The sequence below is a fragment of the Microbacterium sp. SA156 genome (assembly GCF_049065455.1).
Taxonomy (GTDB): Bacteria; Actinomycetota; Actinomycetes; order Actinomycetales; family Microbacteriaceae; genus Microbacterium; species Microbacterium barkeri.
Window position 1 is genome coordinate 225,999 of the sequence record NZ_JBAKGU010000004.1, and the last position, 40,699, is coordinate 266,697.

Consider the following 40,699-nt stretch of genomic DNA (forward strand, 5'->3'; position numbering starts at 1 on the left):
CGGCGAAAGTCTTTAGCCAGGCTAGCAAACTCGGACGGCCGCGGAGCGCGATACTGGGGGTGCGGCGGGTGGCCGCAGAAGCAGGGAGCGACGATGAAGCGAATCGATCCGACCGGCGAGCAGGTCGTTCTCCGGGCACAGGGCGCGTCGGGCGAGGTCACCGCGCAGATCGCGCAGGTCGGGGCGTCGCTGCGCGCGCTGACGGTCGGCGGCGTCGACCTCGTGTCGCGGTACCCGGAAGGCGAGCGGACGCCATCCGCATCGGGCATCGTGCTCGTGCCGTGGCCGAACCGCATCCGCGACGGCCGGTGGTCGCAGCGCGGTGTCACGGAGCAGCTCGCCATCTCGGAGCCGAAGTACGGCAACGCGAGCCACGGACTGCTCCGCTTCGCGCCGTATGAGATCGTCGCGGGCGAGGCGGAGGCCACGCTGTCGGCCGTGGTCTATCCCCAGAACGGCTACCTGTTCACCCTCGCGGCGAGTGTGACGTACACCCTGGTCGACGACGGGCTCGCGGTGACGCACCGCGTCCGCAACGCGGGCGACGCCGAGGCTCCCGTCGCGCTCGGCACTCACCCGTTCTTCGAGATCGGCGGCGTCGACACGGCGGACCTCGTGATCGCCGCGCCGGGCACGACCTGGTTCGAGGTGGATGACCGGATGCTGCCGGTCGCCGAGCACGACGTCGACGACGCGACGGATCTCCGCGGCGGCGTGCGCCTCGGCGACGTCGCTCTCGATCGGGCCTACGGCGGCGTCGTGCGCGGGGAGGATGGGCTCGCCCGAACGACTCTGACGGCGCCGGACGGTCGCCGGCTCACCGTCTGGCAGGACGAGAGCTTCGGCTTCGTGCAGGTCTTCACGACCGAGAACTATCCCGGGCGCGACCTGGCCGTCGCGATCGAGCCGATGACCGCCCCCGCCGACGCCTTCAACTCCGGTCGAGCGCTCACGTGGCTCGCGCCCGGCGAGGAGTGGGTGCTGCGGTGGGGCGTGTCGTACTCGGGGTGAGCGCTCAGAACAGCGTGGGCGCCGCCGCCGGAGCCGAGCGCGTCTCGATGAACCGCGGTGCCGCGCGCGGCGTGACGCGTGTGCGCGGGGGCTCGTCCTCCTCGGCATAGCCGTTCAGTCCGTGCGCGCGGATGAGCGGGCGGATGCGCTGTGCGAGCCACGTGCGGTACCCCTTCGGTGCCTCGACGGACGCCCCGGGATAGAGCCCGCGATACGCGGGGACGAGGTCGGGATGCTCGCGCTGCAGCCACTGGAAGAACCACGGCTTGACGCCGGGTCGCAGATGAAGTGCGCCGTACACGACCCGGTGCGCTCCCGACGCCTTCACGCGCGCGAGCGCATCGTCGAGCGCTTCGACCGAGTCGCTGAGGTGCGGCACGATCGGCATGAGGAAGACCTGCACCCGGAATCCGAAGTCGGCCGCCGCGCGGACCGTGTCGAGCCGGGCCTGCGCCGAGGGCGTCCCCGGCTCGATCGCGTGCTGCAGCGCATCGTCGTAGACGGCGATCGACATCGCGAGCGAGATGTCGACATCCGCTCTGCGCCTCGCGAGCTGCGGGAGATCTCGCCGCAGCAGCGTCCCCTTGGTGAGGATCGAGAACGGCGTCCCCGATTCCGCGAGCGCATCGATGATGTCGGGCATCAGCCGATAGCGCCCCTCCGCCCGCTGGTACGGGTCGGTGTTCGTGCCGAGCGCGACGTGCTCGCGCTGCCACGACGGGCGGGAGAGCTCGCGCCGCAGCACCTCTGCGACATTCACCTTCACGACGATCTGGGAGTCGAAGTCGCGCCCGGCGTCGAGCTCGAGGTACTCGTGGGTTCCGCGAGCGAAGCAGTACACGCAGGCGTGACTGCAGCCCCGATACGGGTTGATCGTCCAGTCGAACGGCATCGAGCTCGGTCCGGGAACGTGGTTCAGCGCCGACTTGGCCATCACCTCGTGGAACGTCATCCCCGCGAACTCGGGTGTGGTGACGGTCCGCACTCCGGCGTCGACGCGGTCGAGACCGGGGAGTGCCGATGCGTCCACCGCACCCAGACGCTGCCCCTGCCACCTCATCCCTTCATAGAACAGATATCCGAAAATGATGTCAAGTCCATACTGGACAGAAGTTCGATCCGGGGAGTCGGAGGATCGTCAGGGTCGGGTCCGCGACAATGGGGGCATGACGAACGGGCGCTATGCACGGCGCCGCGGGCTCGTCGCGCGACATGCGGCGCGGCCGTCGCGGCTGCTCTCGGGGCGCGGCCTCGTCGTGCTCGCGACCGCGGCGGGCGTCGTCGCCGCGTGCGTCCTGGGTGTCGTCTGGTCGGTCGCCCACGACGAGCGCCCCGCGCACGCGTCGTCGGCGCAGACGGCGTCGCCGGCGCCCGTCGAGACGCCTCCCGGCTCGATCGAGTCGCTTCCCGTGCCGCAGTTCGAGGTGGTCGTCGCGGAGGATCCGTGCGCGTCGCCCGCCGCAGCGGCGGCCGGAGACGCCGCCGCGGTCATCGCCGCGTTCGGCGGAGCGGAGGAGTTCCGCGAGGCGGCGGCGGAGGGCGCCTCGTGCATCCGCCTCGACGACCCGACGCAGCCCTGGGTCGTCGTGAACAAGCAGCGGCCCGTGAACCCGATCGACTACGCCCCCGAGGTGATGGTGCCCGCGGGCACGCGGAGCCTCGTCGGCGGCGGGCTGCGGCCGGATGCGGCCGCCGCGCTCGACGCGCTCGTCGCGGATGCCGCCGCATCGGGCGCGGGGGACGTGGCGCTCCAGAGCGGGTACCGCTCGTATCAGACCCAGGTCAGCACGTTCCAGGGGCAGATCGGCGCGCTCGGAGAGGAGGGCGCCGAGGCGATCTCCGCGCGCCCGGGCTTCAGCGAGCACCAGCTCGGTCTCGCCGCCGACGTCGTGGCCTGCACGTCGGGCAGCTGCGGCACGATCTACGACATCGCCGGCACGCCGCAGGGTGACTGGATCGTCGAGAACGCGTGGCGGCACGGCTGGATCGTCCGCTACGAGAGCGGCCACACCGACACGACCGGCTACAACCCGGAGCCGTGGCACCTGCGCTACATCGGGGTCGAGCTCGCGCAGGCCTATCACGAGGGCGGCTACCACACGCTCGAGGAGTTCTTCGGGCTCCCCGCTGCGCCCGACTACGCCGACTGAGCGGCTTCGGTCACCCGCCCGCGCCGGCCCCGACCCGCCAGTATCCGCAGAAGCCGATATCGGCCTTGTCGACGCCGCGCTCGTGGACGAGGAGCCGTCGCGCGCCGGTGGCGAGCTGCTGCTCCCCGACGAGGAAGGCGTGGAAGCGCTCGGTCGGGAGCGCGGCATCGCGCAGCGCCGCGAGGGCGGCGGCGCCCGGGCGGGCGTGCGGATCCTCGCGGATGACCCAGTGCACGGCGACTCCCTCGGGGTGCGCGAAGGGGAGCGCGTCGTCGTGCGACGGCACCTCGATGATCGCGAGGCCGGTCGCGTCGGCGGGGAGCGATGCGCAGATGCCGGCGATCGCCGGCGCCCCCGTCTCATCCGAGACGAGCACCACGCGATCGGTGCCGCGCTCGGGATGGAAGACGAGGCCCTCGTCGATGATCGCGACGTCCTCGCCCGGCTGCGCGGCGACCGCCCAGCTCGGCGCGGGGCCCATCGAGCCGTCCGGAGCCTCGTGCACGACGAAGTCGACGTCGAGCTCGGCGCCCGCCGCGCCATCCGCGGGGCGGAACGCGCGCACGGTGTAGCTGCGCATCGCGGGCCGCATCCCCTCGGGGATCCGCAGGAACTTCAGGTACCCGAAGAGGCGGTTCGCCTTCGCGGGCACCCGCTCGAGCCCCGCCTCCCCGTGCACGGGGAGGAAGATCCGGAACCACTGGTCGTAGCCCATCGGGCGGAAGCGCGCGATGTCGCCGCCGCCGAGGGTGACGCGCATCCAGTGCGGGGAGAGTCGCTGCGTGCGCAGCACGGTCAGGCGCAGCAGCTCCTGCGTCTCGGGCTTCACGAGTCGGCTGGCGACGGCCATGGCGTTCCTTCGGGTCGGGGCGTCAGCCGAACGGGCGGATGAGCGCGATGAGCAGGGCGGTGCACGCCCAGAAGGCGAGGACGAAGACGGTGTCGCGGGTGCGCCAGAGCACGACGTGCCGCTCGGTGCGCGTGGGATGGGCGCCGAACGCGCGCGCATCCATGGCCAGAGCGACGCGCTCGGCATGCCGGATGGCTCCCGCGAGCAGCGGCACGATGGTGCCGAATCCGCGTCGCACTGCCGCGAGCGGGCCCCGGCCGCCGTGGTGCCCGCGCACGCGGTGGGCCGCGCGGATGAGCTCGAGCTCGTGCCGGAACCTGGGCACGAACCGGTACGCCGCGAGCGCCGCGTAGCCGATGCGGTACGGCAGCCGCAGCGTCCGGATCGCGGCGCGCACGAGATCGGGCCCCTCGGTCGTCGCGCCGCCGATGAGCGCGAGGGCGAGGAGCGCCGCGAGGCGCAGCGACGTCGCGAAGCCGACGGCCAGCGCTCCCGCGTGCAGCCGCCATCCGCCGATCTCCGCGACGACGGGCGTTCCCGCGACACTCGCGGCGTCGGTCCAGATCGAGAACCCCGCGCCGACCGCGAGCACCATCGCGGGCAGGGCGACGCCGAGCAGGAGCGCGACGCGTCGCGTGAGGCGGGCGCCCGCGAGGACGAGCGCGCACGCGAGCGCGAGGAAGGCGGCAGGAGTCGCGAGGTCGCGGCTCAGCAGCACGATCGCCATCGCGGGCAGCGGGGCGGCGATCTTCGCGAGCGGATTGAGGGCGAGGAGGGGAGGGCGGCGGCGGACGGATGGCGCGGTGCGCGCGACCGAGGACGAGGCGATCGTCACGCGGGCACCTCCGCCTCGAGCGCGGTCGCTGCCGCGGGGTGCGCTGCGAGCACGCGCCGCAGGGGCGGCGGGCGCAGACCGGCGCGCGCGAGCAGCCCCGCGTCGTCGAGCGCATCCGCCGCCGTGCCGAACCCGACGACCGTGCCGTCGGCGACGACGGCGACGTGCGTCGCGTGCTGCTCGACGACGGAGAGGTCGTGCGTCACGATGACGACGGTCGTCCCCGCCTCGTGCAGGCGCGTGAGGATGCCGAGCAGCTCCTCGGCGCGTGCGCGGTCCTGGCCGAAGGTCGGCTCGTCGAGCACGAGCACGCTGGGCGCCGTGATGAGGGCGGTCCCCACCGACAGGCGCCGCTTCTGCCCGCCGGAGAGGCGGAACGGGTGCGCGTCGGCATACGCGGACAGGCCGAAGCGCTCGAGCATGTCGGCGACGCGCTCTCGGATCTCGGGCTCGGGAACCCGCCGGATGCGCAGCCCGTGCGCGAGCTCGTCGAAGACCGTGTGCGCGATGAACTGGTGCTCGGGGTTCTGGAAGACGAAGCCCACCCGCGCGGAGATCTCGCGTGCCGACGCGCGCCCGACATCGAGGCCCTGCACGCTCACACTCCGCTTCGGCGGGGCGACGACGCCCGCGATCGCCTGCACGAGCGTGGTCTTGCCTGCGCCGTTCGGGCCGACGACGGCCGTGAACGACCCCGCGGGAAGATCGAGGTCGACGTCGCGGATGGCGACGGCGCCGCCCCGGCGGACGGTGAGACCGCGCACGCTCACGGCGGTGCCGCGAGCCTCGACACCTCGGGTGGTCGCGGCGGGGGACGGTGCGATGCCCGACGGCGGCTCCTGCCCGTCGAGCGCCGACGCGAGCTCATCGGGAGTGAGCGGCAGGGCGTCGAACCGCCATCCCTGCCGCTCGAGGCGGCGTGCCGCGATGAGAGCGGACGGGAGCCAGACGCCCATCCGCTCGAGTGCGTCGACCCGCGTGCGCAGGACCTCGACCACCGGTCCGTCGAACGCGAGCCGGCCGGAGGCATCGAGCACGATCGCGCGCGTCGCGAGGGCGACCGCGGCGTCGAGATCGTGCTCGATGAGCACGATCGCCCGGTCTCCGGCGGACACGAGATCGTGCAGCGCCTCGTACACGTCGGCGACGCCCTGCGGATCGAGGTTCGCGGTCGGCTCGTCCAGGACGACGACGTCGGCGCGCGCCGCGAGTGCGCACGCGATCGCGAGGCGCTGGCGACCGCCGCCCGAGAGGGCATCGGGGTCGAGGTCGCGCTGCTCCCACAGCCCGACGCGGCGCAGGGCCGCCTCGGAGCGGGAGAGCACCTCGTCGACGGGGAGCAGGAGGTTCTCGAGGGTGAACGCGACCTCGTCGAGCACGGTCGCGGTGACGATCTGGGCGTCGGGATCCTGGAACACGATGCCCACGCGCGTGCTGAGCCGGGCCGGCGAGCTGTCGCGGGTGTCGATGCCGTCGACCTCGACCGTGCCGGCGAGATCGGCGTCGATCGCGTGCGGGATGAGCCCGTCGAGCGTGAGCGCGAGCGTCGACTTGCCCGAGCCGCTCGGTCCGAGGACGAGCACGACCTCGCCGCGCCGGACCTCGAACGTCACGCCGTCGGGTGCGCGTCGCTCGCTCTCCGGGTAGGCGACCGAGACCTCGCGCACGCGCAGGAGCGGCTCGTCGTCGGCGGGGGTCACCCCACCAATTTAGCCTTACCTAACCTGAGTGAGCGGTCTGTCGGCTCACGGGGTCCGCGCGGGCTGCCTCCGTGGCGTCGCGACGCCGGCGCGTCGGAGGCCGGCGCCGACGGCGAGGCCCACGAGCGTCCAGGCGAGCGGCCCGAGCACCGAGAGCGCGAGGTAGGCGACCTGCGCCCAGGTGGGAAGGGCGGCGATGTCGGCGGCCAGTGCGACGATGACCGCCACGAAGACGCCGATCGCCGCACCGGAGAGGAGGAAGCGCCACCACGACCACGCGCGATAGCGGAACAGTGCGGCGACACCCTCCTGCAGACCGCCGAAGAGCAGCGCCGTCATGAGGAACTGGAGCGTGAACGGCGGCGCGACCGCGGCGCTCACGAGCGCGGCGAGCACGTGCGCGAGAAGGGCGACCCAGGGCATCCGGAGCAGCTCCTGCGCGACGATGCCCGGGAGCACGTGCACGCCGAGGAGGAACCCGTAGATGATGGGCGCCCCGGCCAGCACCGGCGTGACGAGCCATCCCTCGATGCCGCCGAGAGCGCCGGTCGCGACCCCGATCGCGGCGCAGACGAGCAGGACGCGCGTGGACAGGGCGGAGTTGCGGGGCACGAAGCCCAGCCTAAGTCCGCTCAGATGCGACGGCGCCGAGTGGTCAGGCGGACGTTCGGCAGGGGAGGGGCCGGGATGCGCTGCTCGGGCGGATGGCCCTCGACCGCGCCGAAGCGGGCCCCCGCCGCCTCCCACTCCTCGCGCGCGACGGCGATCTCGTCGTGCGATCGCCCCACGAAGTTCCACCACATGACGATGTCGTCGGGGAAGGGCTCGCCGCCGATGAGGAACAGCAGGGCGCCCTCCTCCGTCGCGAGCTCGATCTCGTCGCGGTGCACGCCGAGGTAGAGGAGATCCTGCGCCCGCACGGGCGTCTCATCGAGGTCGGAACCGGTCACGACTCGGAGGTCGCCCTCGATGCCGACGACGGCGTGCTCCCACTCGTGCTGCAGCGGAACGCGCACGCGAGAGCGGGGCGGGAGCGAGATCTCGGCGCCGACGATGGGCGTGTGCATGGTCGCCGGTGAGGCGACGCCGGCGAGCTCGCCGACCACGACGGTCGCCTGTGCCGCGTCGCCGTCGCGGGTCGGGAGCGACAGGGTCGGCAGGCGGTCGTGCCGCTCGAACGCGGGGCCGCCGTGGCGGCGCTCCTCGGGGAGCGCGACCCACAGCTGCAGGGCGTCCAGAGGCACAGCGCCCTCGCCGAGCGAGTACTCCGAGTGCGAGATGCCGGCCCCCGCGGTCATGATGTTGAGCGAGCCGCGGCGGACGACGACGTCGCTGCCGATGCTGTCGCGGTGGTGCACCTCGCCGACGAGCGGCCAGGTCACCGTCTGGAGCCCGATGTGCGGATGCGGGTCGACGCGCATGACGGCCTCCTGCGGACCGAAGCGGTCGAGGAAGCACCAGGCGCCCACCGTCGGGAGCTCGCGCTGCGGCAGCGAGCGGTGCACCTCCATCGCACGCACCCCGCCCAGCGGGACCTCCCGCGCGGCGAGGAGCACGGCCCGCGGGCCGTCGCACCGGGTCGAGCCGCTCTCCTCGACGCCGGCGTCGAGCCGGGTCATCCCGGCTGCTCTCCCGGGGTCGCGGCGTCGTGCGGCGTGCCGTCGGGCCACTGCACGACCGCGCCGGAGACCTCGTTCTCCTTGAGGTACTTCGCGATGAAGGGGCACAGCGGGATGATCGTGTCGCCGCGGCGGGCCACATCGGCGAGGGCGTCGGACGCGAGCATCTCGCCGTACCCGCGGCCCCGGAACTCGCGCTCCACGACCGTGTGCGTGAACCGGATCCGGCCCGTTCCCTGCTCGAACTCCGCGTAGCCCGCGACGACGCCTGCTTCGCCGTCGTGAAGCTCGTACCTGCTCAGCTCGTCGTTCCGGGTGACCGTGAGATCGCTCATGGACGCTCCTTTCCTGGGGCTTCCACGCTAGGGCAGATCCCGGGCGCCGGGGCCGGATGTCGCGGGTCGTCTTTAGACTCGAGGGCATGCCCGCGCATCTGCAGAGCGACCCCCAGGGCGATCCGTGGATCGTCGCGCGCATCCCCGACGACGACAGCTGGGTCCCGCCGGAGGAGCCGTACGACGACGGCCCGCCGGAGGGATGGATCCCGCCGGATGACGCGCCCCGGGCGCCCCGCGAGCCGTCCCGCGCGCCGCAGGCCGCGCCATCCCGCTTCCCCCGCGCGATCGACGCACTGCGCACGGTCTACGGCTACGAGTCGTTCCGCGGCGATCAGGAGGCGATCGTCGAGCAGGTCATCGCGGGCGGCGATGCCGTCGTGCTCATGCCGACCGGTGGCGGCAAGAGCGTCTGCTACCAGGTGCCGGCGCTCGTGCGCGAGGGCACGGGGCTCGTCGTGTCGCCGCTCATCGCACTCATGCACGACCAGGTCGACGCGCTGCGCGCGAACGGCGTGCGGGCCGCGTACCTCAACTCCACGCAGGCGCCCGACGAGCGCGCCGCGGTCGAGCGCGCGTACCTCGCGGGTGAGCTCGACCTGCTCTACGTGGCACCAGAGCGGCTGAACGGCGAGCAGACTCTCGCACTGCTCGCGCGCGGAGCGCTCAGCGTGATCGCGATCGACGAGGCTCACTGCGTGAGCCAGTGGGGCCATGACTTCCGGCCCGACTACCTCGCGCTGGGCGGGCTCGCCGAGCGCTTCCCCGGCGTTCCGCGGATGGCCCTGACGGCCACGGCCACGCGCGAGACGCATCGCGAGATCACGGAGCGGCTGCGCCTCCCCGAGGCCAAGCACTTCGTCGCGAGCTTCGACCGCCCGAACATCCGCTACCGCATCGAGCCGAAGACCGACGTCCGTCGCCAGCTGCTGCAGTTCATCCGCTCGCAGCCCGAGGGATCGGCCGGCATCGTCTACGCGCTGAGCCGCAAGTCCGTCGAGCAGGTCGCGGCGTTCCTCGCCCAGCAGGGGATCGACGCCATCCCGTATCACGCCGGTCTCGACGCGCGGATGCGCGCGGCGCATCAGGCGCGGTTCCTCCGCGAGGACGGTGTGGTGGTCGTCGCGACGATCGCGTTCGGCATGGGCATCGACAAGCCCGATGTCCGCTTCGTGGCGCACGTCGACCTGCCGAAGTCGGTCGAGGGCTACTACCAGGAGACCGGGCGCGCGGGTCGCGACGGCGAGCCGTCGGTCGCGTGGATGGCATACGGCCTGGGTGACGTCGTGCAGCAGCGGCGGATGATCCAGCAGAGCGACGGCGACCGCGCCATCCAGCAGCGCCAGGGGCAGCATCTCGACGCGATGCTCGCGCTGTGCGAGACGGTCTCGTGCCGTCGGCAGAATCTGCTCGGCTACTTCGGGCAGGAGTCGGGCCCCTGCGGCAACTGCGACACGTGCCTCGAACCGCCCGAGACGTGGGATGGCCTCATCGCGGCGCAGAAGCTCCTCTCGACGGTCGTGCGGCTGAAGCGCGAGCGCGGCCAGTCGTACGGCGCGGGCCACATCATCGACATCCTGCGCGGGGCGTCGACGGACCGCATCCGGAAGTTCGGGCACGAGTCGCTCTCGACGTACGGGATCGGGCAGGACCTCTCCGAGCAGGACTGGCGCAGCGTCATCCGACAGCTCCTCGCGCGAGGCCTGCTCGCGGCCGAAGGCGAGTACGGCACCCTGGCGCTGAGCCCGGCGTCCGCGGGCGTGCTCCGAGGCGAGACGGCGGTGCCGCTGCGGAAGGACGTCATCGGGCGCGCGTCGCGCGGGCCGCAGCGCAAGGCGAGTGCGGCCGAAGCGCTCGCGCCCGAGAATCGTGACCTGTTCGAGACGCTGCGGGCCTGGCGGGCGGAGACGGCGCGCGAGCAGGGTGTTCCCGCGTACATCGTCTTCGGCGACGCGACCCTGCGTGCACTGGCGGAGATCCGCCCCACGACGCTGTCGCAGCTCGACGGCGTCACCGGCATCGGCGCCAAGAAGCGCGATGCCTACGGCGAGGCCGTGCTCGCCGTCATTGCGCGGCATTAGGCGACTCGCCGCGTCACAACCGGTATCCCACACTGGACATGCGTACTGATATAACGCCATACTCAAATTCGACGTGTGTGCACAGTGTGCCCGGGGGGTGCCCGTGCATGGCGTTCTCCCTACCCCAGAACCAGGAGACCCATGGATAACTCGACTGCGGGCGCGAGAGCGCCCCGCAAGCGAAGGCTCGCGCCTATCGCGACGCTGGCCGCGGCCAGCCTCGTCGCGGGCGGCGTCGCCTACGCGGCGAATGTGAACACGACAGGCGCGGCGAACGCCGACACCATCACAACCGAGGCTGACTCGGCGGCGCACGGCCACCTGATCTGGGCCGAAGGGCTCGGACTGGACGTCGCCGGTGCTGGAAGCTCCTTCAGCCAGCTCTCTGCGGAGGGGCCCCGCGAGGAGCGCTCGCCGCTCGACCTCGAGGTGCTCGGTCTGGTCAACCTCGGGCTGGGAGTCGACCTCCCGCTCGTGAAGCCGGATGCATCGTCGCCCGGCCTTCTCGAGCTCGGCGCGATCGGCGTCGCGGAGAGCTACTCCTCGTCGCCGACCCTCGACCGCTCGATCGCGGCCTCCGGTCTGCTCGGCGAGAACGGGGCGCTCGATCTCTCGGCGTACGACTCGGTCGGCCAGCCTGCGAGCCTCGACCTCACGGCGCTGCTCTCGCAGGTCATCAGCGAAGAGCTGACGGACACCGTCCTGAGTGAGGCCGGCATCACGATCGGCGCCGTCGGGTCGCAGATCGAGAAGAACGGCACCGACGTCACGTCGCTCTACCGCATCGCCGACCTTCAGCTGAACCTGACGAGCCCTGTGCTCGCCGACACCACCACGCTCGTCGACAACGTGCTGGACCCGGTGCTTGCGCCGGTGAACGCGCTCGTGGGCGAGGGTGGGGCGATCTCGACCCTCGTCACCTCGCTGGTGTCGGCGCTCGACGCGATCAACGTCCTCGGGCTCGGGGGCATCGACGCGTCGGTGGCTGAGCTCGGGCTCGACACCACGGCGCTGACGAACTCCCTTCAGACCGAGCTCCTGGCGGCGCCGCTCGACAACTCGACCGCAACCGAGCCGGCTTCGGTCTCGATCGATCTCAGCAACGGCTCCATCAGCGTGGATCTCGGTGCGCTCCTGCTTCAGGCGGGCGGCTACACCGACCTCAATGAGCTGCCGGCGAACACCTCGGTGCTCACCGACGAGGTCGTCAACGCCGTTGTCGGCGGAGTGACGGACGCTCTCACCGGTACGGGACCGAACTCGCTGACGACGAAGCTGACGAACCTCATCTCCGACGGCATCTACGGTGTCGGCGTCAACCTGGACCTCAACCTCGCGGTCTCGCTCCTCGGCATTCCTGCGACCAACACCACGGTGTCGCTTCAGGGCGATGGGGGCGGTCAGGCGACGCTCGGCGGCGTGCTCGGTGTCGAGGGGTACGCTCCGGCGAGCCTCGAGATCGCGGATGAGGGCATCCTCGGTGGTCTTCTGGGCCTGGTCACGCCTCTCCTGGACCCGGTCGTCGGCCAGCTCGGCGGCATCCTCCAGCCGGTGATCGACACCCTGGTGACGAACCTCAGCACCACGGTGAACGGCGTCGTCAACCCGATCGTGACCAACCTGATGGACAACGCGCTCGAGCCCGTTCTCTCGCAGGTCGCCGAGCTCACGATCAACGAGCAGCCTGCCGAGGGCGACCTCGGCGCCGGCAGCTCGACGGTTCGTGCGCTGAGCGTCAACCTGCTTCCGATCCTCGGTGACGCGTCGGTGACGCTGGAGCTGGGCTCCTCGTCCGTCCGCGCCCTGGACGTGGTCGTCTACGACACGTCGATCACGGCAGAGCCGGGTTCGGTTGAGGCAGGCGAGACCGTGACGATCACGGGCGCCGGCTTCGCTCCTAACGAGACGGTGACGATCACGATCGACGGTGTGGTGGTCGGCACCGCAACCACAGATGCGGACGGCGACGGTTTCGCGGAGTTCACGTTCGACTACACGGTTCCTGCTGACGCGGAGCCCCAGGCTGGCGTTGTGGTCGTCGCCGAGGGTGACGTCTCGCAGACGCCGGCCCAGGACACGTTCGACATCGTCGAGGGCAATGCAGAGGTCGACGCCACGGCTGACACCTCGGCTGCGGCTGACGCTGATGTGAATGCGTCGGCTTCGGCGTCGGCTTCGGCGAACGCGGATGACAACAGCAACGCGTCGGCTCAGGTTGCGGCGCAGGCTGCGGCTCTTGCGGACGCGACGACGGACGCCTCGGCTGCGGCTGACGCGACGGCTGCTGCGGCTGCTCAGGCGGCGGCGACGGCTGACGCTTCGTCGGACGCTTCGACGACGGCTGACTCCGACGTGACCGCTGCGGCTCAGGCTGCTGCGCAGTCGTCGGCTGAGGCTGACTCGCAGGCGGACGCCACGGCTGCTGCCAACGCGGACGCTTCGTCGGCCGCTGCGGTCGCTTCGAACGCCGACTCGTCGTCGGACGCCTCGGTCAACGCCGCCGCGAACGCTGACGCGGATGTGAACGCTTCGGCTTCGGCGTCGGCTTCGGCGAACGCGGATGACAACAGCAACGCGTCGGCTCAGGTTGCGGCGCAGGCTGCCGCTCTCGCGGACGCGACGACGAACGCCTCGGCTGCGGCTGACGCGACGGCTGCTGCGGCTGCTCAGGCAGCGGCGACGGCTGACGCTTCGTCGGACGCTTCGACGACGGCTGACTCCGACGTGACCGCTGCGGCTCAGGCTGCTGCGCAGTCGTCGGCTGAGGCTGACTCGCAGGCGGACTCGACCGCTGCTGCCAACGCGAACGCCTCCGCGGCTGCCGCGGCGGCATCCAACGCCGACTCGTCGACGAACGCCTCGGCTGAGGCCGCTGCCAACGCTGACGCGACGGCTGACGCCACCGCTGCTGCGACGGCTGACGCGACCGCTGAGGCTTCGGCTGACGCGACCGCCGAGGCTTCGGCCGACGCGACTGCTGAGGCTTCGGCTGACGCGACCGCTGAGGCCGCTGCTGACGCCACGGCTGAGGCTTCGGCTGACGCGACCGCTGCTGCCACGGCTGACGCGACCGCTGAGGCTTCGGCCGACGCGACCGCTGAGGCGTCGGCTTCGGCCGATGCCAACGCCGCCGCAGAGGCCTCGGCCGCTGCCGACAGCTCGTCCGCCTCGGACAGCGACTCGGCTTCGGACAGCGACTCGTCGGCGACGGCCTCGGCCAATGCCAACGCGTCGAGCGACTCCGACGGCAGCGCGATCTCGATGGAGCTCGAGCACGACCGCCGCATGGTCGGGCAGGTGCAGATCGCCTACGGTCACGGCTTCGAGCCGGGTGAGACCGTCGAGGCGACGATGTACTCGACGCCGCACGAGCTGGGCACCCAGGTGGCTGACGAGAACGGCGACGTGACCTTCACGTGGACGATCAAGTCGGGCACGCCCACGGGCGACCACCGTGTCGAGCTCGTCGGCGCGACGTCCGGCTCGGTCGACGCAACCTTCGAGGTCTACGCGAAGTCCGGTCAGCTCTCGCCCACGGGCGGCGACCTGGCCCTCCCGCTCGGCGGTCTCGCCGCAGCGATGCTTCTCGGAAGCGCCGCCATCTGGATGATGGTGCGCCGCCGCGGGGCGGACGTCTGATCCAGACGTGAGAGCCGGGTGCTTCGGGCTGGCAAGGCCCGAAGCACCCGGTAACCTTTTGGGATATCGGCAGTGCCCCGGTGAACGCTCACCGGGGCACAGTCGGTTGGCAAGGAACTCTGGCCAGGGGAGGCGGCACCAGTGCCCGAAAAGACCGTCCCACGACGACGTGTGTACACGCGCGTCGTGATGATCCTCGCGGTGGCCTTCACGGCCTGGCACGTCTTCGCGTCGTTCCTCTGGATCGCGCCGTGGTCGCCGTTGCGCGAGGTCGTCTCGCAGAAGGCGCTCTCGGCGTACATGCTCCCGTTCTTCGGCCAGTCCTGGAGCGTCTTCGCCCCCGAGCCCATCAACGGCGACTACCGGTTCGAGGTCCGCGCGATCGTCGACGGGCAGGAGACCGAGTGGGTCAGCGCGAGCGACGTCGAGCTCTCGATGATCCGCTACAACCTCTTCACGCCGCGCGCCGGCATCCAGGCGATGGATGTCTCGAGCCAGCTCAAGGGCGCCTGGGCCGATCTCAACGACGATCAGAAGGCCGTCGCCGAGCTCAACTACTTCAAGGACGACTGGGAGGCGCGGATGTCCGAGGCCATGACGGCGTACGGCGACGCTGAGGTCGTCGACGCGTACGTCGCTCAGGAGCACCGCGCGACGGCCTATGCGACGCAGGTCGCGCTCGCGGTGTGGGGCGACGACGTCGAGCGGGTCCAGTACCAGGCCACGCGGCAGAACGTCATCCCGTTCGCCGATCGCCACGATCCCGAGGCCGAGCGCCCGGCCATCCAGTACTCGCCGACCGGATGGCGCGGGCTCGTGGTGAACGACGGGCAGTCCCAGCAGGCCTTCGAGGACGTCTTCCTCCCCGCCTACGAGCGGATGGCCGAATGAGCGCGCGCGAGAAGGCCGGGATCGCGGATCGCCTCGACGAGGCGCGCGCGATCGCCGCCCGCACGCCGCGCGCGCTCGGTCGTCTCGTCTCCGAGCTGCTGCGCATCGTGTGGGATGTCGCCCGGCGCGCGTGGCTCTTCACGGAGGCGTGGCTCCTCGACTCGAAGAAGTCGCTCTACGGCATCGCCGTCACGCGCATCCTGCTCGGCCTCACCGGCGTCGGCCTGCTCCTCACGAACTTCTCGACCCGCCTCTACACCTTCGGCTCGGGGTCGGCATGGAACGGCGAGGCTGCCGAGCCGGTCAGCGACTTCCCGAAGATCTGGCTGTTCGGACTGTTCGACAGCGTGCGCCTCGACGACGGCCTCTTCACGGTCCTGTACCTCGTGCTGCTTGCGCTGGCCGTGCTGTTCACGCTCGGATGGCGCTTCAAGATCGTGCTGCCGGCCTACTTCGTGCTGTGGGTCAGCTTCATCGAGATGAACGACGCCGTGGGTGACCAGGGCGACAACATGTACCGGATCGTGCTGATCCTGCTCTTCTTCGCCGACCCCGCCGCCCGCTGGTCGCTCGACGCCCGCCGTCGCGCGCGGGGCGGCGACCGGACCATCCTGCCGCGCGAGATCAGCAACCTCCTCCACAACCTCGCCCTCGTCGCGATGACGGCGCAGGTCTGCTTCGTGTACGTCTCGGGCGGCCTGTACAAGGCCGGCGGCGACCCCTGGTCGGGCGGCTACGCGGTCTACAACCCGCTCATGACCGAGCGCTTCGGCACGTGGCCCGTGCTGAGCGAGCTCATCACCGCATGGGGCCCGGCGGTGACGATCGCGAGCTGGGGGTCGATCATCCTGCAGATCGCCTTCCCGTTCATGCTCCTGTCGCGCCCCACCCGCATCCTCGCGCTCTTCGGCATCATGAGCTTCCACATCGGCATCGGCGTGCTGATGGGCCTGCCGTGGTTCTCGCTCGCGATGATCGGCATCGACTTCATCTTCATCCGCGACCGCACATGGCAGCGCGCGCTCGAGATCGTGAAGGGCAGCTTCCGCAGCGACGACGACGCGAAGCGGGAAGCGGCAGCGGAGACCGAGCCCGCATCAGAGGCGGACCCCGTCGTGAGCGACGATCGCGCGGAGCGCGGGCGGCCGGTCGGCGCGGGAGGCGGAGTGCGCGCCCGACGTCGCTAGTGCCGTTATCGATTCGTTACCTGCTGATGATGCGAATCTCTGTACGAATGTCGGGATCCAGAGTAGCATAGAGGCATGGAACGGATGTTCCCCGCGATCGATGAGGATCTGCGGGAGGCCTGCGAGGCACTCGAGCGGGTGTGCGACCGGCTCGAGCCCGGCGGTGCGGCTCCCGGCGAGCTGTCGTCGCTCCTCGCTCGCTTCGGCGAGGTGAAGCGGAGAGCGGATGCGGGGTTCGCGGCGGTCGCTGCGGAGGTCTCGCGGCAGTCCCGGCGCGAGCTCGGCAAGGACGGGTTCGCGCGCAGGCAGGGGTTCTCCTCACCCGCGGCCCTCATCTCGGCGGAGACCGGGGCCGCGACCGCGGAGGCTGCCCGGCTCATCCAGGTCGGCGAGGCGATCGCCCCGCGCGCCAACCTGGTCGGGGAGACCCTTCCCGCGAAGCATCCGCACGTCGCGGCCGCAATGCGGGCGGGCCTGCTCGGGATGGCGTCGGCCGGCGCGATCATCTCGCTGCTCGACCGAGTGGTGGTCCGCGCCGGAACGGCGGCGTGCGAGCGGATGGAGGAGGTGCTCGTCGAGCACGCACAGGGCCTCACGAGCGACGCGCTGCGCAAGCTCCTCCTCGAGGCCGAGGCCCGTCTCGATCCCGACGGCGCGGCGCCCCGCGAGGGCGCGGCGCACGCGGCCCGTCGTCTCACGTTCCGCCGCGACCGCGACGGCGGCGTCTCGTTCTCCGGCTGGCTGGACGCGGAGTCCGCCGCACCGGTGCTGACGGCGATCGACTCGTCGGTCACCGGCATCCTGCGGCGCAGAGAGCAGTGCGCCGATGAGGCCATGCGCGACGACCGCTCGGTCGTGCAGATGCAGGCCGACGTGCTGGTCGACCTGGCCCGCCACGGGCTCGGCTGCGAGCAGGTGCCGACGCGGCCCACATCGACCGTCGTGGTGCGGATGGCGCTGGATGACCTCCTGGCCGCGACGGGCGTCCGCCCCCTCGGCGAGGGCGCCGCGGAGGTGCACGTGCCGGGCGAGCCGGACGGGGTCGCGGGGTGCGCGGTCGGGTTCGCGACGATCGACGGCGTCGAGCAGCCGGTGACCGCCGGGATGGTGCGGAGGATGGCCGCCGATGCCGACATCATCCCCATGGTGCTCGGCACGGGAAGCGAATGCCTCGACGTGGGCTACCGCTACCGGTCCTTCACTCCCGCGCAGCGCGTCGCCCTCGCGGAGCGCGACGGCGGGTGCGCGTTCTGCGGAGCGCCCCCGGGTCACACGGTCGCGCACCACATCCGCTGGTGGTCGCAGGGCGGTCGCACGGATCTCGACAACGGCATCCTCCTGTGCACGCGATGTCACCACCGGATCCACGACGACGGGTGGGAGATCCGGATCGACGGGGTCGGTCGCGACGGCACTCCGTGGTTCATCCCACCCGCGTGGCTCGATCCGCTGCGCGCGCCGCGCATGGGCGGCCGGGCGCGCTACGCGCTCACCGCCTGAGCGCGGGGGCGGCGGCGGATCACCGTCGTCCGCATCTGTCGCCGACGGACAACACCGCGGCCGTGCGCCGCCGGGCCGCGCTGTGCGCCCTGGACAAACTCCCGGACGCGTCGTTGTCGGGCGCCTATCGTGAGAGACATCCTTCCCACCCCGCAGAAGAGGTGTGCCCATGGTCGACACAGTCGTTCGTCCCGCTCAGCCTGGCTCGCGTCCGGTCGCCGCAGAAGCCGACGACGCCCGCATCGACATCCCGGCCGTGACCCGGATGCTCCTCGGCACCTGGGCGGACATCCGGCTCGAGGCGCGCGAGATGATCAAGGACTCGGCGTTCTGGCGCATCGACGGCCTCAGCCACCACGCGCACCGCGAGCGCGTCCTCGAGCAGACGCAGCTGCTGGCGGACGCCGGCGCCGGAGCCCGTGCCTACCCGACCGAGTACGGCGGTCGGAACACGAACGGCGGCAACCTCGCCGGCTTCGAGGAGCTCGTCCTCGCCGACCCGAGCCTGCAGATCAAGTCGGGCGTGCAGTGGGGGCTCTTCGGGAGTGCGGTCCTGCAGCTCGGGACGAAGAAGCACCACGACCGCTGGCTGCGCGACATCATGAGCCTCAAGATCCCCGGCGCGTTCGCGATGACCGAGAGCGGGCACGGCTCCGACGTGCAGTCGATCGGGACCACCGCCACCTACGACCCCGAGACGGAGGAGTTCGTCATCCACACGCCGTTCCGCGGCGCCTGGAAGGACTACCTCGGCAACGCGGCCGTGCACGGCAAGGCGGCGACGGTCTTCGCGCAGCTCATCTCGAAGGGCGTCAACTACGGCGTGCACTGCTTCTTCGTGCCGATCCGCGACGACAACGGGGTCTTCCTCCCGGGCGTCGGCGGCGAGGACGACGGCGTCAAGGGCGGCCTCAACGGCGTCGACAACGGGCGCCTGCACTTCGACCACGTCCGCGTGCCGCGCGAGAACCTCCTGAACCGCTACGGCGACGTCGCCCCCGACGGCACGTACTCGAGCCCGATCGCGAGCCCCGGCCGCCGCTTCTTCACGATGCTCGGCGCGCTCGTGCAGGGCCGCGTCTCGCTCGATGGGTCCGCCACCTGGGCGTCGGGCCTCGCGCTCAAGATCGCCGTCACGTACGGCAATCAGCGCCGGCAGTTCGACAGCGGCACGGGCGCCGGCGAGACCGTCCTCCTGGACTACGCCAAGCACCGCCGCCGCCTGCTCCCGCTCCTCGCGACGACCTACGCCCAGGCGTTCGCGCACGACGAGCTGCTCGTGAAGTTCGACGGCGTGTTCGGCGGCACCGCCGACACCGACGAATCCCGTGAGGACCTCGAGACGCTGGCGGCGGCACTCAAGCCGCTCTCGACCTGGCACGCGCTCGCGACCATCCAGGAGTGCCGCGAGGCCTGCGGCGGAGCGGGCTACATGGCCGAGAACCGCCTCGTGACCCTCCACCAGGACCTCGACGTCTACGTCACGTTCGAGGGCGACAACAACGTGCTCCTCCAGCTCGTCGGCAAGCGCCTGCTCTCGGACTACGGAAAGCAGTTCACGGGCAAGGACGCACGGGCGCTCGCGGCCTACGCGGTGGGCGAGACAGCCGACAAGATCTTCCACGGCGCGGGCCTGCGCCGGCTGGGGCAGGCGTTCGCCGACCTCGGCTCGACCGCGCGCTCGGTCGAGCTGGGGCTGCGCGCCCACGACCAGCAGGAGCTCCTCACCGATCGCGTCCAGCGGATGACGGCGGATGTCGCGGGCCGCCTGCGTCTCGCGTCTCGCCTCTCGCCCGCACAGGCGGCAGAGCTGTTCAACGAGAACCAGGTCGCCCTCCTCGAGGCCGCCCGCGCCCACGGCGAGCTGCTGCAGTGGGAGGCCTTCACCGATGCCGTGGAGCGCGTGGAAGACGAGGGCACCCGTCAGGTGCTCACGTGGCTCCGCGATCTCTTCGGCCTCGGGCTCATCGAGAAGCACCTCGCGTGGTACCTCCTGAACGGGCGGCTGTCGACGCAGCGCGCGGCGGCCGTGTCGAGCTACATCGACCGTCTCTGCGCGCGGCTCCGCCCGCACGCTCAGGACCTCGTCGACGCGTTCGGCTTCGAGCCGGAGCACGTCCGGGCGCCCATCGCGTCCGGGCAGGAGCAGGCGCGTCAGGAGGAGGCGGCGGCGTACTACGCGGCCCTCCGTGCCAGCGGCGAGGCTCCGGTCAAGGAGAAGAAGCCCGCGCGCTGACCGCCGCCGGTCAGCGCCTGCGGAGCGCGATCACGGTGAGGTCGTCGTCCGGCGTCCCGTGCGCCGCGAGCTCGACGACCGCCTCGACGGCCTCGGGCGCCGAACGCGCTGACGACACCCGGCGCCACACGGGCGCGAGGTCGTCGAGCCCGCCGCCGACCGCATCGAGCATGCCGTCGCTCACGACGAGCAGGGTCTCGCCGGGTGCCAGGCGCTCGGCGCCCGCCTCGCGCTGCTCGTCCGGCGCGATGCCGAGGGGCAGGCCGCCCGCGGGGAGGCGCCGGACGTCGCCCTCCGGCGGGACGATCGCCGCGAGCCCGTGGCCCGCGTCGGCGTAGGCGATCTCTCCGGTCGATGCGCGCACGAACGCGCGGAAGGCCGTCACGAAGGCACCCGCATTCGCGAGGTCGGCGTCCATGCGGCGCTCGGTCTCGACGAGCGGCCGCACGACCTCGCCGTCGGCGCTGTGGGCGCGCAGGAGCGAGCGTGTCGTCGCCGCGAGGATCGCCGCGCCCATGCCCTTGCCCATGACGTCCGCGAGCGTGATGACGGCGCCGTCCTCCACCTCGTGCCAGTCGTAGAAGTCGCCGCCCACCGATCCGGCCGGCACGAAGCGCGCGGCGAGGCTGTAGCCGGGCAGCCGCGGCTGGGCGACCGGCAGGAGGGCCGCCTGCACCTGCGCGGCGCGCTCGAGCTCGGCGCGCTCGAGCGTGACGTCGCGGAGGACGGTGACGACGCCGCCTCCCGCGCGAGCGGGCAGCCGGGCCGTTGTGAACGCGACGGTGCGCTCGTCGGCGACCGGCGGCCGCACGAGAAGCGGCAGGTCCTTGACGTCCTCGCCCGCGAGTGAGCGGCGGAAGGGGAGCTCATGGTCGGCGAGCGGGCTGCCGTCCAGATGGCGGAGGCCCGCGAGGTCGTCCGCGTCGCCTGTGCCTTCCGCGGGCTCGGTGTCGTCGCCGGTCAGGAGGCGCCGTGCGGCGGGATTGCGGACGACGATGCCGCCGTCGCGGTCGACGACCCGCACGCCCTCCGTCATCGTGTCGACGATCGTGCGCAGCAGCTCGGCCTGAGCCTGCGCTCCGTCGCGTGCCTCGCGCAGCGCGGTGGCGAGCGCGTGCCGGTCGTCCCTGTCGAGCGCGAGCGCGAGTCCGATCGTGCACACGAGCACGGTGTAGAGCTGGGCGACCGCGATCTGCGTCGTCGCATCGTCGAGCCCGAGGAAGGGGCCGATGCCGCTCGCGGTCAGGGCGATCGCGACGACCGCGACGAGGGCCCCGTGTCCGATGACGAACCGCGCCGGGAGGCGCACGCCCGCCCAGCAGGCCAGTGTGAGCAGCGGGAAGACGACGGTCGGCTCGGCGAATCCCGAGAACCAGGCGGCGTGCACGGCGGGGGAGAGCACGAGCACCGCGAACCACTCGAGCGGGCGCGACGCGAGGCCGGCGCCGAGGTCGGACAGGCGGAGAATCGGGAGCCCCGCGCGCCGACGACGCACGCTGTCGCCCACCATGAAGCCGAGGGGCACGAGCACGACGATGCTGCCGAGGTTGCGCGCGCACCAGAGGAGGATGACGTTCCACTGCCATCCGGTTCCCGACAGAAGCCCGTCGAGCTCGATGAGCGGCGACGAGATGAGCGGGCCGGCCAGTGCCGCGAGCAGGAACCACCACAGCTCGCGGCGGTCGAGAAGGCGACCGGCGCGGCTGAACCAGACGCGCGGGCAGTGCCGAGCCAGCACCGTGCGGCACACGACGGCCTGCACGACGGCGGCGAGCCCGCCGAGCGCGCTCTGCAGCGGGGCGCCGCCGGTCGCCGAGACGACCGCCCACGTGAGGACCCCCATGAGCGCGAGGTCCACGGCGATCCAGGGACGCCGCGCTCGCGCGACCATCCACAGCACCGAGACGCCGGCGGCCGGCCACACCATGCTGATCCCGCTGTCGGGCAGCACCGTCAGGCGCCCCGCGATCGCGGCGAGGGCGTACGCGAGGGCGAACCCCGCGAGCAGCGATGCCTCCGAGGCGACCGTCACAGCCATCCGCGCGGGGCGGTTCGCGGTCATGGCGCTGTCCTCACTCCGGGGCGTCGGGGGCGGGCGCGGTGGCCGCGAGTGCCTCGAGGAAGCGGATGACGACCTCTCGCTCGTCGGGCGCGAGGGCCGCGGCGACGTCGAACCTCCGCGCATGCGTGCGACCGACGCTCGCCCGCGCCGATGCCCGCGTCTCCTCGGTCACCTCGATCGCCAGGCTCCTCCGATCGTGGGGGTGGGGGAGGCGCCGGATGTGGTCGCCCGCCGCGAGACGATCGAGGAGCTTGGTCGTCGACGCGGTCGAGATGCTCAGGTGGGCCGCGATCGAGCTCGGCGTCACGACCGCGCCGTGACGCTGCGACGCGATGATGTAGCGCAGGGCGCGCATATCGGTCTCGCCGAGCTTCATGTAGCGGCGCGAGGCCTCGCTCATGGCGCGCTCGGCGTTCCGCCAGGTCTGCAGCGCCTCCAGCACGCGCACGACCTGAGCGAGCTCGTCATCCGTGAGGTGCGCGCGCTGGACGAGCTCCTCGTCGGGATCGATCACCCGGGGATCGAGCATCGAGAACCGCTCGTCGCGGGGCGCGTGGTCTTCTGGCACAGCGTGAGCTTACCCTCCGTCGGAAAATCAGCTATGTTGATTGCTAGCTTAGCTAATAACACGGTGGGAGAGGCGATGCGGACGATGACGGGTCACGACGAGCGGGTGGTGCTCCTCGACGAGGACGGCCGTCCCACGGGCGTCGCCGACAAGGCGAGCGTCCACGGGGCGCGCACGCCGCTCCATCTCGCGTTCTCCTGCCACGTGAGCGATGACGCGGGGCGCATCCTGCTGACCCGCCGCGCCCTGTCCAAGCGCACGTGGCCGGGGGTCTGGACCAACGCGTTCTGCGGACATCCGGCGCCCTTCGAGCCGATCCCGGCGGCGGTCGAGCGACGCGCTCGCGAGGAGCTGGGTCTCTCGCTGCGCGCGATCCGGCTTGCCCTGCCCGACTTCCGATACCGCGCGGTCGACGCCTCGGGGATGGTCGAGAACGAGATCTGCCCCGTCTACCTCGCGGTCGCCGACAGCGAGCTCTCTGCGCGCCCGGACGAGGTGGTCGAGGCCCGATGGGTCGACCCCGCCGACCTCGACGTCGCGCTCGCCGCGGCGCCGTGGGCATTCAGCCCGTGGCTCGTCCGGCAGCGGCAGGAGCTCGTGCAGGCGGGCGCCGCGGCGAGGACGCCGTGATGTCGGCGGTGCGCAGCGCGCCTGAGCGGGTGGAGGACGTGCTCGGCGCCTTCCTCGCCGAGCGGATCGAGCGCGCGGCGAGCCTGGGGGCGCCCTACGCCCGCCTCTGGCAGCGGCTCGCCGACGCGTCGCGCGGCGGGAAGCGCCTGCGCCCCCGGCTCGTGCTCGCCGCGCACGACCGTCTCGGCGGCAAGGACGACTCCTCGGCGCGGACGGCCGCCGCCGCGATCGAGCTCCTGCACACCGCCCTGCTCCTCCATGACGACGTCCTGGACGGCGATCTCGTCCGCCGCGGCCGTCCGAATCTCGCGGGGGCGTTCGCGACCGAGGCCATCGAGAGCGGCCTCGGATCCGACGCGGCGACGTCCTGGGGCGCCGCGTCCGGCGTGCTCGCGGGCGACCTGCTCCTCAGCGCGGTGCACGCGCTCGTGTCCCGCATCGAGTCGCCGGCGCGCGCCGCCGTGCACGAGATCGTCGACGAGAGTCTGTTCCTCACGGCGGCGGGCGAGCACGCCGACGTCGGCTTCAGTCTCGGCGCCGTGCCCGCGGACACCGCCGGGATCGTGCGCATGATGGAGCAGAAGACCGCGAGCTACTCCTTCGCCGCTCCGCTGCGCGTCGGCGCGGTCCTCGCCGGCGCCGGGCCGCTCGTCGACGCGGCGCTGCAGCGGATCGGCACGCAGCTCGGCTTCGTCTACCAGCTGCGAGACGACGTCCTCGGCGTCTTCGGCACGGAGGAGCGCACCGGCAAGACCGCTCTCGGCGACCTGCGCGAGGGCAAGCGCACCCTGCTCGTGGCCTTCGCCGAGCCGCACGCGGCGTGGCGCGACGTCGCGCATCTCTTCGGCCGGCGCTCTCTCGAGGAGGACGACGCCGCTCTGCTGCGCGATGCGATCCGCGCGAGCGGAGCGGCGGACGAGATCGAGCGGCTCATCGCGGAGCAGAGCGCGGCGACGCGCCGCGAGATCGCGGCCGCGCCGATCCCCGACGGGCTGCGGGCGGAGCTGGATGCGCTCGTCGGGCGCTGTGCGGAGCGGGACGCATGACGGCCCTGGACCTCTACACCCGAACGGCGCGCGCGGCGTCGTCCCGCGTGCTTCCCGCCTATTCGTCCTCGTTCGGGCTCGCGAGCCGCCTGCTGCCCCCGCGCGTCCGCGGCCACATCGCCGACGTCTACGCGCTCGTGCGCGTCGCCGACGAGATCGTCGACGGCCCCGCGAGCGAGGCGGGGCTCGGCGACGCTGCGCGGCGAGCCGCCCTGGACGAGCTCGAGGGCGAGACCCTGCGGGCGCTCTCGTGCGGGTTCAGCGCGAACCTCGTCGTGCATGCCTTCGCCGACACCGCGCGGCGCACGGGCATCCCCGAGACCCTCGTTCGCCCCTTCTTCGCGTCGATGCGGATGGACGCCGACGGCGCCGAGATCCGCGACGAGGCGACGTATCGCGCCTACATCCACGGCTCCGCGGAGGTCGTCGGGTCGATGTGCCTGCGCGCGTTCGCCCAGGAGGACCGCGCGCTCCTCATCGACGACGAGCTCGAGGAGGGCGCGCGGCGCCTCGGCGCGGCCTTCCAGAAGGTGAACTTCCTGCGCGATCTGGCGGATGACCGCGAGCGGCTCGGCCGCTCGTACTTCCCGGGGGTCGACCCGTGCGCCCTGTCGGAGGACGACAAGCTCCGCATCGTCTCCGATGTCGACTCCGACCTCGCCGTCGCGTCGTCGGCTCTGACGCGGCTGCCGCGGAGGTCCCGACGGGCGACCGCCGCGGCGGCTGGCCTCTTCTCCCGTCTCAACGATGTCCTTCGCGCGACGCCTGCGCGCGAGCTCCTCGAGCGGCGGGTCTCGCTGCCGCGCCGCGCGAAGGCCGCCGTGCTCGTGCGGGCAGCGCTGGACCGCCCGACGGCGGTGCGCGCATGAGCGCGCGCACGGTCGTCGTCATCGGCGGCGGCATCTCGGGCCTCGCGACCGCCGCCCTGCTCGCGGCGGAGGGCGACGACGTCACTCTCATCGAGGCCCGCGACGAGCTCGGCGGTCGCGCGGGCCGGCGCCGCGTCGACGGATTCACGTTCGACACGGGCCCCTCGTGGTACCTCATGCCCGAGGTGTTCGACCACTTCTTCCGTCTCCTCGGCACCACGGCGGCGGAGCAGCTCGACCTCGTGCCGCTCGACCCCGCCTACCGCGTGTGGTTCGAGGGCGACGAGGTGCCGTTCGACCTGCCGGCGCACGGCGCGCGGGAGGCGCTGCGGGCGCTCGATCCCGGCGCTGCGTCGCGGATCGACGCCTACCTCGCCTCGGCCGCGGAGACCTACGACCTCGCCACGGAGCGGTTCCTGTACAGCACGTTCGCGTCGCTCCGCCCCCTGCTCGACACCCGCACGCTGCGGCGGCTGCCGCGTCTCGCTCGCCTTCTGGCCGAGCCGCTCGACCGCCTCATCGCGCGGCACACCGACGACCGCAGGGCGCGCCAGGTGCTCGGCTACCCGGCCGTCTTCCTCGGGACCTCGCCGTCGCGCGCACCGGGCATGTACCACCTCATGAGCCATCTCGACGTGGGCCAGGGCGTGCTCTATCCGCGCGGGGGATTCGGGACGGTGATCGACGCGATCGCGGCGCTCGCCCGCGACCGCGGCGCGCGCCTGCACGCCGGATGGCGCGCCACCGGCATCGAGGTCGCGGCCGGCGCGGTGCGCGCGGTCGAGGCGGAGCGCGCGGACGGCTCCCGCACGCGCCTCGTCGCCGACGTGGTCGTCTCGAGCGCCGACCTGCGGGTCACCGAGAGCCTGCTGCCCTCGCAGCACCGCTCGCGCACCGAGGCCTGGTGGGACCGCCGCGACCCGGGCCCCGGGGCGGTGCTGGCCCTCCTCGGCGTGCGCGGCGAGCTGCCGCAGCTCGCGCACCACTCCCTCTTCTTCACGCGCGACTGGGATGCCGGATTCGACGCGATCTACGGCCCCGCGCGTCGCATCCCCGATCCCGCGTCCCTGTACGTGTGCCGCCCGAGCGCGACCGACGACACGGTGGCGCCGGCCGGCCACGAGAACCTCTTCGTGCTCGTGCCGGTGCCGGCCGACCCCGGGATCGGATCGGGCGGGGCGGATGGCGCGGGCGACGCCGACGTCGAGCGCACGGTCGATGCGGCGATCGACCAGATCGCCTCATGGGCGCGGGTGCCCGACCTGCGCGAGCGGATCGTCGTGCGGCAGACGATCGGGCCAGCGGACTTCGAGCGCGACTTCGGCGCCTGGCGCGGGGGAGCGCTCGGCCCCGCGCACACGCTCCGCCAGAGCGCGCTCCTGCGCGGCTCGAACGCATCCGCCCGCGTCGGCGGCCTCCTCTACGCGGGGGCGACGACGATCCCCGGCATCGGGCTGCCGATGTGCCTCATCAGCGCGGAGCTCGTCGTGAAGCGCCTGCGCGGCGATGTCTCCGCGGGCCCGCTGCCGGAGCCGCTGTGAGCCTCGTCTACCTCGGATGCCTCCTGCTCGCGCTCTCGTGCGTGCTGGCGGTCGACCGGCGCTTCCGGCTGTTCGTGTGGCGCGCTCCCGCGCGCGCGGCGCTCGTCCTCGCCACCGGGCTCGTCTTCCTCCTCGCGTGGGATGCCGCCGGCATCGCCCTCGGCATCTTCTTCCGCGCCGAGACCGCGGTCATGACCGGCCTCGTGATCGCGCCCGAGCTGCCCGTCGAGGAGCCCGTGTTCCTCCTCTTCCTCTGCGAGCTCACGATGGTGCTCTTCTGCGGCGCCGACCGACTTCTGGCCGCTCGCGACAGGGGGCGGCCATGACCTACGTCGTCCTGTGCGCGGCGTTCCTCGCCGTCGCCGTGGCCTCCGCCCTGGCACTGTCCGCCCGGCGCCGCCCGCGGCTGAGCGCGGTCGCGCTCGCCGCCGCCGCGCTCGTCGTGCTCACGGCGGTCTTCGACAGCGTCATGATCGCGGTCGGCCTGTTCGCGTACGACGACGAGCGGATCTCCGGCGTGCGGATCGGCCTCGCGCCCCTCGAGGACTTCGCCTACCCGCTGGCGGCGGCCATCCTGCTGCCCGCGCTGTGGGTCGCCCTGAGGAGGCGCCGAGATGATCCGTGACCTGCTGGTCGCATCGCGGCCCCTCAGCTGGATCAACACGGCCTTCCCCTTCGCCGCCGCGTATCTCCTGACCGCGCGCGAGGTCGACCTCGCTCTGATCGTGGGCACCGTGTTCTTCCTCATCCCCTACAACCTCGCCATGTACGGCGTGAACGACGTGTTCGACTACGCGTCCGATCTCGCCAATCCCCGCAAGGGGGGCGTGGAGGGCGCCCTGCTCGCCCCGGCCGCGCACCGCGTCGTGCTCACCGCCGCCGCGGTGTCGTGCCTGCCGTTCGCGATCGCGCTCGTGCTTCTCGGCGGGCCGGCGTCGTGGGCCGTCCTGGCCGTGAGCCTCTTCGCGGTCGTCGCCTACTCCGCGCCGCCCTTCCGGTTCAAGGAGGTGCCGTTCCTCGACTCGCTCACCTCGAGCGTGCACTTCGCGAGCCCCGCCGTCTACGGGATCGTGCTCGCGGGGGCCGCACCCGATCGCGGAGCGCTCCTCGTGCTCGCGGCATTCCTGCTGTGGGGCGTGGCCAGTCACGCGTTCGGCGCCGTGCAGGACGTCGTGCCCGACCGAGAGGGCGGGATCGCGTCGATCGCGACGGCTCTCGGCGCGGCCCGCACGGTGCGCTTCGCGCTCGCCGCGTGGATCGCCGCGGCCCTGCTCGTGCTCGCCGTCGGCGGCACGGCGGCCTGGGCCGCTCCGCTCGCGCTCCCCTATCTCGCGACCGCCGCTCCGTACGCGCGCGTGTCCGACGCCGACTCCGCGCGCGCGAATCGCGGCTGGCGGCGCTTCCTCTGGATCAACTACGCCGTCGGCTTCGCGGTGACGATGCTCCTCATCGTCTTCGCCCTGCAGACGGCCTGAGCCCGACCATCCCTCGAACGACAGGAGCACGCCATGACCACGGCATCCGTCCCCTTCGCCTCGCCCGCCGCGCGCGACGGCGCCCCGTACGCGACCGTCCCGCAGCCCTACGACGCCATCCTCCTCGCGGGGTTCGGCGGCCCCGAGGGGCAGGACGACGTCATCCCCTTCCTGCGCAACGTCACGCGGGGCCGCGGGATCCCTGACGAGCGCCTCGAGGAGGTCGCGCACCACTACCGCCACTTCGGCGGCGTGAGCCCGATCAACGCCCAGAACCGCGCGCTCAAGGCCGCGCTGGAGGCCGAGATCGCCCGGCGGGGCCTCGACCTGCCGGTCTACTGGGGCAACCGCAACTGGGCGCCGCGCGCCCTCGACGAGACCGCGCTGGGGAGCGTCGTCGAGATCGACAAGGTGCGGCAGTTCTTCGACCACCCCGGGTTCGTCGAGGCCTTCGTCGACGGGCTCGTCGACGCGATCCGAGGCTTCCTCGCCGACCGGCTCCGAGTGCGCGTCCTCTTCGCGACTCACAGCATCCCGGTCGACGACGCGCGGCGATCCGGCCCTCGTGACCTCGATCTCGGGCCGGGTGGCGCCTACGAGGCGCAGCATCGCGCGGTCGCCGCGGCGGTCATGGAGCGGGTCGCCGCGATCGTCCCCGAGGCGGCCGATGTCCCGTGGGAGCTCGTCTACCAGTCGCGGTCGGGACCGGCCTCGCAGCCCTGGCTCGAGCCCGACATCTGCGACCGGATCGCCGAGCTGCCCGCGGAGGGGGTCGAGGCCGTCGCGATCGTCCCGGTCGGGTTCCTCAGCGACCACATGGAGGTCATGTGGGATCTCGACGAGGAGGCGCTGCAGGCGGCGGCCGACGCCGGCCTCCGAGCGGTGCGCACGCCGACGCCGGGCGCCGACCCGCGGTTCGTCGCGGGCGTCGTGGACCTCGTGGAGGAGCGGATGGCCGCCACGCCGCGCGAGGAGCGGCCGGCCGCGACGCCGCTCGGCCCGTGGTTCGACGTCTGCCGCCCCGGGTGCTGCGAGAACGTGCGCGCGGGGTTCCACCCGGCCGCCGCGGGCATCGCGCCCTGAGGCGTGGGCACCTGTGCCCATGCGCTCGCATGGGCGGATCAGGGGGCACAGGTACCCTGGAAGTCCGTGACCGCGCGCCGCCACGCTCCCTGCGGCCCGCGGCGAGGCGAGCATCAGGGGGAGGCCGACCGCGGATGAAGGCATGGACCCGTCTGCGCGCACGCCGCAAGACCCTCATCGGCACGGCCGTCGTCACGGCCGCGACGCTCGCGATCGGCACGATGGCGTTCGCCTACGACGGCAACCCGACGACCGAGGTCGACCTGCACGACGGGAGCGTGTGGATCACGCGCTCATCCAGCCTCCTCGTCGGCCACTTCAACCACGAGTCGCGCCTCCTCGACGGGAGCCTGCGGACGACGAGCGAGCGCTACGACATCCGGCAGGACGGCGGCAACGTCCTCGTCGTCGACGAGGCGGATGCGGCGGTCGCCGTCGTGAACCCCTCGACCGTCTCGCTCGGCGATCGCGTCGAGCTCCCCGGCAACGCGCGGGTCGAGCTCGGCGGCGACACGGTCGCGATCCTCGACCCGGAGTCGGGCGACCTCTTCGTCGCGCCGGTCGCGGCCCTCGGCGGGTTCGACCCGGCGGAGGCCGAGCCGGTGGCCGAGCTCGGCGAGGGAGCCGCTGTCACGGTCGGGCTCGATGGCACCGTGCACGCGGTCTCGCCGAAGAAGGGCATCGTGACAGTTCCCGTCACGGCGGAGGGCGAGCCCGGCGAGCCCGAGGCGCGGGAGCTGGACCTCGAGAAGGGCGCCGAGCTCTCGATCACGTCGGTCGGCGACCGGGCGGTCGTGCTCGATCGGTCGACGGGCGTCGTGCACCTCGACGACGGCACCGAGATCGAGGTCCCGGGAGGGAAGGAGGCGGCGCTCGCCCTCGACGCCGCCGCGGCGTCGAGCGTCACGGCCGCGACCGCCTCCGAGCTCGTCACGATCCCTCTCGACGGCTCCGAGATCGTCTCCGCCCCGAGCGGCGCGGGCCCCGGCGACCCGGTCGAGCCCGTCGTCCTCGGCGGATGCGCGTACGCGGCCTGGGCGGGCGCCGGCCAGTTCCTGCGGGACTGCGCGGGCGATGCGCACGACCTCTCCACCGCGGTGCAGGACTACGACTCCGATGGCGAGCTCGTCTTCCGCGTGAACCGCGACGTCGTCATGCTCAACGACTCCGTGAGCGGCGCGGCATGGCTCGCGAGCGACTCGATGCTCCGCGTCGACAACTGGGACGAGCTCACTCCGCCCGACGACGGCGACGAGGAGCAGGAGGAGGAGACGACCGAGGAGACGCTCGAGACGACGCTGCCCGAGCGGAGCGAGGAGAACACCGTCCCGATCGCGGCAGACGACCGGTTCGGCGTCCGCGCGGGGCGCACGACGATCATCCCCGTGCTCGACAACGACTCCGATCCCGACGGCGACGTCCTCACCGTCTCCCTGCCCGACGGGAGCCCCGACTTCGCGGACGTCCAGCTCATCCACAACGGGACGTCGCTGCAGGTCGCGGTGCCCGAGGGACGCACGGGCTCGGGCAGCTTCACATACCAGGTCGACGACGGCCGCGAAGGGCGGGACCGCGCGACCGTGCGCATCGACGTTCACCCGGAATCGCAGAACGCGGGGCCGGAGCAGACGCGCACGCCGACCGTCGCGGTCGAGACCGGCGGCACCGTCACCTACGACGTCATGCCCGACTGGCGCGACGACGACGGCGACGACACCTATCTCGTCGACGTCTTCCCCGCCGAGGGCGACGAGGCGGACTTCACCTCGGATGGGCGCATCACCTACCGTGCGATCTCCGGCGCGCAGGGGCCGCTCGAGGTCGAGGTGGTCGTCTCGGACGGGAGGCTCGCGCAATCGGGCACGCTCAAGCTCGACGTGCGGCCGGCCGGCTCCGCCCCTCCGGTGACGAACGCCGACCACGTCGTCGTGCGGCTGGGACAGCAGGCGACCGTCTCCCCGCTCGCGAACGACATCTCCGCGAGCATCGACCCGCTGCGGCTGACGCGTGTCGACGAGGAGGAGGGGCTCATCATCACCCCCGACTTCTCCGACAAGACCTTCACGGTGGAGGGGACGCGCGTGGGCACGAGATACGTGCAGTACCTCGCGGCGTCGGGAGCCGACGGCGTGCCGGGTCTCGTCCGAGTCGACGTCGTCGCCGACGAGGGCAGCGACCTGCCGCCCGTCGCGGTGCGCGATCTCGCCCTCCTCCCGGCGGGCGGCGAGGTGCTCGCCGGCGTGCTCGACAACGACTCCGACCCCGCCGGCGGCGTCCTCGTCGTGCAGTCCGTGTCGGTGCCCGACGACGCGGGCATCTCCGTCTCGGTCCTCGGCCACGAGACGCTCCGCATCGCGGACCGCGCCCAGCTCGCGGAGCAGACCACGGTGACGTACCGGCTGTCGAACGGGAAGGAGAGCGTCGAGGGCGAGGTCGTGATCATCCCCGTCCCCGCCGACGAGAAGCTCCGGCCTCCCGTCGCGAACGACGACGAGGTGGTCGTCCGCGCGAACGATCTCGTCACCATCCCGGTCCTCGACAACGACTACCACCCGAACGACGACGAGATCCACGTCGCCCCCGAGCTCGTGGAGGCGCCGTCGGCCGAGGCCGGGCAGATGTTCGTGTCGGAGGACACCGTGCGCTTCCGCGCGAGCGATGTCGCTCAGACGGTGTACGCGACCTACGACGTCGTCGACTCGACCGGGCAGAAGGACGCCGGCCTCATCACGATCCAGGTGGTTCCCGTCGACGCCGAGACGAACGCGCCGCCGAACCCGCCCGACGTGACCGTGCGCGCCCTCGCCGGCGAGACCGCGAACATCCCGATCCCGCTGAACGGCATCGATCCCGACGGCGACTCGGTCGAGCTCGTCGAGCCCGCGTCCGCCGCGAAGCGGGGGACGATCGACGAGGTCGCCGTCGACCATCTCGTCTACCGCGCCTACGACGACGCCGCGGGGCTCGACACCTTCACGTACCGCGTGCGCGACGCGCTCGGCGCTGAGGCGATCGGGACCATCCGCGTGGGAGTGGCGCCCGCCGAGTCCGCGAACCAGGCGCCCTACGCCGTGACCGACTCGCTCCACGTGCGTCCGGGGCGCATCGTCGCCGTCCCCGTCCTCGCCAACGACTCCGACCCCGAGGGCAAGCAGCTGCTCGTCGTCCCCGACGGGCTCGTGGTCCCCGACGTCGACGGGCTCGAGGCGGAGACTCTGCCCGGCCACGTCGAGATCACGGCGCCCGGCCGCGAGATGGAGACCTCGGTCCAGTACACGATCGAGGACGAGCACGGCGCACGCGCGCAGGGCGTGATCCAGGTGACCGTCGACGACGAGGTGCCGCTGCAGGCTCCCGTCGCGAAGGACGCCCATGTGCTCCCGGCCGACATCCAGGACGACTTCACCGCCGACGTCGATCTGCGCGAGCGGCTCTCGGATCCCGACGGCACGCCGAGCACCCTCGAGCTGACGGCGGACGGCGGCGAGCTCGTCGACCCCGAGGCCGGCGTCCTCCGGGTGTCGATCGGGGAGGAGCGGCAGCTCATCCCCTTCACCGCGACCGACGAGGACGGCCTGACCGCGACGGCGTACGTGCACGTCCCCGCGAGAGCCGACCTCCGCCCCGTCCGCACGAGCACGGAGCCCGTCGTCGTCCAGAGCGGCGAGACGGTCGAGATCGCCCTCGCGGACCACGTGCGCTCGGCGACCGGCGACCCGGTGGTCATCACCGAGGCGGCGAAGGTGCAGGCGGGCAACAGCGACGGCTCGCCGCTCGTGCGCGACCAGCAGACCCTCGTCTACACCTCGGCGTACCGCTGGTCGGGCGACGACGCCATCACGTTCGAGGTCACCGACGGGACGTCGCCGGACGACCCCAGCGGCACGAAGGCGACGCTGTCCATCCCGATCCACGTGCTCCCACCCGAGAACGAGCCGCCCGAGTTCGTCGACAGCGAGCTGACGGTGGGGGCCGGCGACGGCCCCGCCACGCTCGACCTCGCGCCGCTCGCGAGCGACATCGACGAGGACGACCTGACCTTCGCGGTCGCCGCCACCGCGGACGCCGGCGATGTCGCCGTCTCGATCGACGGCACCGTCCTCACCGTGGAGGCCCAGCCCGACAGCGCGGGCACGGAGCGCACCGTCAGCGTGACCGTCTCGGACGGCGTCAACGACCCCGTCCGCGGCGAGGTGCGCGTGGCCGTGACCGCATCGAGCAAGCCGCTGCCGGTCGCGAACGACGACGTCTTCGACGCATGGAACCAGGGCGAGACGCTCACGGTGCCCGTCCTCGACAACGACGTGAACCCGTTCCCCGAGACCCCGCTCGAGCTGCTCTCGGCGACCCTCGAGACCGGCGAGGCCGAGGTCGCGGCCGAGGGCGACCAGGTCGTCGTGACGCCCGCGGCGGACTTCCACGGGACGGTCGTCGTCCGCTACCGCATCGCCGACGCCACGGGGGATCAGTCGCGGATGGTCGAGGGCCGCGTGCGCGTCACCGTGCGCGGCGTGCCGGATGCGCCCGGCAAGCCCACGGTCTCGAGCGTGCAGGACCGCAAGGTCGCGCTCAGCTGGACGCCGCCGTCGGACAACGGCGCGACGATCGCCGAGTACGTCGTCACGAGTGTCGCGGGCGATTACGAGAAGCGCTGCGCCGCGACGACGTGCACGCTCGACGGGCTCACGAACAACGTCGAGTACCGGTTCACGGTCGTCGCCGTGAACGAGGTCGGCGCATCCGAGCCCTCGCTGCCCAGCCAGCCCGCCCGCCCCGATGCGCGCCCCGATCAGCCGCAGGCTCCCAAGCTGCCGTCGTTCGGCGATCGCGCCCTCGGGGTCACCTGGGAGACGCCGGAGACCCCCGGCTCGCCGGTCTCGAGCTTCACGCTCGAGATATCGCCCGCGCCGCCCAACGGGATCTCGCAGAAGACCGGCGTCACGGGCAACAAGATCACGTGGGAGGGCCTCGAGAACGGCACCGCCTACCGGGTGCGGGTGCGCGCGCACAACCAGGCGCCCGACCCGTCGAGCTGGAGCGCCTGGTCGGCGGCCAACATCCCGGCGGCGCCCCCGGCCGTCCCCGCGCAGCCGTCCGCGCAGATGGCGGCGCCGGTCGGCGATCAGGCGCAGATGACCGTCTCCTGGACGAAGCCGGCGACGAACGGCGACGAGATCGACGCCTACCAGCTGCAGGTGCTCCGGGGCGGCGAGCTCGTGCGCACGGTGGACGTCCCCGGCGACCAGACGACGCAGAACGTGACGCTCGACACGTCCGAGACGGACTACCGCTTCCGCGTGCAGGCGAAGAACAAGGCCGGCTGGAGCGGCTGGAGCACGGAGTCCGAGCCGCGACGGGCGTACACCGCGCCCGATGCGCCCACGAACGTGAAGGCCGCGCCCCACGACAACAGCATCTCCGTGAGCTGGACGCCGGCCGCGCGCAACGGCATCAAGGAGAGCGAGATCAGCTGGCAGTACTCGCTCAACGGCGGCGCGTGGAGCAGCCAGTGGTCGGGGGCCGCGAATCCGGCCGGATCGACGATCGCCCAGGGCATCTCGAACGGCGCGTCGTACACCGTCAGCATCCGCGCGGTCTACGCGGCCACCCTGGGCACCGGCAACGGGACCGTGGCGAGCCAGGGCTCGGCGCCGTCGAACGCCGTCGTCCCGTTCGGACCCGTCCGGAACCCCACGGTCGACGCCCAGCGCACGGGCGATGGTCGCGAGATCACCTACTCGTGGGCCGCTCCGCAGCCGAACGGGCGCGACGTCGCGATGCAGATCCGCATCGACGGCGGCGCGTGGCAGAGCGTCGACGACACCGGCTCGACGAGCGCCCGGTACGGCTACTCGACGACGCACACGATCGAAGCCCGCGCGACGGACACCGAGGGGCAGCAGAGCGCGATCGTCTCGGCGAAGGCGACCACCGTGCCCGAGGCGAAGGCCTGGACGACGCAGGGGCCTGACCGCAGCGCCAAGGACGAGAAGAACTGCGACACGGACAACTGCGAGTACCTCGTCCTCAACACGGAGAACTTCCCCGAGGGCGACTACCGCGCGACCTGCAACGACGCCGACGGCGCGTTCCGCGACGTGGGCGTCATCCACATCCCCGCCAACGGCTCCATCTACGTCGGGAAGAACCCGCACTGCTACTTCGGTTCGCCCGGCGACACGGTCTACGTCCACATCGAGGGCTGGGGCAACGCGCAGTCCGTCGTCTGGCGCTGACCGCCCACCTGAGAAGAGAGAACACGCATGACGATGACGCCCGAGCAGGCATCCTGGTTCGAGGGGACCTTCGCGCGCCTCGTCGACAACGTCGACCGCGCCCTCATGGGCAAGCGCGACGTCGTCGGGCTCGTGCTCTCGGCGATGCTCGCCGAGGGCCACGTGCTGCTCGAGGACGCACCCGGAACCGGCAAGACGAGCCTCGCGAAGGCGCTCGCGGCGACCGTGCAGGGCACCTCGAACCGCATCCAGTTCACCCCCGACCTCCTGCCGAGCGACGTCACCGGCGTGACGATCTACGACCAGCAGAGCCACCGCTTCGAGTTCCACCGCGGGCCCGTGTTCGCGTCGATCGTGCTCGCGGACGAGATCAACCGCGCCTCTCCCAAGACGCAGTCCGCGCTCCTCGAGGTCATGGAGGAGTCGCGCGTCACGGTCGACGGCGTCGCGCACGACGTGGGCCGCCCCTTCCTCGTGATCGCGACGCAGAACCCCATCGAGCAGGCGGGCACGTACAAGCTGCCCGAGGCGCAGCTCGACCGCTTCCTCATCAAGACCTCGATCGGGTACCCGACGGTCGAGGTGACCGAGCGCATCCTTGCGGGCTCCGCCGACCGCAACCCCTCCGCGGGGCTCACCCCGATCATCACGACGGGCGCCGTGGCCGACATGGCCGACCTCGCGGCGACCGCGCACGTCGAGCCCAGCGTGCTGCGCTACGCCGCCGAGCTCGCGGAGGCGACCAGGGACGACTCCGACACGATGCTCGGCGTCTCGGTGCGCGGCGCGATCGCGATGGTGCGCCTCGCCAAGGTGCGTGCGGCGTCGCTCGGGCGCCACTACGTCCTCCCCGACGACATCAAGGCGCTCACCGGCCCGGTCTGGACCCACCGCCTCGTGCTCGACCCGGAGGCGGAGTTCTCGGGCGCGACCGCGGAGCGCGTGATCGCGCGCGTCGTGTCGCAGGTGCCGGCGCCGCAGGTGCGATGAGCGCGGAGGCGCCGGAGGCGGTCGAGGCCGGGCAGGCGGAGGAGCGGGCAGGCTGGGTCGCGGTCCTCCGCTACGTCCTCGCGCGCGGATGGCGCGGCGTCCGCGTCGTCGCGGCCGTCGTCCGTCCGCTCGGCTGGGTCCTCCTCGTCGCCGCCGTCGCGCTGTGGGTCCTCGGCATCGCGTTCGGGTGGGTCGAGGTGCGCGCGATCGCCGCCATCCTCACCGCGACCCTCGTGCTCTGCGCGGGCTTCCTCTTCGGGCGCACGTCGTACGACGTCGAGCTCGACCTCACGCGCACGCGCGTCGTCGTCGGCGAGCGTGCGGTCGGCGCGCTCCGGCTCGCGAACACCGGCAGCCGCGCCATCCTCCCCTCCCGGATCGTCCTGCCGGTCGGATCGGGGCGCGGCGTCTTCGGCATCCCGCAGCTCGCGCCGGAGGAGTCGATCGAGGAGCTGTTCGCGATCCCGACCCAGCGCCGCGCCGTGCTGCCGGTCGGGCCCGTGAGCATCGTGCGGGGAGACCCGCTCGGGCTGTACGAGCGGATCGACCGCCGCGACGAGCCCGTCGACCTGTACGTCCACCCGCGCACGGTGAGACTGGATGGGCAGTCGATCGGCTTCGTGCGGGATCTCGAGGGCATGGAGACGCGCGACCTCGCGCGCGACGACATCGCCTTCCACGCGCTCTCGGAGTACCAGCCCGGCGACGACCTCCGTCACGTGCACTGGCGCTCGACCGCCCGCACGGGCACGCTCATGATGCGCACGTACGAGCAGACCCGCCGCTCGCACTTCGTCATCGGCCTGTCGACCGCGACCGCCGACTACGCGTCGCCCGAGGAGTTCGAGACCGCGATCTCGGCGGGCGGCTCGCTGGGCCTGCGCGCCATCCGCGACGCCTTCCACGTGGATGTGCGGACGCCGGCCGGTCCGCTTCGCGCCGGCACCGGTCGCCAGCTGCTCGACTCGCTCTCGGGTGTCGAGCACAGTCGTGCGCGGGCGGGGAGGGTGGCCGACCTCGCCGGCGCGGTCGCCGCGGCGGCTCCGCTCGCGAGCGTCGTCGTGCTCCTGTGCGGCAGCACGGCTGACCCCGCCGACCTCCGCGACGCCGCGTCGCGTCTGCCGCTCGGCGCACGCACGCTCATCGTCGTGTCCGCCGCCGACGCGGATACCGGGCGCCGGCGCATCGGCGAGACCGACGTGCTCACCCTCGCGACGGTCGACGACCTGCCGCGCGCGCTGCGGAAGGTGCTCGGATGAGCGCGCGCGACAGCGGGCGCCTGGGCGGATGGCGAGGCGACGCGATCGACCTGGGCGCGGTCGCGCTGCTCCTGCTCGTCCCCGTGATCGGCTTCGCGCCGACCTTCGACGGACCGCAGTACCTGATCCCCGCGCTCGCCGGCCTCGTGCTCGGGCTCGGGATCGCCTGGACGGGTGCCGTCCGGCGGTGGAGCGTCCTCCTGCTCGCAGCGGCCGCCGTGGGCGTGTACTTCGTGCTCGGCGGGGCGCTCGCGCTGCCGCACACGGCGATCGGCGGGGTGATCCCGACCATCCACACGCTCCGCCAGCTGGCGGCGGGCGTCGTGACGTCGTGGAAGTCGCTGCTCACCTCGATCGCACCGGTCGCGGCCGCCGACGGGCACCTCATCGTGCCGCTCCTCCTCTCGCTCGCCTTCGCGACGCTCGCGGGGAGCCTCGCTCTGCGCGTCGTCCCCGCGGCCTGGACGCTCGTGCCCGCCGCGGCGCTGCTCGTGCTCCAGATCGCCCTCGGGACGGCGCAGCCCGCCGCGCCGTTCGTGCAGGCGGCCGTGTTCGCCGTCGTCGCGGTCGCCTGGCTCGCGCTGCGGACGGCGCTCGCGCCGCAGCGGAGCGCGGTCGCGACGGCCGAGTCGCCACAGGCCGACGGGGGTCGCTCGAGCGTCGTCCGCCGGGTCGTGTCGGGCGCCGTCGTCCTCGCGATCGCGGCGGGTGCGGGCGCGGTCTCGCTCGCCCTCGCGCCCGCGAACGAGACCCGCTACGTGCTGCGCGAGGTGATCATCCCGCCGTTCGACATCCGCGAGTACCCGAGCCCCCTGCAGTCGTTCCGGCTCTACGTGCGCGACTTCGACGAGGACGCCCTCTTCACGGTCCGGGGCCTGCCGAGCGGGGCCCGCCTGCGACTCGCGACGATGGACGCCTACTCGGGAGTGGTCTACGACGTCGCCGACTCGTCGAGCGACTTCACCCCCATCCGCTCGAACATGGCGCAGGGGGCCGCGGGGGAGGCCGCGCGCCTCACGGTCGAGGTCGGCGGCTACGAGGGGGTCTGGGTTCCGGCCGCCGGCGCGGTGCGCAGCCTCGCGTTCGACGGCGACCGCGGAGAGAGCCTGCGCCGCAGCGCGTACTACAACGCCGACACGGGCACCGCGGTCGTCCGCGACGGGCTCCGCGAGGGCGATCGGTACACCGCCGATGTCGTCATCCCGCCGACGTCGGCCGACGAGGCGCTCGCCGACGACGACTTCGCGGACGTCGACCTGCCGCGGCCCGTCGACGTTCCCGGCGATGTCGCCGAGCTCGCCGCCGACGCGGTCGCGGAGGCGCGCACGCCGATCGAGAAGGCACGCGCCCTCACATCGTTCCTCTCGGAGGGCGGCTTCTTCAGCCACGGTCTCGAGGGCGAGGTCCCCTCCCGCGCGGGACACGGGTCGCAGCGCATCGCGAGCCTGCTCGGCGCCGAGCAGATGGTCGGCGACGACGAGCAGTACGCGGTCGCGATGGCGCTCATGGCACGGGAGCTCGGCATCCCGGCGCGCGTCGTGCTGGGCTTCCACCCCGGCGAGGACGAGACGGCGGAGAACCCGTACGTCGTCACGGGCGACGACGTGCACGCGTGGGTCGAGATCGCCTTCGAGGACGCCGGATGGGTCGCCTTCGACCCCACGCCCCCCGAGGACCAGCAGCCGAACGACCAGACGACCCGGCCGAAGAGCGCACCCAAGCCGCAGGTGCTGCAGCCGCCTCCGCCTCCGCAGGAGCCGGTCGAGCTCCCGCCGCTCGTGCCCGACGATCGGAAGGCGGATGAGGACGCCGAGCCCGAGGACGGCGCTCTCGGCCTGATCCTCCTCGTGGGCGGGGCCGGCGTCTCCGTCCTCCTCCTGCTGCTCGCGCCCTTCGTCGTGATCGGCGCCGTGAAGGCCGCCCGCCGTCGCCGACGGCGCGCGGCAGAGCGCGCGGCCGACCGCATCAGCGGCGGCTGGGATGAGCTGCGCGATCGCGCCGTCGACTACCGCGCGTACCCGCTCGACGGCACGTCGGCCGGAGGAACGCGCTCGGAGGAGGCCGCCGTGCTCGTCGCGACGCTCGAGGACGCCCGCGTGACCGACCTCGCCGCGCGCGCGGACGCCGGCGTCTTCGGGCCGGGCGAGCCCGACCCCGAATTCGTCGCGGCGTTCTGGAGCGAGGTCGACGCCCTGGTGGACGGGATGGGCGAGAAGGCGACATTCTGGAGTCGCCTGCGCGCCCGACTGAGCCTGCGCTCGCTGCGGCGCAGGACCGGATCGTCGTGGATCCGGAGGCTGCGCGCCGCCGCGGCCGATCGACGGAAGGATGGCTGACATGACCGCGTCGAATCCCCACCGCGCACTGCTGCCGCCCGGGTACGGGCTGCCGGCCGCTGCGCCCGCGCCGCGCCCTGCTCCGCTCGGCCGGCGCGCCGGCGCCTACATCGTCGACATGCTCATCGTCGGCGCGGTGATGTCCGTGCTCTCGGGCGTCACGGTGTGGGTCGCGATGAACGGCCCGCTGTGGCTCACGCTGACGCTCTCCGCGGTCGTCGGCCTGCTCGCGATCGGCTGGGTCCTCCTCTACAGCTGGTGGCAGGGCACCCGTCGCGGGACGCCGGGCATGCGCGCCCTGCGCGTGCGGCTCGTCCGCGACGACGACGGCGCGCCCCTCGGGTTCGGCCGCGCCTTCCTGCGCAACGTGATCTGGGGCCTCGGCGCCGCCATCGTCGTCGGGTACTTCTCGCCCCTGTTCGACGGCTCCCCGTGGCACCGCGGATGGCACGATCGGGTCGCCGGATCGCGGATGGTCGACGCCGACTCCGCGCGCGACGCCGCTCCGCTGGACCAGGCGAGCGCGCCTGCGGCCCCCGCCGCGCCCGCGGCGGCGGTGCCGCCGCTGCC

General features: G+C 72.6%; 30 protein-coding genes. 21 read left to right on the forward strand and 9 right to left on the reverse strand.

What is annotated here, in order from left to right; genetic code table 11:
- The first annotated feature begins 93 nt into the window (after nucleotides 1-93).
- Nucleotides 94-1,011, forward strand: coding sequence for an aldose 1-epimerase family protein (locus ACOWU6_RS05845; protein WP_421075043.1), 918 nt, complete (start codon nucleotides 94-96; stop codon nucleotides 1,009-1,011).
- Nucleotides 1,012-1,015: 4 nt separating this feature from the next.
- Here the strand turns inward: ACOWU6_RS05845 and ACOWU6_RS05850 are convergent, their stop codons facing one another.
- The gene (locus ACOWU6_RS05850) at nucleotides 1,016-2,071 is read right to left on the reverse strand and encodes an Rv2578c family radical SAM protein (RefSeq protein WP_421075044.1); all 1,056 of its coding nucleotides are present in this window, start codon (nucleotides 2,069-2,071) and stop codon (nucleotides 1,016-1,018) included.
- A gap of 106 nt (nucleotides 2,072-2,177) precedes the next feature.
- On the opposite strand from ACOWU6_RS05850, the gene ACOWU6_RS05855 reads away from it, so the two are divergent.
- Nucleotides 2,178-3,161 carry a M15 family metallopeptidase gene (locus ACOWU6_RS05855; RefSeq protein ID WP_421075045.1) on the forward strand — a complete coding sequence of 328 codons (984 nt, stop codon included), beginning with the start codon at nucleotides 2,178-2,180 and terminating at the stop codon, nucleotides 3,159-3,161.
- A 10-nt stretch (nucleotides 3,162-3,171) separates the two neighbouring features.
- Here ACOWU6_RS05855 and ACOWU6_RS05860 read toward each other — a convergent pair whose 3' ends face one another.
- The 6 genes from ACOWU6_RS05860 to ACOWU6_RS05885 are packed head-to-tail and all read right to left on the reverse strand — an operon-like array spanning nucleotide 3,172 to nucleotide 8,500.
- Complete coding sequence (locus ACOWU6_RS05860) at nucleotides 3,172-4,011, reverse strand: siderophore-interacting protein (protein ID WP_324012809.1); 840 nt, start codon at nucleotides 4,009-4,011, stop codon at nucleotides 3,172-3,174.
- Between the two features lie 22 nt (nucleotides 4,012-4,033).
- A complete protein-coding gene (locus ACOWU6_RS05865) occupies nucleotides 4,034-4,846 on the reverse strand; it encodes an energy-coupling factor transporter transmembrane component T (protein ID WP_421075046.1) in 813 nt (270 codons plus the stop codon).
- Nucleotides 4,843-6,546: an ABC transporter ATP-binding protein gene (locus tag ACOWU6_RS05870; RefSeq protein WP_421075047.1), complete on the reverse strand. Its 1,704-nt coding sequence runs from the start codon at nucleotides 6,544-6,546 to the stop codon at nucleotides 4,843-4,845. Before ACOWU6_RS05870 ends, ACOWU6_RS05865 begins: the two co-directional genes overlap by 4 nt.
- Nucleotides 6,547-6,591: 45 nt before the next feature.
- Entirely contained in the window at nucleotides 6,592-7,158 is a 567-nt protein-coding gene (locus tag ACOWU6_RS05875) for an ECF transporter S component (protein WP_421075048.1), read from the reverse strand.
- 20 nt (nucleotides 7,159-7,178) lie between these two features.
- Nucleotides 7,179-8,165 (reverse strand): pirin family protein, encoded by a 987-nt coding sequence (locus ACOWU6_RS05880; RefSeq protein WP_271173510.1) that lies wholly within the window; start codon nucleotides 8,163-8,165, stop codon nucleotides 7,179-7,181.
- Nucleotides 8,162-8,500 (reverse strand): GNAT family N-acetyltransferase, encoded by a 339-nt coding sequence (locus ACOWU6_RS05885; RefSeq protein WP_271173511.1) that lies wholly within the window; start codon nucleotides 8,498-8,500, stop codon nucleotides 8,162-8,164. Before ACOWU6_RS05885 ends, ACOWU6_RS05880 begins: the two co-directional genes overlap by 4 nt.
- Before the next feature lie 86 nt (nucleotides 8,501-8,586).
- Between ACOWU6_RS05885 and recQ the strand changes: the two genes are divergently transcribed.
- From recQ to ACOWU6_RS05915, 6 genes are all read left to right on the forward strand, one after another.
- On the forward strand, nucleotides 8,587-10,581 hold the full coding sequence (gene recQ / locus ACOWU6_RS05890) for a DNA helicase RecQ (RefSeq protein WP_421075049.1): 1,995 nt from the start codon (nucleotides 8,587-8,589) through the stop codon (nucleotides 10,579-10,581).
- A 141-nt stretch (nucleotides 10,582-10,722) separates the two neighbouring features.
- Nucleotides 10,723-14,220 (forward strand): choice-of-anchor G family protein, encoded by a 3,498-nt coding sequence (locus ACOWU6_RS05895; RefSeq protein WP_421075050.1) that lies wholly within the window; start codon nucleotides 10,723-10,725, stop codon nucleotides 14,218-14,220.
- Between the two features lie 141 nt (nucleotides 14,221-14,361).
- Nucleotides 14,362-15,111: a DUF5819 family protein gene (locus ACOWU6_RS05900; RefSeq protein WP_271173514.1), complete on the forward strand. Its 750-nt coding sequence runs from the start codon at nucleotides 14,362-14,364 to the stop codon at nucleotides 15,109-15,111.
- Complete coding sequence (locus ACOWU6_RS05905; protein ID WP_421075051.1) at nucleotides 15,108-16,298, forward strand: HTTM domain-containing protein; 1,191 nt, start codon at nucleotides 15,108-15,110, stop codon at nucleotides 16,296-16,298. The genes ACOWU6_RS05900 and ACOWU6_RS05905 overlap by 4 nt, the downstream gene beginning before the upstream one ends.
- Nucleotides 16,299-16,373: 75 nt before the next feature.
- Nucleotides 16,374-17,798 carry a DUF222 domain-containing protein gene (locus ACOWU6_RS05910; protein ID WP_421075052.1) on the forward strand — a complete coding sequence of 475 codons (1,425 nt, stop codon included), beginning with the start codon at nucleotides 16,374-16,376 and terminating at the stop codon, nucleotides 17,796-17,798.
- 169 nt (nucleotides 17,799-17,967) lie between these two features.
- Nucleotides 17,968-20,034, forward strand: a complete 2,067-nt coding sequence (locus ACOWU6_RS05915) for an acyl-CoA dehydrogenase (protein ID WP_421075053.1) — start codon at nucleotides 17,968-17,970, stop codon at nucleotides 20,032-20,034.
- Between the two features lie 10 nt (nucleotides 20,035-20,044).
- Here ACOWU6_RS05915 and ACOWU6_RS05920 read toward each other — a convergent pair whose 3' ends face one another.
- Both ACOWU6_RS05920 and ACOWU6_RS05925 read right to left on the reverse strand, forming a co-directional pair.
- Nucleotides 20,045-22,096, reverse strand: coding sequence for a SpoIIE family protein phosphatase (locus tag ACOWU6_RS05920; protein ID WP_421075054.1), 2,052 nt, complete (start codon nucleotides 22,094-22,096; stop codon nucleotides 20,045-20,047).
- A 10-nt stretch (nucleotides 22,097-22,106) separates the two neighbouring features.
- On the reverse strand, nucleotides 22,107-22,664 hold the full coding sequence (locus ACOWU6_RS05925) for a MarR family winged helix-turn-helix transcriptional regulator (RefSeq protein ID WP_282979358.1): 558 nt from the start codon (nucleotides 22,662-22,664) through the stop codon (nucleotides 22,107-22,109).
- 84 nt (nucleotides 22,665-22,748) lie between these two features.
- Here ACOWU6_RS05925 and idi point away from each other — a divergent pair, with 84 nt between their 5' ends.
- The 13 genes from idi to ACOWU6_RS05990 all read left to right on the forward strand — a co-directional run.
- Nucleotides 22,749-23,294: an isopentenyl-diphosphate Delta-isomerase gene (gene idi / locus ACOWU6_RS05930; protein WP_421075055.1), complete on the forward strand. Its 546-nt coding sequence runs from the start codon at nucleotides 22,749-22,751 to the stop codon at nucleotides 23,292-23,294.
- On the forward strand, nucleotides 23,294-24,340 hold the full coding sequence (locus tag ACOWU6_RS05935; RefSeq protein ID WP_421075056.1) for a polyprenyl synthetase family protein: 1,047 nt from the start codon (nucleotides 23,294-23,296) through the stop codon (nucleotides 24,338-24,340). Before idi ends, ACOWU6_RS05935 begins: the two co-directional genes overlap by 1 nt.
- Nucleotides 24,337-25,209, forward strand: coding sequence for a phytoene/squalene synthase family protein (locus ACOWU6_RS05940; protein WP_421075057.1), 873 nt, complete (start codon nucleotides 24,337-24,339; stop codon nucleotides 25,207-25,209). Before ACOWU6_RS05935 ends, ACOWU6_RS05940 begins: the two co-directional genes overlap by 4 nt.
- Complete coding sequence (gene crtI / locus ACOWU6_RS05945; RefSeq protein WP_421075058.1) at nucleotides 25,206-26,750, forward strand: phytoene desaturase family protein; 1,545 nt, start codon at nucleotides 25,206-25,208, stop codon at nucleotides 26,748-26,750. The genes ACOWU6_RS05940 and crtI overlap by 4 nt, the downstream gene beginning before the upstream one ends.
- Nucleotides 26,747-27,076, forward strand: a complete 330-nt coding sequence (locus ACOWU6_RS05950) for a lycopene cyclase domain-containing protein (protein ID WP_421075059.1) — start codon at nucleotides 26,747-26,749, stop codon at nucleotides 27,074-27,076. The genes crtI and ACOWU6_RS05950 overlap by 4 nt, the downstream gene beginning before the upstream one ends.
- Nucleotides 27,073-27,375 (forward strand): lycopene cyclase domain-containing protein, encoded by a 303-nt coding sequence (locus tag ACOWU6_RS05955; protein WP_271173524.1) that lies wholly within the window; start codon nucleotides 27,073-27,075, stop codon nucleotides 27,373-27,375. Before ACOWU6_RS05950 ends, ACOWU6_RS05955 begins: the two co-directional genes overlap by 4 nt.
- The gene (locus ACOWU6_RS05960; protein WP_421075060.1) at nucleotides 27,365-28,225 is read left to right on the forward strand and encodes a prenyltransferase; all 861 of its coding nucleotides are present in this window, start codon (nucleotides 27,365-27,367) and stop codon (nucleotides 28,223-28,225) included. The genes ACOWU6_RS05955 and ACOWU6_RS05960 overlap by 11 nt, the downstream gene beginning before the upstream one ends.
- A 33-nt stretch (nucleotides 28,226-28,258) precedes the next feature.
- Nucleotides 28,259-29,308, forward strand: coding sequence for a ferrochelatase (locus ACOWU6_RS05965; RefSeq protein WP_421075061.1), 1,050 nt, complete (start codon nucleotides 28,259-28,261; stop codon nucleotides 29,306-29,308).
- Nucleotides 29,309-29,442: 134 nt separating this feature from the next.
- The gene (locus ACOWU6_RS05970; protein ID WP_421075062.1) at nucleotides 29,443-35,544 is read left to right on the forward strand and encodes an Ig-like domain-containing protein; all 6,102 of its coding nucleotides are present in this window, start codon (nucleotides 29,443-29,445) and stop codon (nucleotides 35,542-35,544) included.
- A 27-nt stretch (nucleotides 35,545-35,571) separates the two neighbouring features.
- The gene (locus tag ACOWU6_RS05975) at nucleotides 35,572-36,534 is read left to right on the forward strand and encodes an AAA family ATPase (protein WP_282979370.1); all 963 of its coding nucleotides are present in this window, start codon (nucleotides 35,572-35,574) and stop codon (nucleotides 36,532-36,534) included.
- Nucleotides 36,531-37,793, forward strand: coding sequence for a DUF58 domain-containing protein (locus tag ACOWU6_RS05980; RefSeq protein WP_421075063.1), 1,263 nt, complete (start codon nucleotides 36,531-36,533; stop codon nucleotides 37,791-37,793). The genes ACOWU6_RS05975 and ACOWU6_RS05980 overlap by 4 nt, the downstream gene beginning before the upstream one ends.
- On the forward strand, nucleotides 37,790-40,129 hold the full coding sequence (locus ACOWU6_RS05985) for a transglutaminase domain-containing protein (protein WP_421075064.1): 2,340 nt from the start codon (nucleotides 37,790-37,792) through the stop codon (nucleotides 40,127-40,129). Before ACOWU6_RS05980 ends, ACOWU6_RS05985 begins: the two co-directional genes overlap by 4 nt.
- Nucleotide 40,130: 1 nt before the next feature.
- Nucleotides 40,131-40,699 (forward strand): RDD family protein (locus ACOWU6_RS05990; RefSeq protein WP_421075065.1); only part of this gene is annotated, 569 nt, incomplete at its 3' end.

Bases quoted from the DNA above. Each gene is read 5' to 3' on its own strand.
- ACOWU6_RS05845 (WP_421075043.1), top strand. From the start codon at position 94: ATGAAGCGAATCGATCCGACCGGCGAGCAGGTCGTTCTCCGGGCACAG.
- ACOWU6_RS05850 (WP_421075044.1), bottom strand. From the start codon at position 2,071: ATGAGGTGGCAGGGGCAGCGTCTGGGTGCGGTGGACGCATCGGCACTC.
- ACOWU6_RS05855 (WP_421075045.1), top strand. From the start codon at position 2,178: ATGACGAACGGGCGCTATGCACGGCGCCGCGGGCTCGTCGCGCGACAT.
- ACOWU6_RS05860 (WP_324012809.1), bottom strand. From the start codon at position 4,011: ATGGCCGTCGCCAGCCGACTCGTGAAGCCCGAGACGCAGGAGCTGCTG.
- ACOWU6_RS05880 (WP_271173510.1), bottom strand. From the start codon at position 8,165: ATGACCCGGCTCGACGCCGGCGTCGAGGAGAGCGGCTCGACCCGGTGC.
- ACOWU6_RS05885 (WP_271173511.1), bottom strand. From the start codon at position 8,500: ATGAGCGATCTCACGGTCACCCGGAACGACGAGCTGAGCAGGTACGAG.
- recQ (WP_421075049.1), top strand. From the start codon at position 8,587: ATGCCCGCGCATCTGCAGAGCGACCCCCAGGGCGATCCGTGGATCGTC.
- ACOWU6_RS05895 (WP_421075050.1), top strand. From the start codon at position 10,723: ATGGATAACTCGACTGCGGGCGCGAGAGCGCCCCGCAAGCGAAGGCTC.
- ACOWU6_RS05905 (WP_421075051.1), top strand. From the start codon at position 15,108: ATGAGCGCGCGCGAGAAGGCCGGGATCGCGGATCGCCTCGACGAGGCG.
- ACOWU6_RS05910 (WP_421075052.1), top strand. From the start codon at position 16,374: ATGGAACGGATGTTCCCCGCGATCGATGAGGATCTGCGGGAGGCCTGC.
- ACOWU6_RS05915 (WP_421075053.1), top strand. From the start codon at position 17,968: ATGGTCGACACAGTCGTTCGTCCCGCTCAGCCTGGCTCGCGTCCGGTC.
- ACOWU6_RS05920 (WP_421075054.1), bottom strand. From the start codon at position 22,096: ATGACCGCGAACCGCCCCGCGCGGATGGCTGTGACGGTCGCCTCGGAG.
- idi (WP_421075055.1), top strand. From the start codon at position 22,749: ATGACGGGTCACGACGAGCGGGTGGTGCTCCTCGACGAGGACGGCCGT.
- ACOWU6_RS05935 (WP_421075056.1), top strand. From the start codon at position 23,294: ATGTCGGCGGTGCGCAGCGCGCCTGAGCGGGTGGAGGACGTGCTCGGC.
- ACOWU6_RS05940 (WP_421075057.1), top strand. From the start codon at position 24,337: ATGACGGCCCTGGACCTCTACACCCGAACGGCGCGCGCGGCGTCGTCC.
- crtI (WP_421075058.1), top strand. From the start codon at position 25,206: ATGAGCGCGCGCACGGTCGTCGTCATCGGCGGCGGCATCTCGGGCCTC.
- ACOWU6_RS05955 (WP_271173524.1), top strand. From the start codon at position 27,073: ATGACCTACGTCGTCCTGTGCGCGGCGTTCCTCGCCGTCGCCGTGGCC.
- ACOWU6_RS05960 (WP_421075060.1), top strand. From the start codon at position 27,365: ATGATCCGTGACCTGCTGGTCGCATCGCGGCCCCTCAGCTGGATCAAC.
- ACOWU6_RS05965 (WP_421075061.1), top strand. From the start codon at position 28,259: ATGACCACGGCATCCGTCCCCTTCGCCTCGCCCGCCGCGCGCGACGGC.
- ACOWU6_RS05970 (WP_421075062.1), top strand. From the start codon at position 29,443: ATGAAGGCATGGACCCGTCTGCGCGCACGCCGCAAGACCCTCATCGGC.
- ACOWU6_RS05975 (WP_282979370.1), top strand. From the start codon at position 35,572: ATGACGATGACGCCCGAGCAGGCATCCTGGTTCGAGGGGACCTTCGCG.
- ACOWU6_RS05980 (WP_421075063.1), top strand. From the start codon at position 36,531: ATGAGCGCGGAGGCGCCGGAGGCGGTCGAGGCCGGGCAGGCGGAGGAG.
- ACOWU6_RS05985 (WP_421075064.1), top strand. From the start codon at position 37,790: ATGAGCGCGCGCGACAGCGGGCGCCTGGGCGGATGGCGAGGCGACGCG.